The organism is Mesorhizobium sp. CNPSo 4661 (genome assembly GCF_057784215.1).
Map to the genome: position 1 here is coordinate 57672 of NZ_JBWGIO010000004.1, position 56510 is coordinate 114181.

At 64.1% G+C, this 56510-nt stretch carries 51 protein-coding genes and 1 other RNA gene (2 of these 52 cut by a window edge); 37 read left to right on the forward strand and 15 right to left on the reverse strand.

All coding sequences use genetic code 11. The annotated features are described in order from the left end of the window. On the forward strand, positions 1–738 hold the 3' portion of the coding sequence (gene ettA, locus AC0YKC_RS06955; protein ID WP_488510599.1) for an energy-dependent translational throttle protein EttA. 912 nt of this gene lie to the left of the window's left edge; 738 of the gene's 1650 nt are visible here — the last part of the coding sequence; its start codon lies beyond the left edge, outside the window; its stop codon occupies positions 736–738. Between the two features lie 4 nt (positions 739–742). On the opposite strand, the gene AC0YKC_RS06960 is transcribed toward ettA, so the two are convergent. Further along, positions 743–1024, reverse strand: a complete 282-nt coding sequence (locus AC0YKC_RS06960) for a hypothetical protein (protein ID WP_488510600.1) — start codon at positions 1022–1024, stop codon at positions 743–745. Positions 1025–1049: 25 nt separating this feature from the next. Next, entirely contained in the window at positions 1050–1826 is a 777-nt protein-coding gene (locus AC0YKC_RS06965; protein WP_488510601.1) for a DpnI domain-containing protein, read from the reverse strand. A 152-nt stretch (positions 1827–1978) separates the two neighbouring features. Between AC0YKC_RS06965 and tam the strand changes: the two genes are divergently transcribed. The 3 genes from tam to AC0YKC_RS06980 all read left to right on the forward strand — a co-directional run bounded on the left by tam (position 1979) and on the right by AC0YKC_RS06980 (position 4499). Continuing rightward, positions 1979–2758, forward strand: a complete 780-nt coding sequence (tam, locus tag AC0YKC_RS06970; protein ID WP_488510602.1) for a trans-aconitate 2-methyltransferase — start codon at positions 1979–1981, stop codon at positions 2756–2758. Between the two features lie 136 nt (positions 2759–2894). Then, positions 2895–3191 (forward strand): hypothetical protein, encoded by a 297-nt coding sequence (locus AC0YKC_RS06975; protein ID WP_488510603.1) that lies wholly within the window; start codon positions 2895–2897, stop codon positions 3189–3191. A 186-nt stretch (positions 3192–3377) separates the two neighbouring features. Further along, on the forward strand, positions 3378–4499 hold the full coding sequence (locus AC0YKC_RS06980) for a beta-ketoacyl-ACP synthase III (RefSeq protein WP_488510604.1): 1122 nt from the start codon (positions 3378–3380) through the stop codon (positions 4497–4499). Positions 4500–4506: 7 nt separating this feature from the next. Here the strand turns inward: AC0YKC_RS06980 and AC0YKC_RS06985 are convergent, their stop codons facing one another. Continuing rightward, a complete protein-coding gene (locus tag AC0YKC_RS06985; protein WP_488510605.1) occupies positions 4507–5073 on the reverse strand; it encodes a methyltransferase family protein in 567 nt (188 codons plus the stop codon). A 180-nt stretch (positions 5074–5253) separates the two neighbouring features. Between AC0YKC_RS06985 and AC0YKC_RS06990 the strand changes: the two genes are divergently transcribed. Beyond that, on the forward strand, positions 5254–5883 hold the full coding sequence (locus AC0YKC_RS06990) for an MOSC domain-containing protein (protein WP_434723375.1): 630 nt from the start codon (positions 5254–5256) through the stop codon (positions 5881–5883). Positions 5884–6017: 134 nt separating this feature from the next. Here AC0YKC_RS06990 and AC0YKC_RS06995 read toward each other — a convergent pair whose 3' ends face one another. Together AC0YKC_RS06995 and tsaA are read right to left on the reverse strand one after the other, a co-directional pair. Beyond that, positions 6018–6332: a DUF2293 domain-containing protein gene (locus tag AC0YKC_RS06995; protein WP_320295082.1), complete on the reverse strand. Its 315-nt coding sequence runs from the start codon at positions 6330–6332 to the stop codon at positions 6018–6020. Beyond that, positions 6329–6835, reverse strand: coding sequence for a tRNA (N6-threonylcarbamoyladenosine(37)-N6)-methyltransferase TrmO (gene tsaA, locus AC0YKC_RS07000; protein ID WP_488510606.1), 507 nt, complete (start codon positions 6833–6835; stop codon positions 6329–6331). Before tsaA ends, AC0YKC_RS06995 begins: the two co-directional genes overlap by 4 nt. Positions 6836–6975: 140 nt before the next feature. Here tsaA and AC0YKC_RS07005 point away from each other — a divergent pair, with 140 nt between their 5' ends. Together AC0YKC_RS07005 and metF are read left to right on the forward strand one after the other, a co-directional pair. Then, entirely contained in the window at positions 6976–7983 is a 1008-nt protein-coding gene (locus tag AC0YKC_RS07005; protein ID WP_488510607.1) for an ArsR/SmtB family transcription factor, read from the forward strand. After that, complete coding sequence (metF, locus tag AC0YKC_RS07010) at positions 7983–8900, forward strand: methylenetetrahydrofolate reductase [NAD(P)H] (RefSeq protein WP_320295085.1); 918 nt, start codon at positions 7983–7985, stop codon at positions 8898–8900. Before AC0YKC_RS07005 ends, metF begins: the two co-directional genes overlap by 1 nt. 638 nt (positions 8901–9538) lie before the next feature. On the opposite strand, the gene AC0YKC_RS07015 is transcribed toward metF, so the two are convergent. Then, a complete protein-coding gene (locus AC0YKC_RS07015) occupies positions 9539–10459 on the reverse strand; it encodes a DMT family transporter (protein WP_320295086.1) in 921 nt (306 codons plus the stop codon). A gap of 216 nt (positions 10460–10675) precedes the next feature. Between AC0YKC_RS07015 and AC0YKC_RS07020 the strand changes: the two genes are divergently transcribed. Then, a complete protein-coding gene (locus AC0YKC_RS07020) occupies positions 10676–11896 on the forward strand; it encodes an alanine racemase (RefSeq protein WP_488510608.1) in 1221 nt (406 codons plus the stop codon). A 160-nt stretch (positions 11897–12056) separates the two neighbouring features. Here the strand turns inward: AC0YKC_RS07020 and AC0YKC_RS07025 are convergent, their stop codons facing one another. Further along, the gene (locus AC0YKC_RS07025; protein WP_488510609.1) at positions 12057–13235 is read right to left on the reverse strand and encodes a lytic murein transglycosylase; all 1179 of its coding nucleotides are present in this window, start codon (positions 13233–13235) and stop codon (positions 12057–12059) included. 182 nt (positions 13236–13417) lie between these two features. Further along, positions 13418–14209, reverse strand: coding sequence for a glycoside hydrolase family 25 protein (locus AC0YKC_RS07030; RefSeq protein WP_488510610.1), 792 nt, complete (start codon positions 14207–14209; stop codon positions 13418–13420). Positions 14210–14442: 233 nt separating this feature from the next. On the opposite strand from AC0YKC_RS07030, the gene AC0YKC_RS07035 reads away from it, so the two are divergent. Next, on the forward strand, positions 14443–15825 hold the full coding sequence (locus tag AC0YKC_RS07035) for a serine hydrolase domain-containing protein (protein WP_488510611.1): 1383 nt from the start codon (positions 14443–14445) through the stop codon (positions 15823–15825). A 21-nt stretch (positions 15826–15846) separates the two neighbouring features. Here the strand turns inward: AC0YKC_RS07035 and AC0YKC_RS07040 are convergent, their stop codons facing one another. The 5 genes from AC0YKC_RS07040 to AC0YKC_RS07060 form a co-directional block, all read right to left on the reverse strand. Further along, a complete protein-coding gene (locus AC0YKC_RS07040) occupies positions 15847–16155 on the reverse strand; it encodes a HigA family addiction module antitoxin (RefSeq protein ID WP_112099856.1) in 309 nt (102 codons plus the stop codon). A gap of 8 nt (positions 16156–16163) precedes the next feature. Beyond that, the gene (locus AC0YKC_RS07045) at positions 16164–16460 is read right to left on the reverse strand and encodes a type II toxin-antitoxin system RelE/ParE family toxin (protein ID WP_434723366.1); all 297 of its coding nucleotides are present in this window, start codon (positions 16458–16460) and stop codon (positions 16164–16166) included. Positions 16461–16554: 94 nt separating this feature from the next. Further along, positions 16555–17220, reverse strand: coding sequence for a class I SAM-dependent methyltransferase (locus AC0YKC_RS07050; protein WP_488510612.1), 666 nt, complete (start codon positions 17218–17220; stop codon positions 16555–16557). Next, entirely contained in the window at positions 17217–18515 is a 1299-nt protein-coding gene (locus AC0YKC_RS07055) for a BtaA family protein (protein WP_320295094.1), read from the reverse strand. Before AC0YKC_RS07055 ends, AC0YKC_RS07050 begins: the two co-directional genes overlap by 4 nt. Before the next feature lie 32 nt (positions 18516–18547). Next, positions 18548–22174: a hydantoinase B/oxoprolinase family protein gene (locus AC0YKC_RS07060; protein ID WP_488510613.1), complete on the reverse strand. Its 3627-nt coding sequence runs from the start codon at positions 22172–22174 to the stop codon at positions 18548–18550. Positions 22175–22350: 176 nt separating this feature from the next. Here AC0YKC_RS07060 and AC0YKC_RS07065 point away from each other — a divergent pair, with 176 nt between their 5' ends. From AC0YKC_RS07065 to rnpB, 5 genes are all read left to right on the forward strand, one after another. After that, on the forward strand, positions 22351–22563 hold the full coding sequence (locus tag AC0YKC_RS07065) for a hypothetical protein (protein ID WP_320295096.1): 213 nt from the start codon (positions 22351–22353) through the stop codon (positions 22561–22563). 134 nt (positions 22564–22697) lie between these two features. Next, on the forward strand, positions 22698–23417 hold the full coding sequence (locus AC0YKC_RS07070) for a DnaJ family molecular chaperone (RefSeq protein WP_320295097.1): 720 nt from the start codon (positions 22698–22700) through the stop codon (positions 23415–23417). Continuing rightward, on the forward strand, positions 23414–24181 hold the full coding sequence (locus AC0YKC_RS07075) for a peptidoglycan recognition protein family protein (RefSeq protein WP_488510614.1): 768 nt from the start codon (positions 23414–23416) through the stop codon (positions 24179–24181). Before AC0YKC_RS07070 ends, AC0YKC_RS07075 begins: the two co-directional genes overlap by 4 nt. A 185-nt stretch (positions 24182–24366) precedes the next feature. Further along, positions 24367–25065, forward strand: coding sequence for a lytic transglycosylase domain-containing protein (locus AC0YKC_RS07080; protein ID WP_488510615.1), 699 nt, complete (start codon positions 24367–24369; stop codon positions 25063–25065). 126 nt (positions 25066–25191) lie between these two features. Continuing rightward, positions 25192–25587, forward strand: an RNA gene (gene rnpB, locus AC0YKC_RS07085) — RNase P RNA component class A. A 96-nt stretch (positions 25588–25683) separates the two neighbouring features. On the opposite strand, the gene AC0YKC_RS07090 is transcribed toward rnpB, so the two are convergent. Continuing rightward, positions 25684–26799: a cystathionine gamma-lyase gene (locus AC0YKC_RS07090; RefSeq protein WP_488510616.1), complete on the reverse strand. Its 1116-nt coding sequence runs from the start codon at positions 26797–26799 to the stop codon at positions 25684–25686. 392 nt (positions 26800–27191) lie between these two features. Here AC0YKC_RS07090 and mraZ point away from each other — a divergent pair, with 392 nt between their 5' ends. The 21 genes from mraZ to AC0YKC_RS07195 all read left to right on the forward strand — a co-directional run bounded on the left by mraZ (position 27192) and on the right by AC0YKC_RS07195 (position 53513). After that, on the forward strand, positions 27192–27650 hold the full coding sequence (mraZ, locus tag AC0YKC_RS07095) for a division/cell wall cluster transcriptional repressor MraZ (RefSeq protein ID WP_434723361.1): 459 nt from the start codon (positions 27192–27194) through the stop codon (positions 27648–27650). Further along, on the forward strand, positions 27647–28663 hold the full coding sequence (gene rsmH, locus AC0YKC_RS07100; RefSeq protein WP_488510617.1) for a 16S rRNA (cytosine(1402)-N(4))-methyltransferase RsmH: 1017 nt from the start codon (positions 27647–27649) through the stop codon (positions 28661–28663). Before mraZ ends, rsmH begins: the two co-directional genes overlap by 4 nt. Positions 28664–28667: 4 nt before the next feature. Further along, positions 28668–29063: a cell division protein FtsL gene (gene ftsL, locus AC0YKC_RS07105; protein WP_320295105.1), complete on the forward strand. Its 396-nt coding sequence runs from the start codon at positions 28668–28670 to the stop codon at positions 29061–29063. Further along, complete coding sequence (locus AC0YKC_RS07110; RefSeq protein ID WP_488510618.1) at positions 29060–30784, forward strand: peptidoglycan D,D-transpeptidase FtsI family protein; 1725 nt, start codon at positions 29060–29062, stop codon at positions 30782–30784. Before ftsL ends, AC0YKC_RS07110 begins: the two co-directional genes overlap by 4 nt. Before the next feature lie 54 nt (positions 30785–30838). Then, positions 30839–32293, forward strand: coding sequence for a UDP-N-acetylmuramoyl-L-alanyl-D-glutamate--2,6-diaminopimelate ligase (locus tag AC0YKC_RS07115; RefSeq protein ID WP_488510619.1), 1455 nt, complete (start codon positions 30839–30841; stop codon positions 32291–32293). Next, positions 32290–33723 (forward strand): UDP-N-acetylmuramoylalanyl-D-glutamyl-2,6-diaminopimelate--D-alanyl-D-alanine ligase, encoded by a 1434-nt coding sequence (locus AC0YKC_RS07120; RefSeq protein ID WP_488510620.1) that lies wholly within the window; start codon positions 32290–32292, stop codon positions 33721–33723. Before AC0YKC_RS07115 ends, AC0YKC_RS07120 begins: the two co-directional genes overlap by 4 nt. A 26-nt stretch (positions 33724–33749) precedes the next feature. Further along, a complete protein-coding gene (mraY, locus tag AC0YKC_RS07125) occupies positions 33750–34832 on the forward strand; it encodes a phospho-N-acetylmuramoyl-pentapeptide-transferase (RefSeq protein WP_320295109.1) in 1083 nt (360 codons plus the stop codon). A 9-nt stretch (positions 34833–34841) separates the two neighbouring features. Further along, a complete protein-coding gene (gene murD / locus AC0YKC_RS07130) occupies positions 34842–36245 on the forward strand; it encodes a UDP-N-acetylmuramoyl-L-alanine--D-glutamate ligase (protein WP_320295110.1) in 1404 nt (467 codons plus the stop codon). Then, a complete protein-coding gene (gene ftsW, locus AC0YKC_RS07135; protein WP_320295111.1) occupies positions 36245–37396 on the forward strand; it encodes a putative lipid II flippase FtsW in 1152 nt (383 codons plus the stop codon). Before murD ends, ftsW begins: the two co-directional genes overlap by 1 nt. A 6-nt stretch (positions 37397–37402) precedes the next feature. Next, a complete protein-coding gene (gene murG / locus AC0YKC_RS07140; protein ID WP_488510621.1) occupies positions 37403–38527 on the forward strand; it encodes an undecaprenyldiphospho-muramoylpentapeptide beta-N-acetylglucosaminyltransferase in 1125 nt (374 codons plus the stop codon). Next, complete coding sequence (murC, locus tag AC0YKC_RS07145; RefSeq protein ID WP_320295113.1) at positions 38524–39930, forward strand: UDP-N-acetylmuramate--L-alanine ligase; 1407 nt, start codon at positions 38524–38526, stop codon at positions 39928–39930. Before murG ends, murC begins: the two co-directional genes overlap by 4 nt. Beyond that, positions 39927–40892, forward strand: coding sequence for a UDP-N-acetylmuramate dehydrogenase (gene murB, locus AC0YKC_RS07150; protein WP_488510622.1), 966 nt, complete (start codon positions 39927–39929; stop codon positions 40890–40892). The genes murC and murB overlap by 4 nt, the downstream gene beginning before the upstream one ends. Before the next feature lie 520 nt (positions 40893–41412). Beyond that, a complete protein-coding gene (locus AC0YKC_RS07155) occupies positions 41413–42339 on the forward strand; it encodes a D-alanine--D-alanine ligase (protein ID WP_320295115.1) in 927 nt (308 codons plus the stop codon). Further along, positions 42327–43271 (forward strand): cell division protein FtsQ/DivIB, encoded by a 945-nt coding sequence (locus AC0YKC_RS07160; RefSeq protein WP_434723351.1) that lies wholly within the window; start codon positions 42327–42329, stop codon positions 43269–43271. The genes AC0YKC_RS07155 and AC0YKC_RS07160 overlap by 13 nt, the downstream gene beginning before the upstream one ends. Next, a complete protein-coding gene (gene ftsA, locus AC0YKC_RS07165) occupies positions 43268–44575 on the forward strand; it encodes a cell division protein FtsA (protein ID WP_320295117.1) in 1308 nt (435 codons plus the stop codon). The genes AC0YKC_RS07160 and ftsA overlap by 4 nt, the downstream gene beginning before the upstream one ends. A gap of 67 nt (positions 44576–44642) precedes the next feature. Further along, complete coding sequence (gene ftsZ, locus AC0YKC_RS07170; protein WP_488510623.1) at positions 44643–46304, forward strand: cell division protein FtsZ; 1662 nt, start codon at positions 44643–44645, stop codon at positions 46302–46304. A gap of 406 nt (positions 46305–46710) precedes the next feature. Then, on the forward strand, positions 46711–47658 hold the full coding sequence (lpxC, locus tag AC0YKC_RS07175) for a UDP-3-O-acyl-N-acetylglucosamine deacetylase (protein WP_488510624.1): 948 nt from the start codon (positions 46711–46713) through the stop codon (positions 47656–47658). Positions 47659–47859: 201 nt separating this feature from the next. Then, positions 47860–48729: an outer membrane protein assembly factor BamD gene (locus tag AC0YKC_RS07180; RefSeq protein ID WP_320295120.1), complete on the forward strand. Its 870-nt coding sequence runs from the start codon at positions 47860–47862 to the stop codon at positions 48727–48729. Between the two features lie 8 nt (positions 48730–48737). Then, entirely contained in the window at positions 48738–50411 is a 1674-nt protein-coding gene (gene recN / locus AC0YKC_RS07185; protein ID WP_320295121.1) for a DNA repair protein RecN, read from the forward strand. 202 nt (positions 50412–50613) lie between these two features. Continuing rightward, positions 50614–52821, forward strand: a complete 2208-nt coding sequence (gene ligA / locus AC0YKC_RS07190; RefSeq protein WP_488510625.1) for an NAD-dependent DNA ligase LigA — start codon at positions 50614–50616, stop codon at positions 52819–52821. Next, a complete protein-coding gene (locus AC0YKC_RS07195) occupies positions 52821–53513 on the forward strand; it encodes a DUF2461 domain-containing protein (RefSeq protein ID WP_488510626.1) in 693 nt (230 codons plus the stop codon). The genes ligA and AC0YKC_RS07195 overlap by 1 nt, the downstream gene beginning before the upstream one ends. 131 nt (positions 53514–53644) lie before the next feature. On the opposite strand, the gene AC0YKC_RS07200 is transcribed toward AC0YKC_RS07195, so the two are convergent. After that, positions 53645–54403 carry an SDR family NAD(P)-dependent oxidoreductase gene (locus AC0YKC_RS07200; protein ID WP_320295124.1) on the reverse strand — a complete coding sequence of 253 codons (759 nt, stop codon included), beginning with the start codon at positions 54401–54403 and terminating at the stop codon, positions 53645–53647. 171 nt (positions 54404–54574) lie between these two features. Here AC0YKC_RS07200 and AC0YKC_RS07205 point away from each other — a divergent pair, with 171 nt between their 5' ends. Both AC0YKC_RS07205 and AC0YKC_RS07210 read left to right on the forward strand, forming a co-directional pair. Then, positions 54575–55984 (forward strand): aldehyde dehydrogenase family protein, encoded by a 1410-nt coding sequence (locus AC0YKC_RS07205; RefSeq protein WP_488510627.1) that lies wholly within the window; start codon positions 54575–54577, stop codon positions 55982–55984. Then, positions 55962–56510 carry the 5' portion of an N-formylglutamate amidohydrolase gene (locus tag AC0YKC_RS07210; RefSeq protein ID WP_320295126.1) on the forward strand. The gene runs 291 nt beyond the window's last position, so 549 of the gene's 840 nt are visible here — the first part of the coding sequence; its start codon is at positions 55962–55964; the stop codon falls past the right edge of the window. Before AC0YKC_RS07205 ends, AC0YKC_RS07210 begins: the two co-directional genes overlap by 23 nt.

Here is a 56510-nt window from a genome sequence, read left to right on the forward strand (position 1 = left end):
ATCGTCATCCCGTCGAGCGAGCGCCTCGGCAATGTCGTCATCGAGGTCGAAGGCCTCAACAAGGGCTTTGGCGACGAGCTTCTGATCGAGAACCTGTCGTTCCGGCTGCCGCCGGGAGGCATCGTCGGCGTCATCGGCCCGAACGGCGCCGGCAAGACGACGCTGTTCAAGACGTTCACCGGCGCGGAAAAGCCGGATTCTGGCTCGATCCGCATCGGCGAAACCGTCAAGCTCGGCTATGTCGACCAGAGCCGCGACGCGCTCGATCCGAACAAGACGGTGTGGGAAGAGATCTCCGGCGGCGCCGAGGTCATCAAGCTCGGCAAGCACGAGATCAACAGCCGCGCCTATTGCTCGTCCTTCAACTTCCGCGGCGGCGACCAGCAGCAGAAGGTCGGCAACCTGTCGGGCGGTCAGCGCAACCGCGTGCATCTGGCCAAGATGCTGAAGAATGGCGGCAACGTTCTGCTGCTCGACGAACCGACCAACGACCTCGACACCGAAACGCTGGGCGCGCTGGAAGACGCGCTGGAAGCCTATGCCGGCTGCGCCGTCATCATCAGCCACGACCGCATGTTCCTCGACCGCATGGCCACGCATATGCTCGCCTTCGAGGGCGATGCGCATGTCGAATGGTTCGAAGGCAATTTCGAGGAATATGAGAAGGACAAGCTGCGGCGCCTCGGCGCCGAAGCGGCGACCCCGCACCGCATGACGCACAAGCGGCTGACGCGGTAGGAGCTTACAGAGGCTCGACCTGCGCAACAAATTGCTTCGCTAGCGCCTCGCTGGCGAAGCGTCCAATCTCTTCGTAACCTGGGCGGTGTTCTGCGTTGTCCGGCGATTTCAGAACGACAAAAGCCCCAGCGTCGGCAACCACCTGAAACGTTAAGTCTTCACTCTCTACAGGCGTCGCGTGACGTGCGCCGCAGCTTGGGCACTCGTCATCACACATGCAGGACCATTCGTCGATCCAATGTTCACTGCACCTGTAGCATTCGTAGTGGTTTGCAAACCAGGCCATGTTGGAGTCTCCCTACGCCGCGAGACTATAGCGGATTGCTTCTAATTCGATAGCGCCCACGAGAAACGAAATCGAGATATCCGCTATCCCTAAGAGCTTGCAGTTGCTGGCGAATCTTTGGCCGGACATTCCTGTTGTGGGGGTATAGAGCGCTCAATCTACTTTCAAACGAGTAGACCTGCTCGATATCAAATTCCACAGTGCCGATCAGGTCGACGCATTTCATAACTTCGACTAGCCAGCCACGAGCTTCCGCTTCCTTCTCGCGAAGAAAAAGAGTCTTCTGCCATTGCGCAATGACCGCTTCCTTCGGAATTGGAACGCTGTTTCGAACGATATAGATGCGCCCTGAATTCGGCACGCGATTAAGCAGTATGTTCGAGCCGATCCATCCCGCTCTTCTCGCTGTTAGCGCAAGTGGCTTTCTTTTTTCAATGATGTCTGGGATGAAGAAATGTTTGGGCACCATGCAAACGTCTAACACGGTCATTTTTTTGAGATCGTAGTTCAGCAATATTAGGTTTGGATTAGTTGACGATGCCAACCTATCGATCTTGGTGAAATACGCACCATCGGCAACTTTCGCCCCGAAGGCTTTCTTCTGACTTTTCAACTCGAATTGGTCGCTGCAATGACCGCAGAAAAAATCGGCAACGGGCTGGTTTGCAGAAAACTGACTCAGTCGTGAACTGGCGCAGTTGGGGCAATAAACCCATTGGGAGACCCATTGTTCGGTCCACACTCTCGCGCGCTGAGAGCCGCTGACGTATTTGGCTTGCGCTTCCTCGAAACCAAATTTCATTCGCGATTCGAGCCATCTGCTTGAATTTGGTTGAAACTTACCGTCATGCCCATGAAGCAATCAAGAGGTTGATACCGCTCGAAAATTCGATTGCTCTTTTGGCTTTGAGTGGTAACAGCATGTGCCCAGATCAATCACAGAGATTGGATGCGATGACCGAGAAGCGCCCCGACTGGTCCGCCGCCCAATATCTGAAGTTCGAAGACGAGCGCACGCGGCCCGCGCGTGATCTCGTTTCGCAGGTGCCGGTCGATTTCCCGCGCCGCGTCGTCGATATCGGCTGCGGTCCGGGCAACTCGACCGAGCTTCTGGTAGAACGCTGGCCTGATGCTCAAGTCAGCGGCTTCGACACTTCGCCCGACATGATCGAGAAGGCGCGGGCGCGGCTGCCGAATGTCAATTTCGAGCTGGCGGATGCCGCCGGATGGCAGCCTGAGCATCTCATCGACGTCATCTTCGCCAATGCCGTCTTCCAGTGGCTGCCGGAGCATCCGGCGGTGTTCCAGCGGCTGATGGGGCTACTGGCGCCGGGCGGCGCCCTGGCCGTCCAGATGCCGGACAATCTCGGCGAAGCCTCGCACCAGCTGATGCGCGAGACTGCGGCGGAAGTGCCGTTTGCCGCCAAGCTGAAAGGCGCCGCCCGCGGGCCGCTGCCGCCGGTGTCCTTCTACTACGATCTTCTGTCGCCGCTCGCCGACCGGCTCGATATCTGGCACACCATCTACAACCACCCGCTGGCCGATGCCGAAGCGATCGTCGAATGGGTCAAGTCGACCGGGTTGAAGCCGTTCCTCGATCCGCTCGACGCGGATGAGAAGAAGGTGTTCCTCGACAGTTATACGGCAAAGATCGCCAAGGCCTATCCGAAGACGGCGAACGGCAAGGTGCTGTTGCGCTTCCCTCGGATATTCATCGTCGCCAAGCGGGCTTAACCCCGGGGCGCTTCCAGCGCTTGACCCCCTTGTGCCGTCATGCGCATTTCATCCACCTGGGCGATGGCCGACCGTCTGCGGTGGAGGGGGATAAGCGATGACACTGGGCAAGATAGCGCTCATAAGCAGTCTATGTGTGGCTGCGGTACTTTGTTTTTCGATGGCGGCCGAGGCCAAGCCGGCACGCTGCTTCACCACGGATGACGGCTATTATTCGTGCAATTACAAAGCCCTGGACGGCGAGGGCAGCTTCCGCATCTCGGCGCCGGGCTATCCCACCATCACGCTTGAAATCGACCAGCCGGGCTTTGCCTTCGGCTACGCCAGGTTCGGCAGCCACAGCCGATCGCTGCCGGGGCAGTTCGTGCGCAGCCGCGACGACGGCGCCTGCTGGAACAATCCGCAGACCAACACCAAAGTCTGTGCCTGGTGAACGCCCTCACGGATTTGTGCGGTCACGAGTTTAAGCTGGCATAAACCGGCCAAATGCGACAAGGGTTGCGCCGGGCCGGTTCCGCGCTCATCTCAAGGCCGCAAGGCCCGTGCCATTTGTTTCAACGCAATTCCGGACGGAAAACCGGTTCCCACTTTCCCCGGAATTGCTCTAGACGGATTGGACATGCATCGCGTCATCATCAGCGGCATCGGCGCCGAAATCCCTGAACCCGTCATCACCAATGAAGAGCTGGTCGCAAGCTTCAACAGCTGGGTGGACACCGAGAATGCGCGCCGCGCCGACACCGGCGAGCCGCCTTTGCAGAAATCGGACAGCGACTTCATCGTGCACGCCTCGGGCGTGAGGAGCCGCCATGTCGTCGAGCGCGAGGGTATCCTCGACCCGACCCGCATGTCGCCGCGCATTCCGGCACGGCCGGACGACGCGCTGTCATTGGAGGCGGAGTTCGGCATCGCCTCGGCCAGGAAGGCGCTTGCCCATGCTGGGGTCGATGGGTCGGACATCGATCTGGTGATCTGCTCGGCCTCGCACCATCAGCGGCCCTATCCGGCCATCGCCATCGAGATGCAGGAGGCGCTGGGAACCAAGGGCGCCGGCTTCGACATGGGGCTCGGCTGTTCTTCCGCCGCGGCGGCGCTGCATGTCGCCGTCAACCTGGTGAGGTCGGGGGCGCACAAGCGCATCCTGGTGTCGACGCCTGAGATCATCACCGGCCATCTCAACTTCCGCGACCGGCAGACGCATTTCATCTTCGGCGACGCTTCGGTAGCCATGATCGTCGAGGGACTGGCACAGGGCGAAAAGCGGCCGGGGCGCTTCGAGGTGCTCGACACCCGCACCTGGACGCAGATGTCGAACAACATCCGCACCAATCTCGGCTACCACACGCGCACGGCCCAGGACGATCCCTACATGATCAAACTGGAAGGCAATCTCATCAAGCAGGTCGGCAACAAGGTGTTCAAGGAAGTCACCGTCGCCGGCCAGAAATTCATCGTCGAATTCCTGGCCGAGCACGGGCTGACGCCCGATGGCATCCGCCGCTTCTGGCTGCATCAGGCCAATGCGCGCATGAATGCGATGATCCTGAAATTGTCCTTCGGCCACGACGTCGACCATGATCGCGCGCCGATGGTGCTGGAGCGGCTCGGCAACACGGCCGGCGCCGGCGCGATCGTGGCACTGTCGGAGAACCATGCCGACATGAAGGCCGGCGATTTCGGCCTGATCTGCGCCTTCGGCGCCGGCTATTCGATCGGCGGCGCGCTGCTGAGAATGCTGTAACCGGCGATCAGGCCGGTGCGAAGGGCACCAGCATCGGCACGCGCCTGGCGTAATCGTCATAGGCCGGGCCGAGCTCGCCGCGCAGGAAGCTCTCTTCCAACCTCGCCTTGACCACGACGCCGACGAGCAGCAGGGCGGCGCCGGCTATGCCCCAGACCGTGCCCTTGACGGCCATGGTGGCAAGGATCGAGAGCAGCAGGCCGGTGTAGATCGGGTGGCGGACCAGGCCATAGGGGCCGGTATCGACCACGCGATGATCGGCCTTGGCGGTGACGTTGGCCGACCATAGCCGGCCAAGATGCAGGCGCGCCCACCAGGCGAAGGCGATTCCGACAGCGATCAGGGCGACGCAGATCCAGGCTTCGGTAAGCGTCGGCATCCAGAGTCGCAGCCGTCCGGCATAGCCGTGCGCCGGCACGAACAGCAGGACGGTGCCGGCCAGCCAGAACACCCGGTATCGGGCTTCCGCCCTGAAGTCCGCGCGCTTCTGCGCCGGATCGGCCCAGGAGGCGGCGAGGATCCAGGATACCACCCAGAACAGCCAAAGCGCGGCGATTGCGTGTCCAACCTGCATGTCCGAGCCTCCTCCCGATTGCGCGCGATCGTCTATGCCGCAGGCGCGGCAGCATTGCGGCTTGCGGCGGCCGGCGGAAGGCATTTGCGGTAAGAAGATCGTGATCGCCATCAAAGGGCGTGATCGGATCATCAGCGCTTTCGACTGGACCGCATTCCTCGCGGCCTTTAGACCAGCGGCATGCAGGAAATGAACCTTGATCTTTTTCCCGTGGCGGGACCGACGGTCGACATCGTGCCGGGCCGCAAGCTGACGGCGAAGGCAGCGGCGCTCTTTGCCGCTCCGCACGATCATTTCGAGACGAGGGCGGTCGAGGAACTGCGGCTCGGCTTCGACGGTATCGCGGGCGACTTCCATGGCGGAACAACGCGGCGCTCCGGCGGACGCGAGCCCTGGTATCCGCGCGGCACCGAGATGCGCAACGAGCGGCAATTGTCGCTCGTCGCGGCGGACGAGCTTGCCGTCGTCGCCCAGCGCATGGGGCTCAATGAGATCAAGCCGGAGTGGATCGGCGCCAATCTTGTGATCGAAGGGGTGCCGCAGCTTTCGATGCTGCCGGCCGGTTCACTGATGTTCTTCAAGGGTGGCGTGACGCTCAAGGTCGACGGGCAGAACAAGCCGTGCCGCATCGCTGGCCAGTCGATCGCCGAGCATGTCCGCTCGGCGGACCACGAGGCGACCGCGCTGCTCTTTCCAAAGATGGCGAAGCGGCTGCGTGGCCTTGTGGCCTGGGTCGAAAAGCCTGGCATCATCAGGGCCGGCGAAGAGATCTCGGTGCGGGTGCCGGAGCAGTGGATTTATCAGGCCTGAAGCCACGCTGCCGAAGCAGGGGCGCCACTGGATTTATTTGGCGCGGGTCAGGGATAGCACACCACGCTCGACCAGGCCGGATCGTCATGCCTCCCAGCAGAAAGCCTATCAGACGTTCGGTGATCGGGCCGACCTCACTCGTCTTCGTCGTCTTCCTCGAGCAGGCGCGTCGCCCGCCAGCGGGTCAGCACCATATTGGTCTGCTCGATGACGAAGAAGCGCGCCGAATCCCGGTCATAGCCTTCGGCTAGAAGCTTTTCGTAGTCGGTGTGGGCGTGGCGGATATGAGCGATGGTGGCCAACCACACCGCGATCGTCGGCGGCAGGGTCTTCATATGCACCGAACCGGCGTCGGCGCGGATCTTTTCCATGTCGGCGTAAGGAGCGAGCGGCAACAGCGCGGTCAGCGCCTTGGCGATGGCGCGGCGGCGGCCGGTGGGGGCGCTCATTTCTCGCCGCGCCCGGCGATGGTCGCTTCGGGGAAAGCGTCGGTCGAGGCATAGTAGGGCTCGATGTCGATGACCGGCGTGCCGTCGAGCACATCGATGGCGTCGATCCCGATCCGGCCGGCCTCGATGTCTAGGGCGACAAGCTTTGCCACATGCAGGCCGACAGGGTTCGGCCGGGCAGGGGAACGCAGCGAGAAAACGCCTTTCGGTTCAGCCGCATGGCGCGGTTTCTGCACAATCAGATTCCGCGGCGCATGATGGAGCCAAGACAGGATGACGATGTGGCTGGCGCGTTCCAGGTTTTGCAGCCCCGGGCGATAGGGCTCGTCGACCAGGACTGTCGCGGCCCGCCGAGTTTCGCGGGCGGCGCGCATGTTCTTTGGGCACTCCTCGCGGACCGTCCAGGGCGAGACGATGCGGCCGATGAAGACGACATGGCCGTCCGGCCGCAGTTCCGCCGGATCGGCTGCAAGAAGCGTTTCACCTTGGCGCGTTTCAAACATCCTGCTCATCCCGCGGAAGAACCGCCAGCCCGTCGCGGATCACGGCTGCGCCATTTTCTTGTCCGGAAGCGACATAGCGCTTGCCAGGGTTTCAAAATCGACATAAACATATCTTTATATCTTTCAACGAGAACCCGCTCATGCATGTCTCGCTCGACACAATGGTAGATACATTGAAGGCGGCGGCCGAATCCAGCCGGCTGCGCATCCTGGTGCTGCTTTCGCGCGGCGATCTTACCGTTTCGGACCTTACGGAGATCCTTGGACAGTCGCAGCCGCGCGTCTCGCGTCATCTGAAGCTTTTGCTCGATGCCGGGCTGATCGGCCGCTACCAGGAAGGGTCTTGGGCCTTCTTCAGGCTGACCGATACGGATAATTCGCGCGATTTCGTGCAGCGTCTGGTCTCGGCCATAAGCGAGGCCGATCCGCAGGCGGTGCGCGATCTCGAGCGGTTGGCGGCGGTGAAGCGCAAAAGGCAGGACCGAGCCGCCGAATATTTCTCCGAGAACGCCGCGAGCTGGGATCATATCCGCTCGCTGCATGTGCCGGACCGCGCGGTGGAAGCCGCGCTCATCAAGCTCGTCGGCAAGCGGCCGTTCCAGTCGATGCTCGACCTCGGCACCGGCACCGGTCGGCTGCTGGAAATCTTTTCGCCGCTCTACCGTCGCGGCGTCGGCATCGACATGTCGCGCGAGATGCTGACGGTTGCGCGCGCCAATCTCGACAAGGCGGGCGTCGCCAACGCGCAGGTGCGCCAGGGCGACATCTTCTCCCCGCCGGTCGAGCGCAACGCCTTCGACCTCGTCACCATCCACCAGGTGCTGCACTATCTCGACGATCCGGCGCGCGCCATCGCCGAAGCGGCGAGGCTGCTCAGGCCATCGGGCCGGCTGATCGTCGTCGACTTCGCGCCGCACGCGCTCGAATTCCTGCGCGACCAGCACGCCCATATGCGGCTGGGCTTCTCCGACCGGCAGATTTCCGAGTGGTTTGCGGAGGCCGGCCTCGACCTCGAGGAGAGCCAGGAATTCGAGCCGCGCGGCGGCAACGAGGCAAGGCTCACCGTCAAGCTCTGGCTCGGCCGCGACCGTCGCCTTTTGATCGCCGATCCGTCCAACGATTCCTTGCCAGTGAGGGAAACAGCCTGATGAACCAGTTCCGCTTTTCCCGCCGCCCCGACATCGGCGACAAGGTCCGGGTTTCGTTCGAATTCTTCCCACCGAAAAACGATGAGATGGAAGCGAGGCTCTGGGACACGGTCACAAGGCTGGAGCCGCTCAAGCCGAAATTCGTCTCGGTGACCTACGGCGCCGGCGGTTCGACCCGCGAGCGTACGGCGCGCACGGTCAAGCGCATCTTGAACGAGACGACGCTGACGCCGGCGGCGCATATGACTTGCGTCGATGCCGCGCGCGACCAGGTCGACACGGTCATCCGCGAATTCGCCGATATGGGCGTCAAACGCTTCGTCGCGCTGCGTGGCGATCCGGCGGCCGGCGTGGGCACGAGCTACCGCCCGCATCCCGATGGCTATGCCAATGGCGCCGAACTGGTCGGGGCGCTGAAAGGCGTCGGCGATTTCGATATCTCGGTCTCGGCTTATCCGGAAAAGCACCCGGAAAGCCCGGACTTCGCCACCGACATCGACATGCTGAAGCGCAAGGTCGACAATGGCGCGACGCGGGCGATCACCCAGTTCTTCTTCGACAACGATCTCTACGAGCGCTATGTCGAGCGGGCGCGCCGCGCCGGCATCTACATCCCCATCGTGCCGGGCATCCTGCCGGTGCATAATTTCACCCAGGTCGCCAATTTCTCGTCGCGCTGCGGGGCGCTGGTGCCGGCCTGGCTGGCCGAGCGTTTCGAGGGGCTGGAGAACGATCCGCAGACGCATGCCCTGGTGGCCTCGGCGGTCGCGGCCGAGCAGGTGCTCGACCTCGTCGAGCGCGGCGTTGGTGACTTCCATTTCTATACGATGAACCGTGCCGACCTCGTCTTTGCCGTCTGCCACATGATTGGCATCCGCTCGCATGAGGCGGAGGCGGCGGGTTCGGCCGCCGCATAAAGCGCGTCGCGCTGAAACGGATTCAGGCGACGCGCTTTAGGTCCTTTGTTGATGCATGTCGTTGCCGCAAAACCGACGTCACTTTTGCGCGACATGCATTAAAGCAGGTCGCGTGAAAAAGGATTCACGCAACCTGCTTTAAGTCTTTGATCTTAAGCATGTCTTTGTCCCGAAACCGGGACCACTTTCGGGAGACATGCTTTAAGTCTTTGCTTTGTTGCATGTCGTTGTCCCAGAACCGCTGCGCACTTCTGGGCGACATGCATTAAGGCAGGCTGCAACGGAAAAGGCCGGGTAGAACCCGGCCTTTTCGAACTGTTGGACTATTCTCGGTGCTGGTCTTCCCGGCTTTGGCGGGTCAGGGAAGAACGCCTATGATAAGGGCACCGATGAATGCGAATGCGGCACAAATCATCAAAGCGTTGATCGGCCTCGTCAGTCCCATGTCATAGCCTCCTCTTCAGAGCTATGGCAGGAGTCTAGGGTCATTTGTGCCACAGGCAAGCGGAAAACGTGCTGCAATGCGACATGAATGTGGAATTTGCGACCTGCAATTCGACGTTAGCCGTTGAAACTCTTCGGCAAAAACCGGCTCCGCGGTTGTGAATAAATTGTGGCGACGGTGTGGCATGACACCGCTACCATTTGCCGAACAGCCGCCCGTCGATGGTGACTAGGCCGAGTCCGATCAGCGTCATGCCCCCGATCTCGAACATCGCCAGCCGCTCGCCGAGGAACAGGAAGCCGAGCAGCACCGCGCTGACCGGCACGACCAGGGTGACCAGCGAGGCATTGGTGGCGCCGGCCGAGACGACGAGGTTGAAATAGAGGATGTAGGCAAAGGCGGTGGAAAGCAGCGCCAGGCCCAGCACCGCGGCCCAGACGGGTGGCGAAACCGAGAAAAGCCCCGCAGGGCCATACGCAATCAGCACGACCGGGATCATGATGATGGTCGATGCGGTCAGCTGCCCGGTAGCGACGACCGGCGAAGGCACGCCCTTGAAGCGACGCGCGATCATCAGGGCGACGGCATAGGAGAGCGAAGCGCCGATCAGCGCGAACTTCGCCCACACCGGTCCGCCAAGCCCGGCAAGCAGGCCAGGGCCGATCATCACCGCCGTGCCGGCGACGCCAAGGGCGATGCCGGCCAGCTTGTTCCAGGACAGCTTCTCGTCCGTGGTGAGCGCATTGGCCAGGATCAGCGTCCAGAACGGCGTCGTCGCGTTGAGCACCGAGGCGACGCCGGCGCCAAGCTGCGTCTGGCCAGCGAAGATCAGCGAGAACGGCACGACATTGTTGGTGAGCGCCAGCAGGAAGAAGAGGCCGGCATGCGGCAAGGCGAGACGGAAGGACGGACCGCGGACCGCCAGATAGAGCTGAAGAGCTATCGCAGCGATCGCGACGCGAAACAGCACCAGTGCCAGCGGATGGATCTCGGAAACGGCAATGCGGGCAAAGAAGAACGAGCCGCCCCAGATCGCACCGAGCAGGAGAAGCTGCGCCCAATCTCTGAGCGTCATCGGTCCGCGCGTCGGCGCGGCGGCGGCCGTAATGGACATGTCCTGTTCCTCCCCGGAGCCGATCGCAACCTCAGCCCAGCAGACATCTCAACAACCGATATCGGGTTCGGCGGCAAGGGCCACCCGAAAGCTGACTGGTGGTTTAGCGTTGGCAAGAAAATGCGGCCGGCCGCGCGGGATGGCCAGACACAGAACTGTTTTCTTTGGCGGCTAGCTAGGATTAATTGTGCACGCTCCAGACCTGAGGATTCGTCCATGCAACGATTCGAAAATGCCCGTGAGGCGGCACTGGCGCTTCGTCCGGACGATCCGGTCTATTGTTTCCGGCCGCAGGTGCTGAAGGCCGATGCCTTGCAATTCATGGGCATGTTTCCCGGCAAGACCGCTTATGCGGTGAAGACCAATGGCGAGCAGATCGTGCTGAAGACACTGGTGGAAGCTGGCGTCAGCACCTTCGACGTCGCGTCGCCCGGCGAGTTCGCGGCCGTGCGCGCGGTCTCGGCGGATGCCGAGATGCTCTACATGCACCCGGTCAAGGCGCAGTCCGACATCAAGCTGGCGCTGGAGAAATACGGCATCAGGGTGATCTCGCTCGACCATGAGGACGAGATCACCAAGCTGACGCGCGTCGTGCGGGCGCTCGATATCGACCCGGGCGCCATCACCGTCTTCGTGCGCATCCAGACCAAGGGCCACGCGGCTTACGAATTGTCGAAGAAATTCGGCGCCGGGCCCGCCAATGCCGTCGATCTCGCAGAGCGGTTGAACCGCACCGGCTACAAGGTAGGCCTCTGCTTCCATGTCGGCAGTCAGATCGAGGATCCCGACACCTATGAACGCGCGCTCGCCTCGGCCGACTGGGTGCGCAACCGTCTGACCTTCGATATTGCCGGGCTCGATGTCGGCGGCGGCTTCCCGGCCGAATACGGCCATGATCCCAACCGCAAGCACATCGAGATGCCGTCGCTCGGCCAGCTTATGTCGCGGCTGGCCGGCGACCTGAAAGAGTATCAGTTCGACCAGGTGCCCCTAGTGGCCGAGCCCGGGCGCGTGATCGTGGCGCGCTGTCTTTCCCTGATTGTTCGCGTCCTGCTGCGCAAGGGCAAGCGGCTTTACATCAATGACGGCATCTGGGCGTCGCTGTCGGATTCATGGACCGGCAAGATCACCCTGCCGGCGCGCTTCATTCCCGATCCCGCGATCCGTACCCGCAACGGCGACGAAAACACCATCGTGCCGTTCAAGGTCTGCGGCGCGACCTGCGATTCCGTCGACATCCTGTCCAGGCCATTCTGGCTGCCGGAAACGGTCGACACCGGCGATTGGATCGAGATCGGCCATATCGGCGCCTACTCGCTGTCGCTGAGGACGCGATTCAACGGCTTTTACCCCGACGCCTTCGTCGAAGTGACGACGCCGTTCGATGAGGGTGACGCGCCGCAAGGGTTCGCGAGTTTGGAGACGATGGCGGATTGAGCTCTCCCTTCTCCCCTTGTGCGAGAAGGTGTCGCCGAAGGCGACGGATGAGGGGTGCTCCAGCGAAAGCCAGCGTCTCACTCGGCTGGAACACCCCTCATCCATCTCGGCGCTGCGCGCCGATCCACCATCTCCCCCTAGGGGGAGAAGGAGAGGGCGCCTACAGCTTGGCGAGCAATTCCGGCGTCGGCCAGCCATCGACCGGCAGGCCAAGCCGCATCTGCTCCTTACGGACCGCCTCGCGCGTGTTGGTGCCCAGGATGCCGTCGACGGTGCCGACGTCGTAACCCTTGGCCTCGAGCTTGGTCTGCAGCGCCTTCATCTGGTCGCCGCTCAGGCCTTGCTCGGGCGTACGCGGATCGAATTGCGGCGCGCCGGCGAGGCGAGTGGCAAGCACGGCCGCGGTCAGCGCATAGGTGAAGGACTGGTTCCACTCGAGATAGACGTCGAAATTGTCGTAGGTCAGGAAGGCCGGGCCCTTGCGGCCCATCGGCAGCGCCAGGCCGGCTTTCAGACCATTGTCGATGAGCGGGTTGCCATTGGGTTCGGTGACCCCCCATTGCGCCCACTGCGACAACGGCAGCTTGTTGGTGCGGCCGGTCTGGTCCCATGGCATCTCGTCGGGGACGCGCACTTCCTGGACCCAGGGCTGGTCGCGCTTCCAGCCGCGCGACATGATCTTGTTGGCGGTCGTCATGATGACGTCCGGCACGCTGTTCCTCAGATCGACCTTGCCGTCGCCATCGCCGTCGACGCCTTCGGCCAGATAGTCGGTCGGCAGGATCTGTGTCTGGCCGATCTCGCCGGCCCAGGCGCCCTTGACGTCGGCCGGCAGCACACCGCGGTCGATGAGGGTGAGCAACGGCACCAATTGCTGCCGGAACAACTGAGGCCTGCGGCAATCATGCGAGAGCGTCACCAGTGCATTCAGCGTATGGAAATCGCCCTGCACGGCGCCGAAGTCGGTCTCCAGCCCCCAGAAGGCGGCGATGATGGCCGGCTGTACGCCGAACTCCTTGTCGGCGCGGTCAAAGACGTCGGCATATTTCTTCAGATTGGCCGCGCCCTGCTTCAGGCGGTACGCCGAAATCATGCGGTCGGAGAATTCGGTGAAAGCCTGGGTGAATACGCCTTGGGCGCGGTCGCGCGCCAGCGCCCGCTCGTCGATGGTGGCGTCCTCCAGCGCGTCGAGGCCGACGGCGCCGACGCCGGCCGCCTTGGCTTCGGCTGCCACGCCCTGCTTCCAGGCCTCGAAATCGCCGCCGCATTCCTGCGCCGCGGCGGGCAGCGCAAGCACGCCGACAAAAAGCGCCGCGAGGATTTCAACGCGCAATCGCATCGCTTTCCTTTCGAGACCGGCGCATGGCCCCATCGTGACCCCGAAAGGATCGGAAAGGCGCATGCGAGGATTTCAAAGTTCAGGAGCCGCGCCAGGCACTCGCACGAGCGCGCCGCTCCAGATTACCAGCGGTTGCATGTTTCGCCGCCCGCCCTGTCGAAAAGCAGGCGGGGGATCGGATGTCAACGGGTGTTCTGCCGCAGCCACTTCTTCCAGGCGGCTTCCGAGCCGTTGAAGACATTGATGTCGGACTTGCCGGTCATGCCGGGCACGATGCCGGTGCCGGTGTACTGCCAGAAGGCGAAGGGGTGGCTGCCGTATTTCTCGCGCGGGTGGCCGGCGACCGAGCGCAGCCAGTAGGGATAGCCGCGGAACGTCGCCAACTGGTTGTCGTCGAAGAAGTCGAGCGAGGTGTAGATGATCGGTTTCTTGCCGTAGTAGCGCTCGACCATCTGGAGGAAGACGGTCATTTCGCTGCGCACCGTGGCCGGATCGGGGCGCAGCCTGCAGGTCGGCGATTTCGGGTTCCATTCCATGTCGAGCACCGGCGGCATCGCCGACGGGTCTCTCGGGACATTGGCGATGAACCAGCGCGCCTGGGTTTCGGCCGGCGTGCAGAAATAGAAGAAATGGTAGGCGGCGCGCGGAATTCCGGCGGCCCTGGTACGCGCCCAATGCTCGTTGAAATAGTCGTCGAAGCGGTCGCCGCCTTCGGTCGCCTTGATGAAGGCGAAGGAGATGCCGCTGGCCCTGGCCGTCGGCCAGTCGACCGAGGTCTGGTATTTGGAAACGTCCGTGCCGTGGATGGCGTAATTCCACGGCGCGCCGCTGTCCCATTCATGCGGCTTGGAATCGTCGAACTTGGGCGCGCGCACCGCAACCGCCGGCGCGGACGGCGACAGCGGCGACAGATCGTCCACGGTCGAGCAGGCGCAGAGCAGCGTCAGCATCAGGATGGCCGCAAGACGGCGCATGGCGTTCCCCGGGGCCGGATCCAGCCGGCCGCTGATGGGTCCTTCCAGATGGCCATGCTTGCGCCGGCCCCCCTCGAACGATCGCCCCACAGGATCGTCCGATCGACTCAGTTGATCGCCGAACATGGTTGATAATCCATTGACGGCGCTCGACGACACCGGTGATTTTGCGGGAGCAAAGGCGGCAAATCGATGACATAAATCGAGCCGGCGAATCCAAAAGGGCGGTAAAGATGCGGGCTGTCGTGAAGTTCATCAAATGGCTGCTTGGCCTTGTGATCCTGGTGGTGGCAGCACTCTTCGCCTGGCTTTATTTCGCTCCGCCGGAGCTGATCCGCGTCGGCTCCGGTTATTCGGCCAAGATCGTCTGCTCGAATGTCTTCATCGCCGGCCGCGACGCCAAAGAGGTCCTGGCCGTCGACGTGCAGGCGCCCGGCCATCCGCTTCTCAGGCTGATGAAGGTCTCCGTCGACAAGGAAAGAGGACTGGTCTCGGCTGGCCTGCTCTGGGTTCTCGGCAAGAGCGTCGCGGTCGAGCGCAACGGCGTCGGCTGCGCCTCTGTTCCAGACGGCGATACCGGCAAGGCAAGGCAGACGTCGCTGCGCGCCGCGCAGCCGGCGGCGACGCAGCCCGACGCGCTGTGGCCCGATGGCGAGCGTGTGGACGCTTCGCAGAACCCCGAGGTCGCGAAGATCGTCGACGATGCCGCCATGGCCGGCATTGGCATGCGCGCCGTCGTGGTGGTGAAGAACGGCCGCGTCGTCGCGGAGCGATATGGCGAGGGCTTTTCGGCCAAGACGCCGCTGCTCGGCTGGTCGATGACCAAGACGGTGAATGCGGCGATCGTCGGCACTCTGGTCAAGGACGGCAAGATGGCGGTCGACAACAAGGGCCTGTTCAAGCCGTGGAAGGCAGACGGCCGCGCCGCCATCAGCCTTGCCGACATGATGGCGATGTCGAGCGGGCTGGAGTTCAACGAGGATTATGGCGACGTCGCCGACGTGACGCGCATGCTCTATCTGGAGCCCGACATGGCGGGTTTCGCCGAGGCCAAGCCGCTAAGTGGCGAGGTCGGCAAGGTTTTTTCCTATTCGAGCGGCACGGCGGTGATGCTGTCACGCCTGTGGCAGGACGCGATCGGCGACAAGACGAAGGCGCTGGCATGGCCGCGCACGGCGCTGTTCGAGCCGCTCGGCATGAGGAGCGCGGTGCTCGAGACCGACGAGCAGGGCACCTTCGTCGGCTCGTCATATCTCTACGCCACCGCGCATGACTGGGCGCGCTTCGGCCTGTTCCTGCTGCAAGGCGGGGCCTGGAACGGAAACCAGATCCTGCCCGCGGGTTTCGTCGACTGGATGCGCGAGCCGGCGCCGGCCTCGAAGGTGTACGGCAAAGGCCAGCTCTGGATCGAGGGACCAGGAGACGAGGAAAGGCCGGGGGCGGGCGCTGCCGCCGGCCTGCCCAAGGACATCTACTGGATGGAAGGCCATGACGGCCAGACGGTGGCGATCATCCCGTCGGAGCAGTTGGTGGTGGTGCGGCTTGGGTTGACCCCGGCCAAGCTCGGCTATCGTCCACAGACAATGGTGGGTGCGCTGGTCAAGGCGCTGCACTAACCGGCAGTTGCGTAAGCCTGCCTATGCGGCGGTCGGCAAAGGTTTGGCGCGATCGACGCGCGCCCGCTCGTCAGGCGAGTTCATGACCTGCCAAAGATCGTTGCGGCGTTGGACATTCAGCCAGAAATCCGGGCTGTTGCCAAATACCCGCGCCAGAATGAGCGCGGTCGCCGCCGTCACGTTGCGGCGGTCGTTGCACAATTCGTTCACATGCTTGCGCTGGACGCCCATTGCCTCGGCCAAAGCGGCTTGCGTCAGGCCGAGCGGCTGCATGAATTCTTCCGTGAGGATTTCGCCTACCGTTGCGGGCTTGCGTGCGGTCATCAACATGTCTCACCTCACTTATAGCTGTGGTCGTCCAGGTAGATGTCCGACGCCTCACCGCGGTCACCGTCCCAGCGGAAGATCAGCCGCCATTGCTTGTTGACGCGGATCGAATGGAGGCCTTCGAGATTGCCGCGCAACTTCTCGAAGTGATTACTGGGTGGCACACGCAAATCCTGATCGGTCGCAGCGTCGTCAATCATCTGGAGTTTGCGAAACAAACGGCTTTCGAGATCGGACGGAATGTTGCGATAGTGGATATCGTCCACAAAGAAGGCCCGCAGCCATTCATCTCTAAATCTGACGATCATCGCATGCTTCCAGGGTGGAGATAATGTACCACTCCTTGGGTCATGCCGCAATTGCGCGATTTGTTGATTGCGTTTTGCTTCCGTGCCGATGGCTTCAAACGGCGATCTTGATCACCGCCAGCCAGGCATAGCCGCGATAAAGCGTTCTGAAACGGAAGGTTGCGCCGGCGCTCTGCGATTCCGATTCAAGCACGTCGCGCAGCGATTCACGCGGCGTGACGTGGAATTTCCGCAGCCAGCCGCGCAGCAGGCCACGGAACCAGCGCGGCAGGCCTTCCTGCTGGCCGAAATCGACGACGTGCAGAGAGCCGCCGGGGGCGAGCGCGGCGAGGGCAGCCGATACGGTCTTTTCCCAGCCGGGGATCATCGACAGCGAATAGGAGACGAAGACCCGGTCGAAACGCTCGATGCCGAAGAGAGCCTTGGCGTCGAAATCGGTGGCGTCGCCGCGCGCCAGGCTGACCTTGTCGGCGAGGCCTTCGCGAGCGATGGCCGCGTTCGCCGTCTCCAGCATCTCGGCGGAGATATCCAAACCGAAGAAGCGGGCGTCCGGATAGCGGCGGGCGGCGAGCGCGATGTTGCGGCCGGTGCCGCAGCCAAGCTCCAGCACGGTGCCGTCTTGCGGGACGTCCAGCCCGTCGATCAGCCGGTCGCGGCCGAGCAGATAGTATTTGCGGGTCAGGTCGTAGATGTGGCGCTGCCAGCGGTAGACGCCGTCCATCAGTTCGGCATGGCTGGCCGGCAGCTCCGTCGTGCTCATGCGGCGCGCTTCACATAGAGGTGGAAGCCGCCATAGATGGCCGAGCGGTCCTTCGCCGAGAATTCGCGCGAGGCGTCGGCCTCGTACGTCCACTGGTCGAGCAGCGAGTTGGAGAGACGGCCGGGCAGGAGGCTGGGTTCGGCTGCGGTGCGGAAGATGACGCGCGCGCCGACTGAGGCTGTGCGGGTGATCTCGGTCCACAGTGCGTTGAGCAGGTCGTCGGTCATCCAGTCCTGCGCGTCGAGCAGGACGAAGCGGTCGACGGTGCCGGCGTCCTTGGCGGCCAGGAACTTGATCAGGTTGGCGTGGTGGATGGCGACGCGATCGATGTTGTCGCGGATCGTCTTGTAGTTGCTCTGTTCCAGATAGGCAGGCAGCGCCGCCTCGCCGGGTTGCGGATAGCGGCGGGCAAAGGCCTGCCAGGCAAAATAGTTGTTCTTGAGCGGGAAATCGCAGGCGAGCTTTTCCAGCCGCGCCTTGAGCACGCTCGCCATCGAGCCGTCGCCGGAGGTGATCAGCGAATCATACTGCGCAGGCGGGATGCCGAGGCCGAACAGCGAGGCTTTCCGCGAGGTCGCCCAACGCAGCAGCTTCTTGTCGAAGACCGGCGCCAGCTCCTCGTTGAAGAAGCGACGCTGCTCGCCGATGTTCTGCGCCTTCATGATGCCGGCCGGGTCGACGCCGAACAGCTTGCCGACGCGATGGCCCATGGCGATGAAGAGGCCGAGCAGTCCGGTCTGGTAGAAGTTGCGGTCGAAGACCGAGATGCGGCGGCGGCCGCGCCAGTTGCGGCGCTCCCAGTAATGGCGGCTGACCGCATCGAGATGAGGCGCGATGAAGCGGTCATAGGCATTGGAATTGTGGCTGGTGCCGGTGGCGCCGAAGAAGCGGAACAGATCGCCCTGCGACGGCAGGTGGCGCACCGCTTCCAGCTTCATGCGGTTCAGCGCGATGTGCGCGGCATTGAGATCGACGGCGTCGATCGTGGCCGGCGAGCGGGTCAGGTAGGCCAGGATGTTGCAGCCGCCCGATGCGATTGTGACGATGCGGTGGCCAGCGCCAAGCTGCATGGCCTCCATGTCGACATCCGGATCTTCCCATATCTGCGGATAGACGAGGCCGGAGAAGAGGAAAGCGAACAACCGCTCGGAAATGCCGTCCTTCGACAATACGCGGTTCTGGTAGACGGCCTTTCCGACTTCCTTGCCTCGGCGATAAACGAGTTCTCCGGAAACATCCGACATGGAAAGGTGATTCCCCGTTTGCATTGGCGCAAGCGGGTAGCGCAGCGTCATGACAGGCAGGTGACAGCCTGTTGACGCAAATCTCACACTTTTCCGAACGCTCCCGGCGTCGGCGTGGTGACGATGACGGCTTCGCCTGCATCGAGCGTGGTCTGGTCGCAGGCCTTCAGAACGTCGAGCGAGCCGTCATTGCGCCGGACCCTGGTCGAGCCCGGCTCGCCATCGCCGCCACCGTCGAGGCCTTGGGGTGGGCGATTGCGGTGAGAGGAGAGGATCGCGCATTCCATCTTTTCGAGGAAGCGGATGGTGCGCCTGGTGCCGTCGCCGGCATTCCACTTACCCTTGCCGCCGGAACCCTCGCGGATGTGGAAATCCTCCAATACGACCGGGAAGCGCAGTTCCAGCACTTCGGGGTCGGTGAGGCGCGAATTGGTCATGTGGGTGTGAACGCCGGAGGTGCCGGCAAAGCCACGGCCCGAATTCATCCGGCCGGCCGGCGAGCCGGAGCAGATCGTCTCGTAATACTGGTATTTCTTGTTGCCGAAGGTGAGGTTGTTCATCGTGCCTTGCGCGTTGGCGATCGCACCCATCGCGCCGAACAGCGCATTGGTGACGTGCTGCGAGGTCTCGACATTGCCGGCGACGACCGCCGCAGGGTAGGCGGGCTTCAGCATCGAGCCGTCAGCGATGACGATGTTGATCGGCCTCAGGCAGCCGGCGTTCATCGGGATCATGTCCTCGACCATGACGCGGAAGGCATAGAGCACGGCGGCCCGGGCGACGGGCTCCGGCGCGTTGAAATTGTTCTTCATGACGGGCGACGTGCCGGTGAAATCGACGGTCGCCTCGCGTTTTTGCCGGTCGACGGTGATCTTCACCTTGATTACCTGGCCGGTGTCGGTGGGGTATTCATATGCCGCGCTGTCGGGAAGCCGCTCGATCACGCGGCGCACGCTCTCGGCGGCGTTGTCCTGGACATGGCCCATATAGGCTTCGACGACCTCGAGCCCGAAATGCGCGACCATCTTGCGCAATTCGGCCACACCCTTCTCGTTGGCGGCGATCTGTGCCTTCAGGTCGGCGATGTTCTGGGCGGGATTGCGCGCCGGGTAGGGGTGGTCGGTCAGCAGCGTCTCCAGCTCCTTCTCGCGGAAGCGGCCGCGATCGACGATGCGGAAATTGTCGAACAGCACGCCTTCCTCGTCGACCGTTGTGGCCAAAGGCGTCATCGAGCCGGGCGCGGTGCCGCCGACATCGGCGTGGTGGCCACGCGAGGCCGCCCAGAACAGGATCCCGTTGCGCGCATCGTCGAACACCGGCGTCACCACGGTGATGTCGGGCAGATGCGTTCCGCCATTATAGGGCGCGTTGAGCGCGAAGACGTCGCCGGGGTGGATGTCGCCCGAATTCAGGCGGATGACGGTTTCGACCGATCGGTCCATGGAGCCCAGATGCACCGGCATATGCGGCGCATTGGCGACCAGCGCGCCATGGCGATCGAATACGGCGCAGGAGAAGTCGAGCCGTTCCTTGATGTTGACCGAATAGGCGGTGTTCTGCAGCGTCACACCCATCTGCTCGGCGATCGACATGAAGAGGTTGTTGAAGACCTCAAGCATCACCGGATCGGCTTCGGTGCCGAGTGCTGCCTGCCGTCGTTTCTTGCTCGTTCGGCGCAGGAGAACATGGTCCTTTGCGGTGATCTCGGCCTGCCAGCCCGGTTCAACAACAATGGTCTGGTTGGGCTCGATGATCAGGGCTGGGCCGGCAACCTTGTTGCCCCGCCTGAGGGCTTCGCGGCGGAAGACACCGGCCTCGCGCCATTCGCCTTCGGCGAATATTTTCCGCTTCTCGGAAGCAACAACGGCAAGATCCTGCATCTCCGCTTCGGTTTCCTCGCGGCCCGCGCCGCCGGCATCGCTGCCCTCCACCCCTACAGCTTCGATAATCATCGGCTTGTTTTCATAGACGAACCCGAACTGCGCCTTGTGCGCGGCCTCGAAATCGTCCTTCGCCCGCAGGATCGAGCCATGCTCGAAATTCACCGGCAGAGCCGTGTCGGTGCCGTCGTAGCGGATCTGGAGGATCGGCCTGGCGGTAATCCCGCTCTCGGCGATGCCCTGAGACACAAGTTCGGCGGTCACAGCCCCACGCAGGGCGGCTATGAGATTTTCGATAGCCGGCCTGGATGCGTCCGCGAGCGGCTCCAGCAGCGCTTGCTGGCGCGAGGCGAAGACCGACGAGAGGCCGATGCCATAAGCCGAAAGCAGCCCCGAAAAGGGATGGATGAGCACGGCTTCCATGCCGAGCGCATCGGCGACCAGGCAGGCATGCTGGCCGCCGGCGCCGCCAAAGCAGTTCAAGAGATATTCCGTGACGTCGTAGCCGCGCTGCACCGAGATCTTCTTGATGGCATTGGCCATGTTCTCGACGGCGATGGTGACGAAACCTTCGGCGACCGCCTCAGGCGTCCTGCCGTCGCCGATTTCGGCGGCAAGTGCGGCGAATTTTTCGCCAACCGTGCCGACATCGAGCGGCTGGTCCTGGCCCGCGCCGAAGATCGCCGGGAAGAAATCGGGCTGCAATTTGCCGAGCATGACATTGGCATCGGTCACGGCAAGCGGGCCGCCGCGCCGATAGGCGGCGGGGCCGGGATTGGCGCCGGCGGAATCGGGGCCGACGCGGAAGCGGCCCGCTTCATAGTGCAGGATCGAGCCGCCTCCGGCAGCGACGGTGTGGATGCGCATCATCGGCGCGCGGATGCGGACGCCTGCGACCTCGGTGTCGAAGGCGCGCTCATATTCGCCGTCGTAATGGGCGACGTCGGTCGAGGTGCCGCCCATGTCGAAGCCGATGACCTTTTCGAAGCCGGCGAGCTTCGCCGTCTCGACCATGCCGACGACCCCGCCCGCAGGGCCGGACAGCAGCGCGTCCTTGCCCTGGAACAGGTCGGCGGCGGTGAGGCCGCCAGACGACATCATGAACATCAGGCGCGGTCCAGCGCCCAGTTCGCCGGCCACCCGCTGCACATAGCGAGACAGGATCGGCGAAAGATAAGCGTCGACCACGGTGGTGTCGCCGCGGCCGACCAGCTTGATCAGCGGCGAGACCTCGTGAGAGACCGAGATCTGGCTGAAGCCGATCTTGCGGCAGACTTTCGCGACGGCCTTTTCGTGATCCGGGTATTTCCAGGCGTGCATGAAGACGATGGCGACGGCGTCGATGCCGTCGGCCTTGGCCTGTTCGATCGCCGGACGGCAGGCCGCGATGTCGAGCAGGCGTTCGACGCAGCCGTCGGCGCGGACGCGCTCGTCGATCTCGATCACGCGCTCGTAAAGCTGCTCCGGCAGGATGATCTCCTTGGCGAAGATGTCCGGCCTCGCCTGGTAGGCGATGCGCAAGGCGTCGCGAAAGCCCTTGGTGATAAGCAGCAGCACGCGGTCGCCCTTGCGCTCGAGCAGCGCATTGGTGGCAACGGTCGTGCCCATTTTGACGTCGCCGATCGCATTGGCGGAAATGGCGGCGCCGGCTTTCAAACCCAACAGGTCGCGGATGCCTTGGATGGCGGCATCCGCGTAAGCCTCGGGATTTTCGGACAGCAGTTTTCGGGGATGCAACTGGCCTTGCGGATCACGGCCGATGACGTCGGTGAAGGTGCCGCCGCGGTCGATCCAAAAATCCCATTTCTTTGTTCCCGCGGCTGCCGGCATTCTGTTTATCCACCATGTCTTCGAGCGTATGTTCTGTTAGTTCGGGATTTCAGCGCCAGCAATCGCAAGTTGATATTACACGTCGAAATGCAACGTTACGAAACCGGCGGGCCTGCTGATGCATTTCCCCTGCGACCGCTCACCGAAATGTGAGCGTCTGCTGAAGGAGAGATACCATGAAGAAGCTCATTCTGGCGTCTGTTTCGGCGCTCGCCCTGTTGGGGGTCGCGGCTTGCAGCGACAGTGGCACCGGTACTGACAAAACCACCACGCAAAGTACAAATCCGCCGGCCAACGAGCAGCCCATGAAGCCAGCTTCGCCTGACGCTTCGAAGCCCGCTGAACCGGCTCCGGCAACAAATCCGGCTCCTGCCGCGCCCGCGCAGTAAGAGCCCTGGCAGACTATATCGAGGAAGGCCGGCTTTTGCCGGCCTTCTTTTTTCGCCCTCGATCCCGCGCAGCGGGTGGCCTGCGGCATCGTCCCGGCTTGATAGAACCGCCCGGTTCGCTCTATGAAGCCGGCATGTCGATTTGGGACCGCCTTGGCGACTTCATCGCCCGTGTTTCGTCGTCCGCGTCCTCGGGCGTCGCGGATGTGGTCGAAGCCGTGCGCACCGTTTTTTCGGGCGATCCGGACCTGCGCCGGCGCGTGGCCTTCTCCGTGGCCATGATCGCGCTCTCGGCCAAGATGGCCAAGGCCGACGGCATCGTCACGCAGGATGAGGTGCGCGCCTTCCAGGAAATCTTCGAAGTGCCGCCGAGCGAGACGCGCAACGTGGCGCGGCTTTACGACATCGCCAAGCAGGACGTCGCCGGCTTCGAGATCTATGCCCAGCGCATGGCGCAGCTCTGCGGGTCCGGCCATGCCAACTGCATGATGCTGGAAGATATCCTCGACGGTCTGTTCCATATCGCCAAGGCGGATGGCCTGATTCATGAGCATGAAGGCCAATTCCTGCATCGCATTGCCGAGATTTTTCGGATCGACGAGGCGCATTACGAAGCGATCCTGTCGCGGCACGTCAATCTCGGCGCCGCCGATCCCTATGTCGTTCTGGGCATCGAGCGCGGCAAGCCGTTCGAGGAGGTCAGGAAACGCTACCGCAAGCTGATCTCCGACAATCACCCCGACAGGCTGATCGCGCGCGGCTTGCCGCAGGAATTCATCAAGATCGCCACGACCAGGGTCGCGGCGATCAACGCCGCCTATGAGATGATCGAGCGAGGCCTCAGGCGCGTATGAGCGGTTTCCTGCCCGACCAGCCAGGCGCCGAGGTCCGGGTTTCGCCGAATTTCGGTCCGCGCCGCGAGACGCTACGACCCGACATGATCGTCCTGCATTATACCGGCATGGCAAGCGGGGCCGGTGCCGAGGCGTGGCTGTGTGATCCGGCGAGCGAGGTGTCCTCGCATTATCTCGTTCATGAGGACGGCCGCATCGTCCAGATGGTGCGCGAGAGCGACCGCGCCTGGCATGCAGGCAAGAGTTCCTGGCTCGGGCGCACCGACATCAACTCCTGTTCGGTCGGCATCGAGATCGTCAACCCCGGGCATTCACTGGGCTACAAGGCCTTCCCGAAGCGGCAGATCAGTGCCGTGATCGATTTGTGCGCGGGTATCGTGGGCCGTCATTCCATCCCCGCGGCAAGGGTGCTCGCGCATTCGGACGTGGCGCCGGGCCGTAAGGTCGACCCTGGCGAAAAATTTCCGTGGAAGGCGCTGTTCGTGGCCGGTGTCGGCCACCTGGTACCGGCGGCGCCGCGAAGGCCGGGCGCCGCGTTGAAGGCCGGCGATAGCGGCGCCGATGTCGAGACGCTGCAGTCGATGCTGGCGCTCTATGGCTATGGCGTCGAGATATCGGGTGTCTACGACAAGCAGACGGAAATCGTGGTGGCGGCCTTCCAGCGGCATTTCCGGCGGCGGCTGGTGGATGGTGCAGCGGACAATTCGACATTCCGCACGCTGGAAAGGCTCGTCGCTTCCGTAAAGGCAGCGCCCCTCAAATAGTCGCGACAAGTTCCTTAAATTACAACCTGTCACTGAAAGTGAATTGCGCCGCCTTCATTGCCGCCAATTCTGCCTCCAAATGCCTCTCCCGCAAGTCGTCGGGCATCTATCCCCCCGGATGATCCGATGTTGAATTGGCACCGCTGCGCGAATTTCTTCGCGCGGTTCTAACAGAACAGGACTACATGCAAAAATTGACCGTTGTAGCGGCAGCTGTTGCTGCCGGAGTGATAAGTTTTGCCTTCAATCCGGCAAACGGCGCCCCTTTAAGCCTTCGGGCAGACAATGGCTTTGCTGCCGCCCCCACGACGACCAAGGCTGGCAGCAAAACGCCAAAGATCAAGAAAGCCCCGGCAAAGGTGCAGAAAGCCGCCGCGACCAGGGCGGCGAAATCGACGGTCAAGCGCGCCAAACGCGGCAGAAAGGCGATCGATCTCACCACGACTGCTTCTATCGACACCGGCAAGATCGCCCTGGCGGCGCCCGCCGCGGCCGGCGGCGGCCAATATTCGGCGATCATCGCCCGCTATGCCGCAAGCTACGGCGTGCCGGTGTCGCTGGCCAAAGCCGTCATCAAGATCGAGAGCAACTACAGGCCGAACATGGTCGGCGGCGCGGGCGAGATCGGCCTCATGCAGATCAAGCCGGCCACGGCGCGCATGATGGGTTATACCGGTTCGGCCAAGGGATTGTTCGATCCCGACACCAACATCAAATTCGGCATGAAGTATCTTGCGATGGCGCAGGGTCTCGGCGGCGGCACCACCTGCGGCACGATCCTGAAATACAATGCCGGTCACGGCGCCACGCGGATGAATCCGGTCTCGGCCGCCTATTGCAGCAAGGTGAAGGTGCAGATGGCGGCGCTGGGTTCGCCGGTCTAAGCCTGTCCGCCGAAGCGGATTTGGGCGACGCGTGTCTGTTTCATGCACGTCGTTGTCCCAAACCGCTGTGCATCCGGGCGCTTTTTCGTTTGCGTTTTCAGGCGGGAATCCCTTTATACGCGCTTGCCAGCTGGCCGGGCGGCCGCACCCGCGAGAACCGAAAGGTTGCGGGTGAGGAAAGTCCGGGCTCCATGGAGACACGGTGCCGGCTAACGGCCGGCGGGGGCGACCCCAGGGAAAGTGCCACAGAAAGCAAACCGCCACGGCATTGCCGGGGCAAGGGTGAAAGGGTGGGGTAAGAGCCCACCGCGCGACTGGCAACAGGAGCGGCAGGGCAAACCCCACCGGGAGCAAAACCGAATAGGGGCGGTGCGAAGGGAAACCTTCGAGGGCTGTTTCCGGCCCACCGTCCGGGTAGGTTGCGTGAGGCGCGTGGCAACATGCGCCCAAGATGAATGGCCGCCACGTTCTCGCCGCGAGGCGAGGGCCATACAGAACCCGGCTTACAGGCCAGCTGGCATTTTTCAAAGTTGCGGTAGCGGCACGAAATCAGAAGGTTGCGCCGGAAGGCGTGCCTTTTGATTCAACGTGAGGCATGGGGCGTGAGCAGAGGATCGCTCAGCTTGCAATCCTGTCTAGCGATGCCTCGATTGCCTGCCAGAGGTCCTCGACCGGTTCGCAGCCGATGGCTAGGCGAACGAAGCCCGGCGGCACGGCATCGCCGCGTTTGGAGCGCCGCTCGGCCGACGTATGAACGCCGCCGAAGGATGTTGCCGCTTCAATGAGCGCGCAATTGTTGATGAAATCCTCGGCCTTTTCTTCGGAGGCCAGTTCGAACGAAATCAGGAAGCCGAAGCGCTCCATCTGGGCACGCGCCAGATTGTGCGAGGCATCGCCCTCGAGGCCTGGAAAGCGCAGGCCGCTGACGGCGCGGTGATCCTTCAGCCGCCGCGCGATCGTTTCGGCCGACGAGCACATGCGGTCGAAGCGCACTTCCAGCGTCTCGAGGCCGCGATGCACGAGCCAGGCCTCGAACGGTCCGGGAATGCCGCCGGCCGTCTCGCGCCAATCCCTAACCCTGGCGACAACATCGGGATCGCGGCTGGCGACATGGCCGAAAAGAACGTCGGAATGGCCATTGATCGCCTTGGTGTCGGCCGAGACCACGATGTCCGCGCCAAGGTCGAGCGGGCGCTGGCCGCAAGGCGTCATCGTCGTGTTGTCGACGATCAGGATACCCGCTTGCGCATGGACGGCCTTGGCGACCGCGGTTATGTCGCAGATGTCCAGCCGCGGATTCGACGGGCTTTCGACGAAAACGGCCCGGTAGCCGGCGAAGCCGCCATCGAGCATGCTTGCCGTCGGTCGCACGTCATAGGCGACGCCGAGCGGCTTCAGGAAACGTTCGGCGAGCGCGCGCGTCGTGTGATAGCCGTCCGACGGCAAGAGGATGCGGTCGCCCGATTTGAGGAGGGCGAAGAAGGCCGCGGAAATCGCGGCCATTCCCGACGGAAAGATAACGCATTGCGCATCTTCCAGATGGCCGAGCGCATGCTCGACGGCATGCCAGGTCGGGTTGCTGAAGCGGCCATATTGATCGAAGCCCGTCGCGTCGCCGGGCGCGTGGAAGATCGAGGCCATGGTCAGCGGCAACGGGATGGGATCGCCCTTGGCGAAATCGGCGCTGCGCAGATGGGTAAGCGTCGCGGCGCGTGACTTCGCAGTGTCGGACATGAACTCGATCCTTGGTCAGGCAGAAAACTTCAACCGACGCTATGCGCGCCGGCTGTGCGCAGCAAGCCGCGTCTTTTTGGGCCAGAGGGCTCTAAACGGTTCGTTAGGCTTAATGGAGGATAAAGACGAGACGTGCATTCAGCCTGCGCTTTCTGGTTGTGACGCGCGTGTTTGTGATGCCTGTTCCCGTTGACGCCCATAGTGCCCCATGATATCCCATTTAAATCAAGCTTTCGTTCCGCGTCAGGGTGAAGCGTACGCCAATCGGGCAGCCGCGGCGGCTGCGCGTTTGCCGGTTTTCGCCCCGGTGAATGAAGCGATTTGCCGCGAATGCGGCGGGGGCGCGGAGAACAACATGAGGGGTGCAGCGGCAACAGCGGCTGTAGCGTTTATTGGACCGGTTTCTGTCAAACACGGTGAGCAGGATCGATGCGAAGGGGCGGGTTTCCGTTCCGGCGCATTTCCGCTCAGTGGTCCAGAAACGCGGCTATTCGGAACTTTACGCGCTGCGCTGCCTGGATCTGCCGGCCATGGATGTCGGCGGGCTCGACCTGCTCGACCGCTACGAGCAGCGGATCGCGCTGGAAGACCCGTTCCTGCAGACGGCGGACGACATGTCGTTCTTCTGCCATGGCGACGGGACATTTCTGAAGCTCGACCAGGACGGCCGCATCACCATGACCGATTTCATCCGCGAGCATACGGGCATCTCGAACGAGGTGGCATTTGTCGGCCGCGGCAATTTTTTTCAGATCTGGGAGCCGGGACGGCTTGCCGCCTATGGGGCGCAGGCGCGGGCCAGGCTTTTGCAGCTTCGGCAGGGGACGAAGCCCGAGGAGCGATCGGAATGATGGCGGGCCACGGCGATGATCCTCACGCCGTTGGCGGACCGGCCCGTCACATTCCGGTCCTCCTTGCCGAGGTGCTCGACGCGCTTGCGCCGAAGGCCGGCGAGACGATTGTCGACGCGACATTCGGCGCCGGCGGCTACACCAGCGCCATCCTCGATCGCGGCGCCTCTGTCGTTGCCATCGACCGCGACCCGGACGCAATCGCGGCGGGCAGGGCGCTCGAGCAACAGGCCGGCGGGCGGCTGAGGCTTGTCCAGGCGCCGTTCTCGACGCTGGACGAGCATGTCGAGAGCGCCGATGGCGTCGTGCTCGACATCGGCGTTTCCTCCATGCAGCTCGATCAGGCGGAGCGCGGCTTTTCCTTTCGCGCCGACGGGCCGCTTGACATGCGCATGGCGCAGGCGGGTCTCTCCGCCGCCGACGTCGTCAACACCTTCAAGGCGGGCGACCTTGCCCGCATCTTCGGCTTTCTCGGCGAGGAGCGTCATGCCGGCCGCATCGCGCGCATGATCGAGAGCCGGCGCGAGAAGAAGCCTTTCGAGCGCACGCTCGATCTCGCCGACGCCATCCAGACGCATATCGGGCGAGGGCCGAAGGACAAGATCCATCCGGCCACGCGCGTCTTCCAGGCGCTGCGCATCTTCGTCAATGACGAGCTTGGCGAGCTGGCAAGGGCGCTGCTGGCCGCCGAACGCGTGCTGAAACCCGGCGGACGGCTTGCCGTGGTGACGTTCCATTCGCTGGAAGACCGCATCGTCAAGCGCTTCATCGCCGACCGCTCCGAAGCCGCCAGCGGCTCGCGCCACATGCCTGACGCGCCGCAGCGCCTCGCGACCTTCCGCAAGGCCGGCGGCGGTGTGACGCCGGGAGACGCCGAGACGGCAGCCAATCCGCGGGCGCGCTCGGCCAGGCTGCGCGCCGCGATCCGCACCGAGGCCCCGGCGCGGGCCGGTGATTTTTCGATTTTCGGCCTTCCAAAACTTCCCGCCGTCGAACGGCCGGGGGAGAGGTGAGCACGTGTTTCGTACCAGCGACATAGTCCTGATCGCCGTCATGGTCTCGGCCGCGGCCCTGACCTACAAGACGAAGCGGGAAGCCGAAGAGCAACTGGCGGCGGTGCAGAAGATCCAGGCGCAGATCCACTACGAGGAAGAGACGATCGATCTCCTCAAGGCAGACTGGAGCCTGCTCACGCAGCCGTCGCGGCTGCAGAAGCTTACCGATGTCTATAAGAGCCAGCTCGGACTCGAGCCGGTCAACGCGCACCAGATCGGCAGCCTTGACGACATTCCCGTGAAACCCCTGACCATCGAGGACCTGTCCTCGCAGCGGCTTGGCGGCATGGCCGACAATTCGGGGAAGGAGCCTTCGGACGGCAAGGATCCAGTGGTCACCGGGAGCACCGTTCAATGATCGGCAGGTTTCCAAGGATCGGCGACCTGCTGAAGCGCCGCAAGAAGCAGGCCGAGGACGGCTCGATCGTCGTCGATGCCGCCCGCAAGGCGACAGGCGGCAAGGCAAAGACCCGCATCGTCATGACGATGGCGGTGTTCTTCACCATCTATTCGACCATTGCCGGCCGGCTCGTCTATCTTGGCATGCAGAACCCGGATCTCTCGGGCGGCCCGGAAAGCCGGGTCACGGCGTCGCGTCCGGATATCGTCGACCGCAACGGCGAGGTGCTGGCGACCGACATCAAGACGGCGTCGCTGTTTGCCGAGCCGCGCCGCATTGTCGACGCTGATGAAGCGATCGAGAAATTGTCGACCGTGTTGCCGGAGATCGACTACGAGCAGACCTATCGCAAGCTCAAGAGCGGCGCGGGCTTCGTCTGGCTGCAGCGCCAGCTGACGCCGAAGCAGCAGGCCGACATCATGGCGCTGGGCGTCCCTGGCCTCGGCTTCCGCACCGAAAAGCGCCGCTTCTATCCGAGCGGCGAGACGTCATCCTACATCGTCGGCCTCACCAACATCGACAACCAGGGCATCTCCGGCATGGAGAAATATATCGACGAGCAGGGGCTGAGCGACCTGCAGGCGTCGGGGCTCGCGGTGGCCAGGGATCTCAAGCCGGTCAAGCTGTCGATCGATCTGCGCGTCCAGCATGTGGTGCGCGACGAGATCGCCGCCGGCCTGGAGCGCTATCGCGCGCTGGGCGCCGGCGCCGTCGTGCTGAACATCAAGACGGGCGAAGTGATGGCGATGGCCTCGGTGCCGGATTTCGATCCCAACAATCCGTACAACGCGCAGGAAAAAGATCGGCTGAACCGCATGTCCGCCGGTCTCTACGAGATGGGCTCGACCTTCAAGAGCTTCACCTCGGCCATGGCGCTCGATTCCGGCAAGGCGACGATGAACAGCCGCTTCGACGCGTCGCATCCGATCCGGGTCGGCCATCAGGCCATCCACGATTTCCACGGCAAGAACCGCGTGCTGTCGCTGCCGGAAGTGTTTCTCTATTCGTCCAACATCGGGTCGGCCAGGGAGGCCGAGCTGGTCGGCATAGAGGGGCATCGCGAATTCCTGCACCGCCTTGGCATCCTGGACAGGATGCAGACCGAGCTGCCGGAAATCGCGCGCCCGACCGAACCCAAGGTCTGGAAACAGGTCAACTCGTTCACCATCGCCTTCGGCCATGGCGTGTCGACGACGCCGCTGCAGGCCGCGGTCGGCTGCGCGGCGCTGATGCAGGGCTACCTGATCCAACCGACATTCCTGGTCCGCAGTGAGCAGGAGGCAATGGCGGTGGCCAAGAAAGTGGTCAGCGACAAGACCGTCGAAGGCATGCGCTATCTCTATACGCTCAACGCCGAGAAGGGTTCGGCCAGAAATGCCAGGGCCCCCGGTTACCGCGTCGGCGGCAAGACCGGAACGGCCGAGAAGGTCATCAACGGCCGCTATTCCAAGGAATTGAATTTCAACACCTTCGTCGCCGCCTTCCCGATGGACGATCCGCAATTTCTGGTGTTCACGATCGCCGACGCGCCGCATCCGGAAAAGCCCGGGATGACGGATGTCGCCGCCAACAATGCGGGGGTCATGGCCGGCAATATCATCAGGCGCTCAGCGGCCATGCTTGGCGTGAAGCCAGATTTCAGCCATGAAAATGGTGCAACGCTGGTTTCCTATCAGTGATTCTTGGGGCGCGCCGGCAACTGCGCGCTATTTTGTTGCGGTGAACGGGACTCAATGCATCTAAAAGATCTAGCCGGCGTCCTGCCTGTCGAGGGAACAGCTTCCCCCGATCTGGAGGTGACCGGACTTTCCTCCGATTCCCGCTCGGTCAAGACCGGCGTTGTCTTCTTCGCGCTTGCCGGCAGCAAGGCCGACGGCTCGACCTATGCGGCCGATGCCGCGGCCCGCGGCGCCGCGGCGATCGTCACCGGCAAGGGTGCCGCCGTCTCCGGCCTGTCGATCCCGGTTCTCGCGGTCGATGATCCGCGCCTGGCGCTGGCGCTCAGCGCTGCGCGCTTCTTCGGACGCCAGCCCGGGACCATGGTCGCCGTCACTGGCACAGCCGGCAAGACATCCGTCGCCGCTTTCACCCGGCAGATCTGGGAGCAGGCGGGCTTTGCCGCCGCCTCGATCGGCACGACCGGCGTCGTGGCGCCCGGCCGCAACGAATATGGCTCGCTGACGACGCCCGATCCGGTGGCGTTGCACCGGTTGCTCAAGGAGCTTGCGGATGCGGGCGTCACCCACGCCTCGATGGAAGCCTCCAGCCACGGTCTCGACCAGCGCCGCCTCGACGGCGTGAAGCTGGCGGCCGGGGCCTTCACCAATCTCGGCCGCGACCACATGGATTACCATCCGACAGTCGAGGATTATCATCGCGCCAAGTTGCGCCTGTTCGACACGTTGCTGCCGAAGGGCGCGCCCGCGATCGTCTTTGCCGACGACCCGTGGTCGGAGCCCACGATCAAGGCCGCGAAGGCGGCGGGCTTGATCGTGCTGACCGTCGGCCGCCATGGCGATTTCCTGGCGCTGAAGCGAGTCGAGCATGAGCGCCATCGCCAGCGCGCCGAGGTCGTGGCGGACGGCGCGCTCTACGAGATCGACCTGCCTTTGGCCGGCGATTTCCAGATCGCCAACGCGCTGGTCTCGGCCGGCCTTGCCATCTCGACTGGAACGCCCGCGAGCAAGGCCTTGGCGGCGTTGGAAAAATTGCAAGGCGCGCCGGGCCGGCTCGACCTCGTCGGCACCACCGCCGCCGGCGCCCCCGTTTATGTCGACTACGCGCACAAGCCCGATGCGCTGGAGAACGTGCTGACCTCGGTCCGGCCTTTCACCACGGGTCGGGTCGTCGTGGTGTTCGGCTGCGGCGGCGACCGCGATCGGGGCAAAAGGCCTATCATGGGCGAGATCGCGACGCGGCTCGCCGATGTCGTCATCGTCACCGACGACAACCCGCGCACGGAAGTGCCCGAAACCATTCGCGCGGCGATACTCGCCGCCGCACCCGGCGCCATCGAGATCGGCGATCGCCGCAAGGCAATCCACGAGGCGGTGGCGATGCTTCGCGCCGGCGATACGCTTATCGTCGCTGGCAAGGGGCATGAGGAAGGCCAGACCGTCGGCACCGAAACCTTCCACTTCTCCGACCATGAGGAAGTGCGCGAGGCGCTGAAGGAGCGCGCCGCATGAGCTTGCTGTGGACGTCGGAAGCGCTGGTCGAAGCCATGGGCGGCAGGCCGATCGGCTCGCTGCCGGAGGGCATCACCGGCATTTCGATCGACAGCCGCAGCCTGGAGCCGGGAAACGCCTTCTTCGCCATCAAGGGCGAGGCGATGGACGGCCATGATTTCGCGACAGCCGCGGTCAAGGCCGGGGCAGCCGTGCTGGTCGTCGCCGAGGGCAAGCTGCCCTCGCTCGGCCGGCTGACGGCGCCGATGATCGTCGTGCAGGACGTGCTCACGGCCCTGGAGAAGCTGGGTGTGGCGGCCCGCGCGCGCTCGAAGGCCAGGATCATCGCGGTCACGGGCTCGGCCGGCAAGACGACCACCAAGGAAGCGCTGCGCCATGTGCTGTCGGCCGTCGGCAAGGTGCACGCCTCGGCGCAGTCGTTCAACAACCACTGGGGCGTGCCGCTGACGCTGGCGCGCATGCCGCAGGAGTGCGACTACGCGGTCTTCGAGGTCGGCATGAACCATCCGGGCGAGATCAGGCCGCTGGTCAAGATGGTCAGGCCGCATGTCGCCATCGTGACGATCATCGCCGCTGCCCATCTCGGTTTCTTCAAGAACCTCGACGAGATCGCCATGGCAAAGGCCGAGATTTTCGAGGGGATAGAGCCCGGCGGCGCCGCGCTGCTCAACCGAGACGATACACGCTGGAAGCTGCTCGGGAAAATGGCGAAAGAGGCAGGCGTCGAGCATGTCTTCGGCTTCGGCGAAAATCCCCGCTCGGCCTTCCGCCTTGTCGGCTGCGAGCTTCATGCCGACCATTCCGACATCGCCGTCAAGATCGGCAAGAAGGATCTGACCGCCCGTGTCGGGGCACCCGGCCGCCATATCGTGCAGAACGTGCTGGCCGTGCTCGGCGCCGCGCAACTGGTCGGTGCCGACCTCGACAAGGTCGCGGCTGCGCTCGCCGATCTTTCGGCCGAGCGCGGGCGGGGCCGGCGCCATGTCCTGCATCATCCCAACGGGCCGATCACGTTGATCGACGAGAGCTACAACGCCAATCCGGCGTCGATGGCGGCGGCGATGGCGCTGCTCAACGCCACGCCGGTCTCGGGCGAGGGCCGGCGCATCGCGGTGCTCGGCGACATGCTGGAGCTCGGCAGCCATTCGGCCAAGCTTCACGCGGCACTCGCCGAGCTGATCGTCGGCACGGGCACGCACAACGTCTTTCTCGGCGGGCCGGAAATGCAGGCGTTGGCCAAGGTTCTGCCGACCGAGGTCCGGACGGAGTATCGGGCAGGCGCCGACGAGCTGAAGCCGATCGTGATCTCCGCGCTCAGGCCCGGCGACGTGGTGATGGTCAAGTCGTCGAAAGGCATTGGGTTTTCAAAGCTGGTCGAGGCATTGCTCGGCAAATTTCCGGCGGAAGCCACAAACATTAAGCCGACCTAGGTCGGGCTCCGGGGGACGGAAGGACAATGTTCACACTGCTCGTCGATTTCGCGGACAAGATCTCGTTCTTCAACGTCTTCCGCTACATCACTTTTCGCACCGGCGGCGCACTGATCACGTCCGCGCTGATCGTCTTCATCTTCGGGCCGACGATCATCAATTCGCTGCGCCTGCGGCAAGGCAAGGGCCAGCCGATCCGCGCCGACGGCCCGCAGACCCATTTCAAGAAGGCCGGAACGCCGACCATGGGCGGGCTGATGATCCTGTCCGGCATCATCGGCTCGTCGCTCTTATGGGCCAACCTTTCCAGCATCTATGTCTGGGTGGTTCTGCTGGTCACCGTCGGCTTCGGCTCGATCGGCTTTTACGACGACTATCTCAAGGTCACCAAGCAGTCGCATCTTGGCTTCTCCGGCAAGGCGCGTCTGGCGATCGAATTCGTCATCGCGGGCATCGCCGCGTGGGTGATCATGCATAACGGCCAGGCGCCGTTCTCGTCGTCGCTGACCTTTCCCTTCGCCAAGGAATTCCTGATCAATCTCGGCTGGTTCTTCGTGCCGTTCTCCTGCTTCGTCATCGTCGGCGCCGGCAATGCGGTGAACCTGACCGACGGCCTCGACGGCCTGGCGATCGTGCCGATCATGATCGCGGCGGCGTCCTTCGGCGTCATCGCCTACCTTTCCGGTAACGCGGTCTTCGCCGAATACCTGCAGATCCATTTCGTTCCCGGCACCGGCGAGCTTGCCGTCGTGCTCGGCGCGGTGATCGGCGCGGGTCTCGGCTTCCTCTGGTTCAACGCGCCGCCGGCCGCGATCTTCATGGGCGACACCGGCTCGCTGGCGATGGGCGGCCTGATCGGCACCATCGCGGTCGCCACCAAGCACGAGATCGTGCTGGTCATCGTCGGCGGCCTGTTCGTGGTCGAGATCCTGTCGGTCATCATCCAGGTCGGCTATTTCAAGATGACCGGCAAGCGCGTCTTCCTGATGGCGCCGATCCATCACCATTTCGAAAAGCTCGGCTGGACCGAAAGCCAGGTGGTGATCCGCTTCTGGATCATTGCGGTCATCCTGGCGCTGGTCGGCCTATCCACCCTCAAGCTCAGATAGGATGCGCGCTTGATCCCCGCCTTTTCCTTTTCAGGCAAACGCGTTTCGCTTTTCGGGCTTGGCGGCTCGGGGATCGCCACCGCGCATGCGCTGATCGCGGGCGGCGCCGAGGTGCTGGCGTGGGACGACAATCCTGACAGCGTCGCCAAGGCAGCGGCCGCTGGCATTGCGACTGGCGACCTGCGCGCCGCCGACTGGCAGCGCTTCGCCGCCTTCGTGCTGTCGCCAGGCGTGCCGCTGACGCATCCGAAGCCGCATTGGACGGTTGAGCTGGCGCGCGGCGCCGGCGTCGAGGTGATCGGCGATATCGAGCTGTTCTGCCGCGAGCGCATCAGCCGCGCGCCGGCAGCACCCTTCATCGCGATCACCGGCACCAACGGCAAGTCCACGACGACGGCGCTGACGGCGCATATCCTGAAAGCGGCGGGCCGCGACACGCAGATGGGTGGCAATATCGGCCGCGCCATCATGACGCTCGATCCGCCCGAACCGACGCGGCACTATGTGGTCGAGTGCTCGTCCTACCAGATCGACCTTGCGCCCTCGATCAATCCGACCGCCGGCATCCTGCTCAACCTGACGCCAGACCATCTCGACCGGCACGGCACGATGGCGCATTACGCCTCGATCAAGGAACGGCTGGTCGCCGGCAGCGACACCGCGATCGTCGGCGTCGACGATTCCTGGGGCGCCCAGATCGCCGACCGGCTGGAACGGGCCGGCCGGCAGGTCGTCCGCATCTCCAAGCGCCTGCCGCTGACCGACGGCTATTTCGCCGACGGCACCAATCTGATGGAAGCCGTGCACGGCCGCTACAGCCGCGTCGCCTTCCTCGAAGGTATCGGCTCGCTGCGCGGCCAGCACAATGCACAGAACGCGCTGGCCGCCGTCGTCGCCTGCCTGAAAGTCGGGCTCGAGCTCGGCGAGATCCAGTCCGGGCTCGAGAGCTTCCCCGGGCTGGCGCATCGCATGGAGCAGGTCGGCCGCAAGGACCATGTGCTGTTCGTCAACGATTCCAAGGCGACCAATGCCGATGCGGCCGCACCCGCACTGTCGAGCTTTGCCAACCGTATCTACTGGATCGCCGGCGGCCTGCCCAAGGAAGGCGGCATCGAGCCGCTGCGCGGCTTTTTCCCGCGCATCGCCAAGGCCTATCTGATCGGCGAGGCGGCGCCTGCCTTCTCTGCGACGCTCGGCGAGGCGGTGCCCTACGAAATATCCGGAACGCTGGCGGCGGCGGTGGAACATGCCGCAAACGACGCGGCACGCGACACCGGCGGCGAGGCCGTGGTGCTGCTTTCGCCGGCCTGCGCCAGTTTCGACCAGTTCAAGAATTTCGAAGTTCGCGGCGAAGCCTTCAGGCAAGCTGCGACTGCTATTGATGGTGTGAAACCCATCGGAGGGCCACGTTGATGCAAAGCCGTCTCGACAAAAGTCCTGTTGCAACCTGGTGGTGGACCATCGATCGATGGTTCCTGGCCGCGTTCCTGTCGCTGATGGGGCTGGGCATCATCTTGTCCTTCGCGGCGAGCCCCGCGGTGGCCGAGCGTATCGGCCTCGACAGCTTCCACTTCGCCACCAGACAGGTCATCTTCACCATCCCGGCGCTGATCGTCATGCTTGCGGTCTCCTTCCTGGAGGCGCGGCAGATAAGGCGCATGTCGCTGGTGATGCTCTGCATCATGCTGGTGCTGATGGTGGCGGTGCTCTACGTCGGCGTCGAGGTGAAGGGCGCGCGCCGCTGGGTGTCGCTCGCCGGGCTCTCCATCCAGCCGTCCGAATTCCTGAAGCCGGCATTCGTCGTCATCTGCGCCTGGCTGTTTGCCGAGCACAGGCGCCAGCCCGATATTCCCGGCAACCTGTTCGCGCTGCTTTTGCTTGTGCTGGTGGTCTCTCTCCTGGTCGCTCAGCCTGACCTCGGTCAGACCATGCTGGTGACCGGCACATGGGGCGTCATGTTCTTCATGGCCGGCCTGCCGTGGCTGTGGATCATGGCTCTCGGCGTGATCGGGGCAAGCGGTCTGTTCGCGGCCTATTCGGTGTTCCCGCACGTTGCCCTGCGCATCGACAAGTTTCTGACCGGCGAAGGCGATACCTTCCAGGTCGACATGGGCCGCGAGGCGTTGATCAACGGCAGTTGGTTCGGCGTCGGGCCGGGCGAGGGAACCGTCAAGCGCATCGTTCCGGATGCCCATACCGATTTCGTCTTCTCGGTCGCGGGCGAGGAGTTCGGGCTGATCATGTGCTTCTTCATCATGTCGATCTTCGCCTTCATCGTGCTGCGGGGATTGAACATCGCGCTCAAGGAGCACGACGATTTCACCCGCTATGCGGTCGGTGGCCTCGTCACCGTCTTCGGCCTGCAATCGGCCATCAACATGTGCGTGAACCTGCAACTGATGCCGGCCAAGGGCATGACGCTGCCCTTCATCTCCTATGGCGGCTCCTCGCAGATCGCCATCGCCGTCTCGATGGGCATGGTGCTCGCATTGACGCGCAAGCGTCCGGAAAAGCGCAAGCAGATGGGCTTCGTCCTTTCGCAGCGCGCAATCCCGGCGGAATGAGGCGGGATGGCGAAGGGTGTCATCCTGCTTGCAGCCGGCGGAACGGGCGGACATCTGTTTCCGGCCGAGGCGCTGGCGCATGAGCTGATCGAACGCGGCTGGAAGGTGCATCTCGCCACCGACCGTCGCGCCGAGCGTTATTCCGGCCAGTTTCCCGCCGCCGACATCCACGCGATCGCCTCGGCGACGCTGGGATCGAAGAATCCGGTGGCCGTGATCTCGGCCTTCTGGAAAATCTGGCAGGGCGTGCGCGAAGGGGGAAGGATCATCGCCAGGATCAAGCCGGAGGCGGTCGTCGGTTTCGGCGGCTATCCGACGCTGCCGCCGCTCTACGCGGCGACACGGCGAAGAGTGCCGACGCTGATCCATGAGCAGAATGCCGTCATGGGCCGCGCCAACAAGGCGCTTGCCAGCCGCGTGGACGCGATCGCCGGCGGCTTCCTGCCGGAGGGCGCCAGCGCTGACGGCGCAAAGACGGTGACCACCGGCAATCCGGTCAGGCCGCAGGTCCTCGAGGCAGCGAAAACGCCTTACGTGGTATCGAACGAGGGCGAGCCGTTCCGCTTCCTGGTGTTCGGCGGCAGCCAGGGCGCGCAGTTCTTTTCCGATGCCGTGCCGGCGGCGATCGCACTGCTGCCGCGAGACCTGCGCAAGCGGCTGCTGATCACCCAGCAGGCGCGGGCCGAGGATGTGGCGCGGGTGAAGGCCGCCTATGCCGAACTCGGCGTCGACGTCCAGGTTTCGCCCTTCTTCACCGACATGGCGGCGCGCATGGGAGCGGCGCATCTGGTGATGTCTCGCTCCGGCGCCTCGACGGTTTCGGAAATCGCCGTCATCGGCCGGCCGGCGCTGCTGGTGCCTTATCCGCACGCGCTCGACCACGACCAGGCGGCGAATGCTGCGGCGCTTGCCGCCGCCGGCGGGGCCGAGCTCCATCCGCAGTCGACGCTGTCGGCGGAGAGGATCGCCGAGCTGGCCGGCGGGCTGATCAAGGATCCGAGCCGGCTGGCGACCATGGCCGCCGCCGCCCGTTCGGCCGGCAAACCGAACGCGGCGCGGTTGCTCGCCGATCTGACAGAGGCTATTGCGTCCGGCAAGACGGTTTCGGACTACAGGAGGACGCGCGCATGAAGATGCCGCAGACGATCGGCCTTGTGCATTTCATCGGCATCGGCGGCATCGGCATGAGCGGCATCGCCGAGGTGCTGCACAATCTCGGCTACAAGGTGCAGGGGTCGGACCAGGCCGACGGCGCCAATGTGCAGCGGCTGCGCGACAAGGGCATCGAATGCTTCGTCGGCCACAGGGCCGAGAATCTCGGCGACGCCGAAGTCGTGGTCGTTTCGACCGCGATCAAGAAGTCCAACCCGGAACTGAAGGCCGCGCGCGAAAAGCTGCTGCCGATCGTGCGCCGCGCCGAGATGCTGGCGGAACTGATGCGCTTCCGCCAGGCGGTCGCCATCGGCGGTACGCATGGCAAGACGACGACCACCTCCATGGTGGCGACGCTGCTCGAAGCCGGTGGGCTCGATCCGACCGTCATCAATGGCGGCATCATCAACGCCTACGGCACCAATGCGCGCATGGGCGATGGCGAGTGGATGGTGGTCGAGGCCGACGAGAGCGACGGCACCTTCCTGAAGCTGCCGGCCGACATCGCCGTCGTCACCAACATCGATCCCGAGCATCTCGATCACTATGGCAGCTTTGACAAGGTGCGCGAGGCCTTCCGCCAGTTCGTCGAGAACGTGCCGTTCTACGGCTTCGGCGTGATGTGCACCGACCATCCGGAAGTGCAGGCACTGGTCGGCCGCATCGAGGACCGGCGCGTCATCACCTATGGCGAGAACGCGCAGGCCGACGTGCGCTTCACCAACCACCGCATGCAGGGCGCGATCTCGGAGTTCGATGTCGTGATCCGCGACCGCAAGGGGCGCGGCACGACCTCGATAGAGGGCCTGCGCCTGCCGATGCCCGGCCGGCATAACGTATCCAACGCGACGGCGGCGATCGCGGTCGCGCATGAGCTTGGCCTTTCGGCCGAGGCGATCAAGAAGGGCCTGTCGTCCTTCGCCGGCGTCAAGCGGCGCTTCACCCATACCGGTTCGTGGAACGGCGTCGAGGTGTTCGACGACTACGGCCATCATCCGGTCGAGATCGCGGCGGTGCTGAAGGCCGCGCGCAGCGCGACCAAGGGGCGTGTCATCGCCATCGCGCAGCCGCATCGCTTCACCCGCCTGCACGATCTCTTCGACGAATTCTCCGTCTGCTTCAACGATGCCGACACCGTCATGGTGGCGCCGGTCTATGCGGCCGGCGAGGAACCCATCGAAGGCGCGACCTCCGACGCGCTGGTGTCGCGCATCCGCTCCGGCGGCCATCGCGACGCGCGTTATATCGATGGCGCGGCGGCGATCGCGCCGGCCATTCGCGAGCTTGCCAAGCCCGGCGATTTCGTCGTCTTCCTCGGCGCCGGCAACATCACCCAATGGGCTTACGCGCTGCCCAAGGAACTCGGTGGAACGCCCTCATGATGCGCGGCCAGGATCTCATCGACAAGCTCGGCGGCAAGCTTTCCGGCCTGCGTGGCCGTATCACGCCCAATGCCGAGATGGACAAGATCACCTGGTTCCGGGCCGGCGGCCTGGCGGAGGCGCTGTTCCAGCCGGCCGATGAGGAAGACCTGGCGGCCTTCCTGCGCGCGGTGCCGGAAGAGGTGCCGATCATGGTGGTCGGCGTAGGTTCCAATCTTCTGGTGCGCGACGGCGGCATTCCCGGCTTCGTCGTCAGGCTCTCGGCCAAGGGTTTCGGTGAGGCCGAGGCCACCGGGCCGACCACGATCGAGGCAGGTGCTGCAACGCCGGACAAGCGTGTCGCCGCGGTGGCCTATGAAGCCGGCATCGGCGGCTTCCATTTTTACCATGGCATTCCCGGCGCCATCGGCGGCGCGCTGCGCATGAATGCCGGCGCCAACGGCGTCGAGACGCGCGAGCGGGTCGTCGAGGTGCGGGCGCTGGACCGCAAGGGCAATCTCCATACGCTCGGCAATGCCGATATGGGTTTTGCCTATCGCCATTCCTCCGCGCCCGCCGGCCTGATCTTCACCTCGGCCACCTTCGAAGGCGTTGCCGAGGACAAGGCCGCGATCAAGGCGGCGATGGATGCCGTGCAGAACCATCGCGAGACGGTGCAGCCGATCCGCGAAAAAACCGGCGGCTCGACCTTCAAGAATCCGGAAGGCACCTCGGCCTGGAAGGAGATCGACAAGGCCGGCTGTCGCGGGCTGATGATCGGCGGCGCGCAGATGTCGCCGATGCATTGCAACTTCATGATCAACACCGGCACCGCCACCGGCTACGACCTCGAATATCTCGGCGAGACGGTGCGGGCGCGGGTGCTGGAGAACTCCGGCATCCGGCTGCATTGGGAGATCAAGCGCCTGGGCAATTTCCGCCCCGGCCATGCGGTGCAAGAGTTCCTCGGCCAGCTCCTTTGAGATGTGCCGATATTCAGGTGAGACTGGCCTGCGAACGGCGGCTTACTGCGCTTCCGGTGCTCACGTACTTTAGTACGCTCCGCTCCGGCCTTCGCCGGCCGAAGCCCTTATGGGTTGTCTCAGCTCTACGAAGGCTACGGCCGGCGTAGGCCGGTTCTCGAAAGCCACCCCTCTCGGCTCGGCCTGACCTGAATCTCAACACATCTTGGCTCCCTGTGACGTTCAAGTAGTACTTGAACTTCGGCGCCTCTCAGCGGCGTCAACCGTTGCCACAAAGACTCAACAACACACTTTTTGCGGCTGTTTTCGCGGAAAGTGAATCTCTCGGAATCATAGGCACTTGCCAGGGAATCAACTCTCTGATTCTCTGCCCTAAAGCGTTTCCTGATTTGAGTCGTTCGACGCGTTAAGCCGCGTTTTCCGTCTGGGGGGCAACCTGCCGGAAGACTCGGACTCAATGCTTGGGAATGCGGTGCGGGAATATCGGTTGCAGGCCCGGCGTGAGAGGGGATGACGGGAAATGAAGAACAAGCATGTGGCTGTCCTTCTGGGTGGATTCTCCTCGGAGCGGCCCGTGTCTCTGTCTTCGGGGAAAGCGTGTGCGGATGCGCTCGAGAATGAAGGCTATCAGGTCACCCGCGTCGATGTTTCGCGCGATGTCGGGTCTGTGCTTGCCGAGCTCAAGCCCGACGTCGCCTTCAATGCGCTGCACGGTCCGTTCGGCGAGGACGGCACCATCCAGGGAATTCTCGAATATCTCGGAATTCCCTACACCCATTCGGGCGTGCTCGCTTCGGCGTTGGCCATGAACAAGGAGCAAGCCAAGAAGGTTGCCAAGGCGTCGGGCATTCCGGTCGCGGAATCCAAGGTGGTCAACCGCTTCGCGATCCAGAACAAGCATCCGATGAAGCCGCCTTATGTGGTCAAGCCGGTCAATGAGGGGTCGAGCTTCGGCGTGGTCATCGTGCATGAGGGGCAGTCGCATCCGCCGCAGGTGATCGGTTCGACCGAATGGCAATATGGCGAGATCGTCATGGTCGAGCGCTACATCCATGGGCGCGAATTGACCTGCGCGGTGATGGGCGATGTGGCGCTCGGCGTCTGCGAGATCATCCCGACTGGGCATTCCTTCTACGATTACGATTCAAAATACGTTCCCGGCGGATCAAAACACGAAATCCCTGCTAAAATTTCACCGAATATTTACCAAAAAATACAGACACTGGCCCTCAAGGCTCATCTTGCCATTGGTTGCCGGGGCGTTTCCCGATCGGACTTCCGTTACGACGACCGTCACTCCGAAAACGGCGAGGTTGTCTGGCTCGAGGTCAACACTCAGCCGGGCATGACGCCGACGTCTCTGGTGCCTGAAATCGCCGCGCAAGCGGGGCACTCGTTCGGCGATTTGTTGAGTTGGATGGTGGAGGACGCTTCGTGTCTGCGTTGAGGTGGGGACAGGGTAATGGCGGTGGCGCGGCTCGGTCCGCGCCGTTCGGCATGTCGCTGTCATTCGACCGTTTCGTGTTGCCGCGTCAGCTTCGCCGGCCGATGCGCGTGCTGGCGCGCCTGTGCGGCGGCGAGTATGAGGCGCCGCGCTTTTCGGCGGCGATCCTTTCCGCCGCGCTGATCGCATCCAGCAGCGCCTATGGCGCTTTTCTCGGCGGCTACACCGACAGCATTGTGCAGGGCGTGACGGCGCGCACCGGCTTTGCCGTCGACCAGATCAAGGTGGTCGGCAACCGCCAGACATCCGAGATCGACGTGCTCGACCGGCTCGGCCTCGACGGCTGGACCTCGCTGATCGGCTTCGATGCAGAGGCCGCGCGGGAGCGTATTGTCACTCTGCCCTGGGTCGAGGGTGCGGCGGTGCGCAAGATCTACCCGCATACGCTGGAAGTGCGCATTGAGGAGCGCCAGCCCTTCGCGCTCTGGCAGCAGGGTACTTCTGTTTCGGTCATCGAGCGGTCTGGCGAGGTGATCGCGCCATTCTCGGGCGGCAAGCAGGCGCTGCTTCCCCTGATCATCGGCGCGGGCGCCCCGGCGATGGCGCCGGCTTTCCTCGCCAAGATCGAGCGCTACCCCGAGCTTGCGGCGCGGGTCAAAGGTTACATCCGTGTCGGCGAACGGCGCTGGGATCTGCGGCTTGAAAACGGCATCACGGTCAAGCTGCCAGAAGATGACGAGGACCAGGCGATCGCGGAACTCGTCAAGATCGATCATGGCAACGGGTTGCTGACGCGCGACATCGCCGCCGTCGACATGCGGCTCTCCGACCGGCTGGTCGTGGAGCTGTCGCCGGAAGCGGCGACGCAGCGCGAAGCCGCGCTCAGCGACAAGCCGAAGAACCTGGCCAAGCGCAAGGCGGAGACGAAGATATGAGCTGGCTTGGCGGCAGCGGTGATGCTTCTTCGCGCCGGTCGGGCACGCTCACGGTGCTCGATGTCGGCTCCAGCAAGGTTTGCTGCGTCGTGGCGAAGCTCAAGCCGAACGAGGACGGCAAGCTGCTGCGCGGGCGCTCGCACCGCATCCAGGTGATCGGCATCGGCCACCAGAAGTCGCAAGGCGTGAAGTCCGGCGTCGTGGTCGATCTCGATCGCGCCGAGCATGCCATCCGGCTTGCCGTCGATGCGGCCGAGCGCATGGCCGGGCTGACGGTCGATTCCCTCATCGTCAACATGACGGCCGGCCGGCTGAAGAGCGAAGCCTTCTCGGCGACCATCAATCTCGGCGGCCATCAGGTCGAGGAAATCGACATCAAGCGCGTGCTCGCCGCCGGCGCCAAGCAGGCGCTCAGGGCCGAGCGCGAGGTGATCCATTCGCTGCCCGTCGGTTTCTCGCTCGATGGCGAGCGCGGCATGCGCGACCCGCGCGGCATGGTGGGCGATGCGCTTGGCGTCGACATGCATGTCTTGACCGGCGATGCGGCGCCGATGCGCAATCTCGAGCTTTGCATCAACCGCTCGCATCTGTCGGTCGAACGCATGGTCGCGACGCCCTATGCCAGCGGGCTTGCCTCGCTGGTCGACGACGAGCTCGAAATGGGCGCGGCCTGCATCGACATGGGCGGCGGCACGACGACCATCTCGGTGTTCTCGGAAGGCAAGTTCGTCCATGGCGACGCCATCGCGATCGGCGGCAACCATGTGACGCTCGACATGGCCAAGGGCCTGTCGACCTCGCTCGATGCCGCGGAGCGGCTGAAGGTGATGCATGGTTCGGCGCTGCCCGGCAGCGCCGACGACCGCGACCTCGTCTCGATCCAGCCGATCGGCGAGGAAGGCGATGTGCCGCTGCAGATCCCGCGCTCGGTGATGACGCGCATCATCCGCGCCCGCATCGACGAGACACTGGAGCTTCTGCGCGACCGGCTGAACAAGTCCGGCTACGGCAATGCCGTGGGCAAGCGCGTCGTGCTCACCGGCGGGGCCAGTCAGCTTTCCGGCCTGCCGGAAGCGGCACGCCGCATCCTCGGGCGCAATGTGCGCATCGGCCGGCCGCTCGGCGTTGCCGGCCTGCCGGAAGCGGCCAAGGGACCGGCGTTCTCGACCCCGGTCGGACTGATGATCTATCCGCAGATGGCGAGCTTCGAGAGCCATTCGGCGAAAGGACTTTCCGGTTTCAGGATGACCGGAACGGGCGGAAAACTGCATCGCATGAGTCAGTGGTTGAGAGACAGTTTTTAATTTGACGGGGACAGCCCCATAGGCGGCCGCAGCGGCGAGGCGGCGGGAAAGGCAAAGGACGGAGACAATGACTATCAATCTGCAGAAGCCGGACATCACCGAGCTTAAGCCCCGCATCACCGTGTTCGGTGTCGGCGGCGGCGGCGGCAATGCCGTGAACAACATGATCACAGCCGGCCTGCGCGGCGTTGAGTTCGTGGTGGCCAACACCGACGCGCAGGCGCTGACCATGTCGAAGGCCGAGCGGTTGATCCAGCTCGGCGCGCATGTCACCGAGGGCCTCGGCGCCGGTTCGCAGCCGGAAGTCGGCCGCGCGGCGGCGGAAGAGTGCATCGACGAGATCATCGATCATCTGTCCAACACACATATGTGCTTCGTCACCGCCGGCATGGGCGGTGGCACCGGCACGGGCGCAGCTCCGGTCGTTGCCCGCGCTGCGCGCGAGAAGGGCATCCTCACCGTCGGCGTCGTCACCAAGCCGTTCCACTTCGAAGGCCAGCGCCGCATGAAGACGGCTGACCTGGGCATCGAGGAGCTGCAGAAATGCGTCGATACGCTCATCGTCATCCCCAACCAGAACCTGTTCCGGCTGGCCAATGACAAGACCACCTTCGCCGATGCCTTCGCCATGGCCGACCAGGTGCTCTATTCGGGCGTTGCCTGCATCACCGACCTGATGGTCAAGGAAGGCCTGATCAATCTTGACTTCGCCGACGTCCGCTCGGTGATGCGCGAGATGGGCAAGGCGATGATGGGTACCGGCGAAGCCTCGGGCGAGGGCCGCGCGATGGCCGCCGCCGAAGCTGCTATCGCCAACCCGCTGCTCGACGAAACCTCGATGAAGGGCGCCAAGGGCCTGCTGATCTCGATCACCGGCGGCCGCGACCTCACCCTGTTCGAGGTGGACGAGGCTGCGACCCGTATCCGCGAGGAGGTCGACCAGGACGCCAACATCATCCTGGGCGCCACCTTCGACGAGGAACTGGAAGGCGTGATCCGCGTGTCGGTCGTCGCCACCGGCATCGACAAGTCGGCGGCCGAAATCGCGGCCGCGCCGATCTCGATCCGCGCGCCGCAGAAGCCTGCCGCCCGTCCGGCCGCGGCTCCGATTGCCGAAATCCGTCCCGCCCCGGTTCAGCCGCAGGCCTACGAGCCGCGCGCGGCCGACCCGGTCGCCGAGGCGATCCAGCTTGCCGAGGCAAACGCTGCGGCCATGGCCCAGCCGCGCCCGATGCCGGTCGACGACTTCCGGCCGCAGAGCAAGATTTTCCAGGCTCCGCCGGCCCAGCCGCAGCCACAGCCAGTGGTGCCGCAGCAGGCCATGCAGCAGCCCGCACCGCAGCGCGAGATGCCGCAGCCGATGGCCGCGGCTCCGCAGCGCATGCCGCGCGTGGAAGACTTTCCGCCGGTGGTAAGGGCTGAAGTCGAAGCCAAGACCCGTCCGGCGGACCATGAGAACAGCGGTCCGATGGGGCTGATCAAGCGGCTGACCAACGGCCTTACCCGCCGCGAGGAAGAGCCGGCCCGGCTCCAGCCGGCGCAGCCGCGCGAGCCGAAGCTGCGCCAGGCCGCGCCCGAGATGCGCCGTCTCGCCAGCCAGGATCCGCAGCTCTACGCGCCCCGCCGCGGCCAGCTCGACGACCAGGGCCGGCTGACGCCGCAGGCCCGCACGGTCCAGGAAGACGACCAGCTGGAGATACCGGCTTTCCTGCGCCGCCAGGCCAACTGACCGATACGGCGATCGAATCGCCGATCGTCGATATGGCGGATCGCCGATCGTCGACACGGCGGACCGCCGATCGTTAACGATATATAACGGTTGTTAACAGGCAGACGAGAGATCGTCTGCCTGTTGCTTTTATAAAATGCATTAAAAACAGTGCCTTATTGGCTGTTTCTGACACGGCCCCGCGGTTACATGGGGTAAGAAACCGTGATTTGGAGTCTCCAAAGCGGGCCATTATCTTCGCCACGGACTAAAGTCGGTTTGCCGGGATTCGGGGAGTAGCCCTGCCTGCCGATCATACCAGAGCCGCATGCTCTTGCTTATTTTGCCGCCTTTGTGCGAGCGCCAGACCATCCAACTGGCTGCAAGATACCCAGGGCCCACGGAGCGGACGCAGGCATTTTGGGCGATGGGGTTACTCTTGCACGACTATCAGACGACAGTGAAATCGCGTGCGACGCTGGCTGGCATCGGCGTCCATAGCGGCAAAACCGTCACTGTTCATTTCCTGCCGGCCGATGCCGACACCGGCATCGTCTTCCATCTTTCGAATGGCGACGAAGCGCGGGAGTTCCGCGCCTTGGTGGCGGAAGTCGGCGCCACCGATCTGTGCACCATGCTTGGCGATCCGGCCGGCGAGCACATCGGCACCGTCGAGCATCTGATGGCCACGGTGTTCGGTCTTGGCATCGACAACCTCATCATCGATATCGACGGTCCGGAAGTCCCCATTCTCGACGGCAGCGCCATGGCCTTCGTCGAAACCTTCGAGCAGGCCGGCATCGAGACGCTGGCGGTGAGGCGTCGCTATATCCGTGTCGTCAAGCCGGTGCGCGTGGAAGCCGGCGCGTCCTGGGCGGAGTTCCGTCCCTATGACGGTACGCGGTTCGAGGTCGAGATCGATTTCGAAAGTCCGGCGATCGGCCGTCAGCAATTCGCCTCCGACATCAATCCCGACATCTTCCGTCGCGACATCGCGCGGGCGCGGACCTTCGGCTTCATGAAGGATGTCGAGAGGCTTTGGGCGGCCGGCTACGCGCTCGGCTCGTCGCTCGAGAACTCACTGGTCATCGGCCACGACAACCGTGTCATCAATGTCGGCGGGCTGCGCTATCCCAATGAATTCGCGCGCCACAAGACGCTCGATGCGATGGGCGATCTGGCGCTGGCCGGCGCGCGCTTCATCGGCTGCTTCCGTTCCTACCGTGGCGGGCACCGGATGAATGCCTCGGCCTTGCGCCGGCTGCTTTCCGACCATACGGCCTTCGAGATCGTCGAGACGAGACGCCGCGAGCGCGGCCGCGTCGCCGAGATGATCGCCGTCAGCCGGCCGGTCTACGCACCCTGGGTGATCTGATTTTTAACCGTTTTCTGGCTTTGTAGGGCGGGCTGTGTTGCACGATTGCATCACGAATCGCTGAAATTGCACAACCTCGCGCGCGGCGCCGGCCTGCCACAAAAATGTGCGATTGGCCGGACATAGCGTTGCCGGGCAAGGGGATAATGGTTTATGGCTGCGGCCCGGACCGAAACGACGCCGAAGGGGCGGAATCCAAACATGTTTTTTTCGCGAGTTGGTCAATCGGTAACGCCGCGTCGGGGTGTTTTGCTGGCGCTGTCGGTGGTTGCTCCCGCGCTCGTGCTGTCGGCCTGCATGTCCTCCGAGAAGGACGTCAACCTGGCGACCTATGTCGACCAGACCGAACCGGCCGACGTTCTCTACAACCAGGGCCTGGCCAACATGAATGCCGGCCGCCTCGATGAGGCGAGCAAGAAGTTCGACGCTGTCGACCGCCAGCATCCCTATTCCGAATTTGCCCGCAAATCGATGGTGATGGGCGCTTTCGCCGACTACCGCGCCGGCAAATACGACGAGGCCATCGGCAGCGCGAAGCGCTATCTGACGCTTTATCCCTCGACCGACGATGCCGCTTACGCGCAGTACATCATCGGCTTGAGCTACTACCGGCAGATCAAGGACGTCACCCAGGACCAGAAGGAAGCGCGCCAGACCATCCAGACCATGCAGGAACTGGTGACGCGCTGGCCGAATTCCGAATATGTCGGCGACGCCAAGGACAAGATCCGCTTCGCCAACGACCAACTCGCCGGCAAGGAGATGCAGGTCGGCCGCTACTATCTCGAGCGTCGCGAATACATCGCCGCCGTGAAGCGCTTCCGCACCGTCGTCGAAAACTATTCCAACACCCGCCATGTCGAAGAGGCGCTGGCGCGCCTGACCGAGTCTTACTATGCGATGGGCCTGACCTCGGAAGCGCAGACGGCGGCGGCGGTGCTCGGCAACAACTATCCGGACAGCTCGTGGTACAAGGATTCCTACAAGCTCCTGCAGAGCAACGGGCTTGCGCCGCGCGAAAATGCCGGATCGTGGATATCCAAGGCCGGGAAGCTGATCACCGGCGCCTGAAGCTTGCGATGCTGTCCAGACTGTCGATCCGCGATATCGTCCTGATCGAGAAGCTGGACATCGACTTCCTGCCTGGGCTTTCGGTGTTGACCGGCGAAACCGGCGCCGGCAAATCCATCCTGCTCGACGCTTTGTCGCTAGCGCTTGGCGCGCGCGGCGACACCTCGCTCGTGCGCCACGGCGCCGCGCAAGGCCAGGTCATCGCGGTGTTTGACGTGCCGCGCAACCATCCGGCGCGCGCGCTGCTCGCCGAAAACGACATCGAGGACGATGGCGACATCATCCTGCGCCGCGTGCAGACGGCCGACGGCCGCACCCGTGTCTTCGTCAACGACCAGCCCTCCAGCGTCACCCTGATGCGAGATGTCGGCCGCGCGCTGGTCGAGATTCACGGCCAGCATGACGAACGCGCCCTGGTCGATCCCGGCGCGCATCGCCAATTGCTGGACAGTTTCGGTGGCCATCTGGGCGCCGTGCGCGGCACGGGCGAAGCCTGGCGCTACTGGCGAAACTGCGAGCAGGAGCTTTCCCGGCATCGCGCCAAGGTCGAGGCGGCGGCGCGCGAGGCCGATTATCTGCGCGCTTCCGTGGCCGAACTCGCAAAACTCGATCCGCAGCCGGGCGAGGAGACGGAGCTTGCGGAATTGCGCGCGCAGATGATGCGCGTCGAAAAGATCGCCGCCGAGATCCATGACGCGCAGGATGTTCTGTCGGGGCCGTCCTCGCCCTTGCCGCAGCTCGCCAGCCTGTTGCGCCGGCTGCAGCGCAAGTTGGGCGAAGCGCCCGGCCTGCTCGACGACGTGGTGACGTCGCTGGACGAGGCGATGATCTCGCTCGACGCGGCGCAGTCCGGCGTGGAAGCCGCGCTTCGCGCCACCGAATATGATCCGCAGCGTCTGGAGAAGGCCGAAGAGCGTCTGTTTGCGCTGCGCGCCGCCTCGCGCAAGCACAATGTCGCGGTCGACGACCTGGCGCAACTGCGCGACACGATGGTGGCCGATCTTGCCGATCTCGATGCCGGCGAGGAGCGGCTGCATGCGCTGCAGAAGCAGGCCGCCGCCGGGCGCGAGGCCTACGACATTTCCGCGGCGCAGCTGTCGTCGCTGCGCCATGCGGCGGCGTCGGGGCTGAGCAAGGCGGTGATGGCGGAACTGCCGGCGCTGAAGCTCGAACGGGCCGAGTTCATCGTCGAGATGGGAAGCGATGCCGAAAGCCGCATGGAAGAAGGCATCGACCAGGTCGAATTCTGGGTGCGGACCAATCCGGGCACAAGGCCGGGGCCGATGATGAAGGTCGCGTCGGGCGGCGAGCTCTCGCGCTTCCTGCTGGCGCTGAAGGTGGCGCTCGCCGATCGCGGCTCGGCGCCGACCCTGGTCTTCGACGAGATCGACACCGGCGTCGGCGGCGCGGTGGCCGACGCCATCGGCCAGCGGTTGGCGCGGCTGTCGAAGCGGGTGCAGGTGCTTTCGGTCACGCATGCGCCGCAGGTCGCGGCACGCGCCGCCACGCATTTCCTGATCTCGAAATCCGGCGGCAAGGACCGTGTCGCCACCGGTATTGCCGAAATGGACCGCGCCGCGCGCCAGGAAGAAATCGCGCGCATGCTGGCCGGCGCCACCATTACCGATGAGGCGCGCGCCGCGGCCGAGCGGTTGTTGCGCGAGAATACGGCCGCCGCATAGGCTGTGTAGATATTCACGTGATGCCGACCTGCGAATGGTGGCTTCCTGCTCGACACATCCTCGATGCTTGATCCTCCGGCCCCGGAAGCGGAGTCAGCAGATGGCTGCATGTTGCTGTTCAGGAATGATTTTTGCGCAAGCCGACTCCCTGCCGGCGAATCCTGATTTATAGTGGCCCGCCACAATTTGAGGACCGCGCCGCATGTCGGAAAAGCCAGTCGATTCGTTGAGCGAAAGCGAAGCCGCGGATGAGCTGAAGCGGCTGGCGGCCGAGATCGCCGAACATGATCGGCGCTACCATGCCGAGGACGCGCCGACGATCACCGACGCCGAATATGACGCGCTGCGGCGGCGCAATCTTGCCATTGAGGAGCAATTCCCGGGGCTGGTGCGCGAGGATTCGCCGTCGCTCCGGGTTGGCGCCGCACCGGCGGAAGGTTTTGCCAAGGTGCGCCACGCCGTGCCGATGCTCAGCCTCGCCAAGGCCTATACGGACCAGGACGTCGCCGATTTCATCGAACGCGGCCGGCGCTTCTTCGACCGCGACAAGGACCTCGACATCGCCTTCACCGCCGAGCCGAAGATCGACGGGCTGTCGGCTTCGCTGCGCTATGAGAACGGCGTGTTCGTGCAGGGCGCGACGCGCGGCGACGGTGCGGTCGGCGAGGACATCACGGCCAATCTGAAGACGATTGCCGACATTCCGAAAAAGCTGAAGGGGTCGGGCTGGCCGGAGACGATCGAAATCCGCGGCGAGGTCTACATGACCTATGCCGAGTTCGAGGCGCTGAAGCAGCGTTCGGCGGCAGTCGGCGGCCAGGACTATGTCAATCCGCGCAACACGGCAGCAGGCTCGCTGCGCCAGAAGGACCCGTCGGTCACCGCCAGCCGCAACCTCAAATTCTTCGCCTATGCCTGGGGCTACACGACGGCGGACCCCGCGCCGACGCAGTTCGAAGCGGTGCAGAAATTCGCCGAGTGGGGTTTTAAGGTCAGTCCGCTGATGGTGCGGGCAAAGTCGATCGACGACCTGATCGCGCAGTATCACCGGATCGAGGAGCAGCGTTCCTCGCTGGGCTATGACATAGACGGCGTCGTCTACAAGGTCGACCAGCTCGAGCTGCAGCGCCGCTGGGGTTTCGTCACCGGCGAGCCGCGCTGGGCGGTCGCCCACAAATTCCCGGCCGAGCAGGCGATGACGACGGTCGAGAAAATCGACATCCAGGTCGGCCGTACCGGCACGCTGGCGCCAGTAGCGCGGCTTGCCCCGGTCACGGTCGGCGGCGTGGTGGTCGAGAACGTCACGCTGCATAATGAAGACTACATCAAGGGCTTCGACAGCAACGGCCAGCCGATCCGCGACGGCATCGACGTGCGCATCGGCGACACGGTGGTGATCCAGCGGGCAGGCGACGTCATCCCGCAGATCGTCAGCGTCGTCATCGACAAGCGGCCGGCCAATGCGGTGCCTTACGAATTCCCGCATACCTGCCCGGTCTGCGGCTCGCCGGCGACGCGCGAGATCAACGAGAAGACGGGCAAGGAGGATTCGCGGCGGCGCTGCACCGGCGAGCTGATCTGCGCCGCCCAGGCCGTGGAAAGGCTGCGCCATTTCGTGTCGCGCGGCGCGCTGGATATCGAAGGCCTCGGCGCGGAAAACATCGACCTCTTCTTCAATGCGGGGCTGGTGAAGACGGCTGCCGATATCTTCACGCTGAAGGATCGAAGGCCAGCCGTCACCAAGGCGCTGGCCGAGCGGCGCGAGGAGCAGGCGCGTCTGCGCGAGGAGGCCTCGGGCAAGACGCGCAAGAATGTGCGCAGCGTCGAGGAGCGCAACTATGAAGGTCTCGACAAATTGTTCGCGGCCATCGACGCGCGGCGCGAGCCGGAGCTCGACCGCTTCATCTTCGCGCTCGGCATCCGCCATATCGGCGAGACGACGGCGGCCGTGCTTGCCCGCCAGTTCTCGACCATCGAGGAGCTGATTCGAATCGGCAAGGAGACGGCGAAGGCGGAGGATCCGCACAGCGTCTTTCCGTCGATCAACGGCATCGGCGACACAGTGATCAACGCGCTGCGCGACTTCTTCGGCAATGAGCGCAATGACGATGTGCTGGATGCCTTGCTCGCGCAGGTCCACCCCAAGCCCTATGTCATGGAAATCTCGGCCGGCAGCGAAGTTTCCGGCAAGACGGTCGTGTTCACCGGCTCGCTGGAAAAGATGACGCGCTCGGAAGCCAAGGCGATGGCCGAGCGGCTCGGCGCCAAGGTCGCGGGCTCGGTTTCGGCCAAGACCGATCTGGTGGTAGCGGGCGCCGGCGCCGGCTCGAAGCTGAAAGTCGCGAGCGAGCTCGGCATCGAGGTGATCGACGAGGACACCTGGCTGCAGCGCATCGGCAGGGCTGGCTGATGGCGGGCGCGTTCAAGGGTTTTGGGCAGAAGGCCATTCCTTTCTTCAAGGCGCTCGACTTCCACCAGAGCCGCGAATGGTTCCAGGAGAACCGCGACCTCTTCGACAGCGAACTGCACGGGCCGTTTTGCGATCTCGTCGAGACGCTGAGCGAGCGCTTCGAAACGGCCAAGCTCGGGCTGCGAGGCGACCGCAAGAGGTCGCTGTTCCGCATCAACCGCGACGTGCGCTTTGCAAAGGACAAACGGCCTTACAACCGGCATCTGTCGGCGATCCTTTCGCCGGACGGCAGCAAGATGTCGCAAGGCGTCTTCTATGTGCATATCGGGCTCGAGCGCTGCTTTGCCGGCGTCGCCTGGTGGCAGCCGGCGCCTGAACTGCTGCAGGCGATGCGCAAGGCGATCGTGACCAGGCCGGCTGCGTTCCGGGGCATGGTCTCGTCGCTCAAGAAGGCAGGCTTGGCGCTCGATCCGGAAGATTGCCTGAAGCGGGCGCCGCGCGGCTTCGAGGACGTCGGCGACGACGATCTCGCCCAGGCCGTCCGCAACCGGCATTTCGTGGTCCGGCACGACATCGATCCGGCGACGATCCATTCGCCGGCACTGGTCGACGACCTTGTCGATTTCACCCTGCATGCCAAGCCGCTGCTCGACTGGGGCAGGGCGATCCAGGGCACGGTCGTGGCGGCCTAAAGCACGTCGCGATCTTTCAGATTCGCACCATGCGCTTTAGGTTTTTTGATTTTACGCATGTCTTTATCCCGAAACCGGTTCCCACTTTCGGGAGACATGCGTTAACGCCGCCGTCCGCTGCCGCCAGAGGCTTACATCCGCATCAGCAGGCCGCCGTCGACGGCGAGTTCGATGCCGGTGATGTAGCTTGCGGCATCCGAGAGCAGGAAGAGCGCGGCATTGGCCATATCCTGCGGCGTGCCGATGCGGCCGAGCGGCGTGTAGTTCGCCACGGCGGCGCGCTTCTCCTCGGTGTCCCAGCGCGCCTGCAGCGGCGTCAGCGCCATGCCGGGGCAGATGGCGTTGGAGCGGATGCCGTCGCCGGCAAGCTGCATGGCCAGCGACTTGGACAGCGCGCAGACGCCTGCCTTCGAGGCCTGATAGGCATCCTGCGGTTTCGGATCGCCGCGATACCACTGGATGGTCGAGAAATGCACCATGGCACCGCCGCGGCCGCCGGAACGCATGTACGGAACGACGGCGCGTGCGGTGTGCACGAAGGATTTCAAATTGATGTTGAAGACCTGGTCCCAGACATCGAGGTCCATATCGAGCGCAGACTTGTCGCGGCCGAACCACAGAACGCCGGCGACATTGGCGAGAAAGTCGATGCCGCCGCGCTCGCGGCCGGCGGCGCCGATGGTTTGCTCGACGAAAGCGGCGTTGGTCAAATCGCCCTGCGCAAAGGTCAGCCTGTCGTCATAGGCGGCAAGCGAGGCCGGGCGCGGCTTGATGTCGATGGCGGTGACGGAGGCACCGGCATCGAGCAGCGCCAGCGCGATCGCTTCGCCCATGCCGCCGCCCGCTCCGGTGACGACCGCATGCCTGCCGGTGAAATCAAAGACGACCATCTGTCCCTCTCTTGTTGGCGCCAGAGACGCGTTTTGCGCCAGGACGCGATGGCCGGACAATAGGGGCGGGCAAAAAATCCATCAAGCCGTATTCGAAAAAATTTGCCAAAATGGAAAATCGCGATATCGTGCCGTGATTGACGGCTTTCCTATCAGGTGGATTCCAAGACCATGAACCTGCATTCCGGCGCGCGCACCTTCGCGGTTACCTCTCCTGTCGACGGCTCGATCTATGCGACACGCAGCTACGTGGACGGCTCGGCGATCGAGGCGGCCGTCGCCCGGGCCCGCGCTGCGCTGCCGGGCTGGCGGCGAACGCCGCTGGCCGAGCGGCTGGCCATCCTTTTGCGCTTCGGCGAGGAGATGAAGGCGCGCGCAGCCCCGCTGGCCGACGCGGTGGCATGGCAGATCGGCAGGCCGCTATGGCAGGCCGACGAGACGCCGCGCCTGGCGCTGATCGGCGAATTGCTTGCAGGTGCCGCGCCCGAGACGCTGGCCGACATGCCGTTCCCGTCGGATGAGAACATCCGCCGCTACGCCAGGCCGGTGGCCGGCGGCCTGCATCTGTCGATCTGCGCCTGGAATTATCCGACCGCCATGCTCGGCTATCTGGTCACGTCGCCGCTGGCGGCCGGCAATGTGGTGATCTTCAAGCACTCGCCGCAGACGCCGTTGATCGCGGAGCTTGCCGAAGAAGCTTTTCGCGCCGCCGGCGGTCCCGAGGGCGTCTTCCAGAGCCTGCATCTCGACCATCCGGATGCCGAGCGGCTGATTGCCTCCGGCGTCTTCAACGCCGTCAATTTCATCGGTTCGGTCAATGGCGGCAGACGCGTGCATGCGGCCGCCGCAGGTACCTTCACCCAGGTGCATCTCGAGCTCGGCGGGAAGGATCCGACCTATGTGCGCTCCGACGCGGATCTCGAAGCGGCGGTGCCGTTGATTGCCGAGGGCAGCTATTCCAATGCCGGCCAGTCCTGCTGCTCGGTCGAGCGCATCTATGTCGATCGCTCGATCCATGATCGTTTCGTCGAGGCGCTGGTCGCCGAGACGGCGAAGTGGAGCATCGGCCATCCGATCGGCGAAAAGCCTATGGTCGGTCCGGTGGTGCGCGCGGTTGCGGCCGACACCATTCGCGGCCTTACCGAAGGCGCGGTGCGGGCAGGAGCGAAGCGCCTGATGCCGCAGGACGGCGCGCTCAAGGCGGCAAAGCTTGGGGCAGCCTATGTCGCGCCCGAGGTGCTGACCGGCGTCGATCACAGCATGCAGATCATGCGCGACGAGCTGTTCGGTCCGGTGGCCTGCGTCCAGGCGGTCAGCGGCGACGACGAAGCGATCCGGCTGATGAACGACAGCGACTACGGCCTCAGCGCCTCGATCTGGACGCGCGATGTCGAGCGCGGCGTGGCCTTGCTCGACGAGGTCGAGGCCGGCACGGTCTACCTCAACCGCTGCGACCACGCCGACCTCTATCTGCCCTGGGGCGGCATCAAGAATTCCGGTCTCGGCCGCACCAACGGGCGCGCCGGCCTGATCGAGGCGACGGCGGCGAAAGCCTATCATGTCCGCTCCGTCATCGCTTGACCGCCAGCGGCATCCGACCGTGCGGGACCTTGAAAAGCTTGGCGATGCGGCGGTCTCGGCGCTTGCCGCGGCCGGCGTGGAACGGCTGCTGCCGGATGCGGCCAGCCCGTATCTTTTGATCGCCGAGCATGCCGGCAATGTCGTACCGGCGCCCTGGCGCGACCTTGGCCTGGCGGAGCCCTATCTCGGTACGCATTTCGCGGTCGACATCGGCGTCGATGCGCTGACGCGGCGGCTTTCGCGAACACTGCGGGCGCCGGCCGTGATCGCGCGCTATTCGCGGCTGTTCCTCGACTACAACCGCCCCGCGGATGAGTGGGATTTCATGCGGCCGGACCTCGGCGGCATCCCGGTGCCGGACAATGTGGCGGTCGATGCCGTGGATGCGAGGCTGCGCAAGCTTGTCGCCTGGGCGCCGGTCGAACGGGCGATCATCGAAGCCGCCGCCGGCCGGCGGGCGCTGATCTCGGTGCATTCCTTCACGCCGGTGATGGGCGGCGTGAAACGCAATGTCGATATCGGCGTG

Excerpts from the sequence above, each read along its gene's own strand:
- AC0YKC_RS06960 (WP_488510600.1), bottom strand. The coding sequence starts at position 1,024 with ATGGCCTGGTTTGCAAACCACTACGAATGCTACAGGTGCAGTGAACAT.
- AC0YKC_RS06965 (WP_488510601.1), bottom strand. The coding sequence starts at position 1,826 with ATGAAATTTGGTTTCGAGGAAGCGCAAGCCAAATACGTCAGCGGCTCT.
- tam (WP_488510602.1), top strand. The coding sequence starts at position 1,979 with ATGACCGAGAAGCGCCCCGACTGGTCCGCCGCCCAATATCTGAAGTTC.
- AC0YKC_RS06980 (WP_488510604.1), top strand. The coding sequence starts at position 3,378 with ATGCATCGCGTCATCATCAGCGGCATCGGCGCCGAAATCCCTGAACCC.
- AC0YKC_RS06985 (WP_488510605.1), bottom strand. The coding sequence starts at position 5,073 with ATGCAGGTTGGACACGCAATCGCCGCGCTTTGGCTGTTCTGGGTGGTA.
- AC0YKC_RS06990 (WP_434723375.1), top strand. The coding sequence starts at position 5,254 with ATGCAGGAAATGAACCTTGATCTTTTTCCCGTGGCGGGACCGACGGTC.
- AC0YKC_RS06995 (WP_320295082.1), bottom strand. The coding sequence starts at position 6,332 with ATGAGCGCCCCCACCGGCCGCCGCCGCGCCATCGCCAAGGCGCTGACC.
- tsaA (WP_488510606.1), bottom strand. The coding sequence starts at position 6,835 with ATGTTTGAAACGCGCCAAGGTGAAACGCTTCTTGCAGCCGATCCGGCG.
- AC0YKC_RS07005 (WP_488510607.1), top strand. The coding sequence starts at position 6,976 with ATGCATGTCTCGCTCGACACAATGGTAGATACATTGAAGGCGGCGGCC.
- metF (WP_320295085.1), top strand. The coding sequence starts at position 7,983 with ATGAACCAGTTCCGCTTTTCCCGCCGCCCCGACATCGGCGACAAGGTC.
- AC0YKC_RS07015 (WP_320295086.1), bottom strand. The coding sequence starts at position 10,459 with ATGTCCATTACGGCCGCCGCCGCGCCGACGCGCGGACCGATGACGCTC.
- AC0YKC_RS07020 (WP_488510608.1), top strand. The coding sequence starts at position 10,676 with ATGCAACGATTCGAAAATGCCCGTGAGGCGGCACTGGCGCTTCGTCCG.
- AC0YKC_RS07025 (WP_488510609.1), bottom strand. The coding sequence starts at position 13,235 with ATGCGATTGCGCGTTGAAATCCTCGCGGCGCTTTTTGTCGGCGTGCTT.
- AC0YKC_RS07030 (WP_488510610.1), bottom strand. The coding sequence starts at position 14,209 with ATGCGCCGTCTTGCGGCCATCCTGATGCTGACGCTGCTCTGCGCCTGC.
- AC0YKC_RS07035 (WP_488510611.1), top strand. The coding sequence starts at position 14,443 with ATGCGGGCTGTCGTGAAGTTCATCAAATGGCTGCTTGGCCTTGTGATC.
- AC0YKC_RS07040 (WP_112099856.1), bottom strand. The coding sequence starts at position 16,155 with ATGTTGATGACCGCACGCAAGCCCGCAACGGTAGGCGAAATCCTCACG.
- AC0YKC_RS07045 (WP_434723366.1), bottom strand. The coding sequence starts at position 16,460 with ATGATCGTCAGATTTAGAGATGAATGGCTGCGGGCCTTCTTTGTGGAC.
- AC0YKC_RS07050 (WP_488510612.1), bottom strand. The coding sequence starts at position 17,220 with ATGAGCACGACGGAGCTGCCGGCCAGCCATGCCGAACTGATGGACGGC.
- AC0YKC_RS07055 (WP_320295094.1), bottom strand. The coding sequence starts at position 18,515 with ATGACGCTGCGCTACCCGCTTGCGCCAATGCAAACGGGGAATCACCTT.
- AC0YKC_RS07060 (WP_488510613.1), bottom strand. The coding sequence starts at position 22,174 with ATGCCGGCAGCCGCGGGAACAAAGAAATGGGATTTTTGGATCGACCGC.
- AC0YKC_RS07065 (WP_320295096.1), top strand. The coding sequence starts at position 22,351 with ATGAAGAAGCTCATTCTGGCGTCTGTTTCGGCGCTCGCCCTGTTGGGG.
- AC0YKC_RS07070 (WP_320295097.1), top strand. The coding sequence starts at position 22,698 with ATGTCGATTTGGGACCGCCTTGGCGACTTCATCGCCCGTGTTTCGTCG.
- AC0YKC_RS07075 (WP_488510614.1), top strand. The coding sequence starts at position 23,414 with ATGAGCGGTTTCCTGCCCGACCAGCCAGGCGCCGAGGTCCGGGTTTCG.
- AC0YKC_RS07080 (WP_488510615.1), top strand. The coding sequence starts at position 24,367 with ATGCAAAAATTGACCGTTGTAGCGGCAGCTGTTGCTGCCGGAGTGATA.
- AC0YKC_RS07090 (WP_488510616.1), bottom strand. The coding sequence starts at position 26,799 with ATGTCCGACACTGCGAAGTCACGCGCCGCGACGCTTACCCATCTGCGC.
- rsmH (WP_488510617.1), top strand. The coding sequence starts at position 27,647 with ATGATGGCGGGCCACGGCGATGATCCTCACGCCGTTGGCGGACCGGCC.
- AC0YKC_RS07110 (WP_488510618.1), top strand. The coding sequence starts at position 29,060 with ATGATCGGCAGGTTTCCAAGGATCGGCGACCTGCTGAAGCGCCGCAAG.
- AC0YKC_RS07115 (WP_488510619.1), top strand. The coding sequence starts at position 30,839 with ATGCATCTAAAAGATCTAGCCGGCGTCCTGCCTGTCGAGGGAACAGCT.
- AC0YKC_RS07120 (WP_488510620.1), top strand. The coding sequence starts at position 32,290 with ATGAGCTTGCTGTGGACGTCGGAAGCGCTGGTCGAAGCCATGGGCGGC.
- mraY (WP_320295109.1), top strand. The coding sequence starts at position 33,750 with ATGTTCACACTGCTCGTCGATTTCGCGGACAAGATCTCGTTCTTCAAC.
- ftsW (WP_320295111.1), top strand. The coding sequence starts at position 36,245 with ATGCAAAGCCGTCTCGACAAAAGTCCTGTTGCAACCTGGTGGTGGACC.
- murG (WP_488510621.1), top strand. The coding sequence starts at position 37,403 with ATGGCGAAGGGTGTCATCCTGCTTGCAGCCGGCGGAACGGGCGGACAT.
- murC (WP_320295113.1), top strand. The coding sequence starts at position 38,524 with ATGAAGATGCCGCAGACGATCGGCCTTGTGCATTTCATCGGCATCGGC.
- murB (WP_488510622.1), top strand. The coding sequence starts at position 39,927 with ATGATGCGCGGCCAGGATCTCATCGACAAGCTCGGCGGCAAGCTTTCC.
- AC0YKC_RS07155 (WP_320295115.1), top strand. The coding sequence starts at position 41,413 with ATGAAGAACAAGCATGTGGCTGTCCTTCTGGGTGGATTCTCCTCGGAG.
- ftsA (WP_320295117.1), top strand. The coding sequence starts at position 43,268 with ATGAGCTGGCTTGGCGGCAGCGGTGATGCTTCTTCGCGCCGGTCGGGC.
- ftsZ (WP_488510623.1), top strand. The coding sequence starts at position 44,643 with ATGACTATCAATCTGCAGAAGCCGGACATCACCGAGCTTAAGCCCCGC.
- lpxC (WP_488510624.1), top strand. The coding sequence starts at position 46,711 with ATGGGGTTACTCTTGCACGACTATCAGACGACAGTGAAATCGCGTGCG.
- AC0YKC_RS07180 (WP_320295120.1), top strand. The coding sequence starts at position 47,860 with ATGTTTTTTTCGCGAGTTGGTCAATCGGTAACGCCGCGTCGGGGTGTT.
- recN (WP_320295121.1), top strand. The coding sequence starts at position 48,738 with ATGCTGTCCAGACTGTCGATCCGCGATATCGTCCTGATCGAGAAGCTG.
- ligA (WP_488510625.1), top strand. The coding sequence starts at position 50,614 with ATGTCGGAAAAGCCAGTCGATTCGTTGAGCGAAAGCGAAGCCGCGGAT.
- AC0YKC_RS07195 (WP_488510626.1), top strand. The coding sequence starts at position 52,821 with ATGGCGGGCGCGTTCAAGGGTTTTGGGCAGAAGGCCATTCCTTTCTTC.
- AC0YKC_RS07200 (WP_320295124.1), bottom strand. The coding sequence starts at position 54,403 with ATGGTCGTCTTTGATTTCACCGGCAGGCATGCGGTCGTCACCGGAGCG.
- AC0YKC_RS07205 (WP_488510627.1), top strand. The coding sequence starts at position 54,575 with ATGAACCTGCATTCCGGCGCGCGCACCTTCGCGGTTACCTCTCCTGTC.